50 protein-coding genes, 1 other RNA gene and 1 pseudogene (2 of these 52 only partly in view) are annotated in these 56,905 nt (G+C 63.7%); 31 read left to right on the forward strand and 21 right to left on the reverse strand.

Annotated elements, in window-relative coordinates:
* Nucleotides 1–22, reverse strand: the 5' end (the start) of a protein-coding gene (locus tag N7650_RS14040) for a TIGR02444 family protein (protein ID WP_279898720.1). It extends 461 nt beyond the left edge of the window; only the first 22 of its 483 coding nucleotides appear in the window; its start codon is at nt 20–22; its stop codon lies beyond the left edge, outside the window.
* 50 nt (nt 23–72) lie between these two features.
* Here N7650_RS14040 and N7650_RS14045 point away from each other — a divergent pair, with 50 nt between their 5' ends.
* The 3 genes from N7650_RS14045 to N7650_RS14055 all read left to right on the forward strand — a co-directional run bounded on the left by N7650_RS14045 (nt 73) and on the right by N7650_RS14055 (nt 3,288).
* A complete protein-coding gene (locus N7650_RS14045) occupies nt 73–1,983 on the forward strand; it encodes an ATP-binding cassette domain-containing protein (RefSeq protein ID WP_279898722.1) in 1,911 nt (636 codons plus the stop codon).
* Nucleotides 1,983–2,570, forward strand: coding sequence for a mechanosensitive ion channel family protein (locus N7650_RS14050; protein WP_009395675.1), 588 nt, complete (start codon nt 1,983–1,985; stop codon nt 2,568–2,570). The genes N7650_RS14045 and N7650_RS14050 overlap by 1 nt, the downstream gene beginning before the upstream one ends.
* A gap of 85 nt (nt 2,571–2,655) precedes the next feature.
* Entirely contained in the window at nt 2,656–3,288 is a 633-nt protein-coding gene (locus tag N7650_RS14055) for a LysE family transporter (protein ID WP_009395674.1), read from the forward strand.
* Nucleotides 3,289–3,384: 96 nt separating this feature from the next.
* Here the strand turns inward: N7650_RS14055 and N7650_RS14060 are convergent, their stop codons facing one another.
* Genes N7650_RS14060 through N7650_RS14075 form a run of 4 tightly spaced genes read right to left on the reverse strand, consistent with a single transcriptional unit; the run spans nt 3,385 to nt 6,519 of the window.
* Complete coding sequence (locus tag N7650_RS14060; protein ID WP_279898726.1) at nt 3,385–4,125, reverse strand: penicillin-binding protein activator LpoB; 741 nt, start codon at nt 4,123–4,125, stop codon at nt 3,385–3,387.
* Nucleotides 4,126–4,128: 3 nt separating this feature from the next.
* Nucleotides 4,129–4,719, reverse strand: a complete 591-nt coding sequence (gene lpoB / locus N7650_RS14065) for a penicillin-binding protein activator LpoB (protein ID WP_009395671.1) — start codon at nt 4,717–4,719, stop codon at nt 4,129–4,131.
* A 19-nt stretch (nt 4,720–4,738) separates the two neighbouring features.
* A complete protein-coding gene (locus N7650_RS14070) occupies nt 4,739–5,110 on the reverse strand; it encodes a YcfL family protein (protein WP_009395670.1) in 372 nt (123 codons plus the stop codon).
* Between the two features lie 14 nt (nt 5,111–5,124).
* Nucleotides 5,125–6,519 carry a hypothetical protein gene (locus tag N7650_RS14075; RefSeq protein WP_009395668.1) on the reverse strand — a complete coding sequence of 465 codons (1,395 nt, stop codon included), beginning with the start codon at nt 6,517–6,519 and terminating at the stop codon, nt 5,125–5,127.
* Between the two features lie 321 nt (nt 6,520–6,840).
* Between N7650_RS14075 and N7650_RS14080 the strand changes: the two genes are divergently transcribed.
* A complete protein-coding gene (locus N7650_RS14080; protein WP_009395666.1) occupies nt 6,841–8,736 on the forward strand; it encodes a cytochrome c/FTR1 family iron permease in 1,896 nt (631 codons plus the stop codon).
* 63 nt (nt 8,737–8,799) lie between these two features.
* Nucleotides 8,800–9,261, forward strand: a complete 462-nt coding sequence (locus tag N7650_RS14085) for a YaiI/YqxD family protein (protein ID WP_009395664.1) — start codon at nt 8,800–8,802, stop codon at nt 9,259–9,261.
* A gap of 89 nt (nt 9,262–9,350) precedes the next feature.
* Here N7650_RS14085 and elbB read toward each other — a convergent pair whose 3' ends face one another.
* Complete coding sequence (gene elbB / locus N7650_RS14090) at nt 9,351–10,016, reverse strand: isoprenoid biosynthesis glyoxalase ElbB (protein ID WP_279898730.1); 666 nt, start codon at nt 10,014–10,016, stop codon at nt 9,351–9,353.
* A 191-nt stretch (nt 10,017–10,207) separates the two neighbouring features.
* Here elbB and N7650_RS14095 point away from each other — a divergent pair.
* Nucleotides 10,208–10,756, forward strand: a pseudogene (locus tag N7650_RS14095) (sterol desaturase family protein); the annotation flags it as partial.
* Between the two features lie 501 nt (nt 10,757–11,257).
* On the opposite strand, the gene N7650_RS14100 reads toward N7650_RS14095, so the two are convergent.
* Nucleotides 11,258–11,893 (reverse strand): DedA family protein, encoded by a 636-nt coding sequence (locus N7650_RS14100; RefSeq protein WP_081263055.1) that lies wholly within the window; start codon nt 11,891–11,893, stop codon nt 11,258–11,260.
* 208 nt (nt 11,894–12,101) lie between these two features.
* Here N7650_RS14100 and hemB point away from each other — a divergent pair, with 208 nt between their 5' ends.
* A complete protein-coding gene (gene hemB, locus N7650_RS14105) occupies nt 12,102–13,112 on the forward strand; it encodes a porphobilinogen synthase (RefSeq protein WP_009395658.1) in 1,011 nt (336 codons plus the stop codon).
* 19 nt (nt 13,113–13,131) lie between these two features.
* Nucleotides 13,132–15,375 (forward strand): polyphosphate kinase 1, encoded by a 2,244-nt coding sequence (gene ppk1, locus N7650_RS14110; RefSeq protein ID WP_009395657.1) that lies wholly within the window; start codon nt 13,132–13,134, stop codon nt 15,373–15,375.
* On the opposite strand, the gene ppx is transcribed toward ppk1, so the two are convergent.
* Nucleotides 15,362–16,864: an exopolyphosphatase gene (gene ppx, locus N7650_RS14115; protein ID WP_009395656.1), complete on the reverse strand. Its 1,503-nt coding sequence runs from the start codon at nt 16,862–16,864 to the stop codon at nt 15,362–15,364. The two genes, ppk1 and ppx, sit on opposite strands and share 14 nt — an antisense overlap.
* Nucleotides 16,865–17,104: 240 nt before the next feature.
* Between ppx and trxA the strand changes: the two genes are divergently transcribed.
* The 5 genes from trxA to N7650_RS14140 all read left to right on the forward strand — a co-directional run bounded on the left by trxA (nt 17,105) and on the right by N7650_RS14140 (nt 22,416).
* Complete coding sequence (gene trxA / locus N7650_RS14120; RefSeq protein ID WP_279898734.1) at nt 17,105–17,431, forward strand: thioredoxin TrxA; 327 nt, start codon at nt 17,105–17,107, stop codon at nt 17,429–17,431.
* 227 nt (nt 17,432–17,658) lie between these two features.
* Entirely contained in the window at nt 17,659–18,918 is a 1,260-nt protein-coding gene (rho, locus tag N7650_RS14125; protein ID WP_009395654.1) for a transcription termination factor Rho, read from the forward strand.
* Nucleotides 18,919–19,045: 127 nt separating this feature from the next.
* On the forward strand, nt 19,046–20,512 hold the full coding sequence (gene ubiD / locus N7650_RS14130) for a 4-hydroxy-3-polyprenylbenzoate decarboxylase (RefSeq protein ID WP_009395653.1): 1,467 nt from the start codon (nt 19,046–19,048) through the stop codon (nt 20,510–20,512).
* Entirely contained in the window at nt 20,512–21,480 is a 969-nt protein-coding gene (locus N7650_RS14135; RefSeq protein WP_279898737.1) for a CDP-6-deoxy-delta-3,4-glucoseen reductase, read from the forward strand. The genes ubiD and N7650_RS14135 overlap by 1 nt, the downstream gene beginning before the upstream one ends.
* A gap of 285 nt (nt 21,481–21,765) precedes the next feature.
* Entirely contained in the window at nt 21,766–22,416 is a 651-nt protein-coding gene (locus N7650_RS14140) for a gamma-glutamylcyclotransferase (protein ID WP_279898740.1), read from the forward strand.
* Between the two features lie 86 nt (nt 22,417–22,502).
* Here N7650_RS14140 and N7650_RS14145 read toward each other — a convergent pair whose 3' ends face one another.
* Nucleotides 22,503–23,480, reverse strand: coding sequence for an NADPH:quinone oxidoreductase family protein (locus N7650_RS14145; protein WP_279898742.1), 978 nt, complete (start codon nt 23,478–23,480; stop codon nt 22,503–22,505).
* A gap of 163 nt (nt 23,481–23,643) precedes the next feature.
* On the opposite strand from N7650_RS14145, the gene N7650_RS14150 reads away from it, so the two are divergent.
* Nucleotides 23,644–24,051 (forward strand): flagellar basal body-associated protein FliL, encoded by a 408-nt coding sequence (locus N7650_RS14150; RefSeq protein WP_009395646.1) that lies wholly within the window; start codon nt 23,644–23,646, stop codon nt 24,049–24,051.
* Here the strand turns inward: N7650_RS14150 and N7650_RS14155 are convergent, their stop codons facing one another.
* The 4 genes from N7650_RS14155 to N7650_RS14170 form a co-directional block, all read right to left on the reverse strand.
* On the reverse strand, nt 24,052–25,161 hold the full coding sequence (locus N7650_RS14155; protein ID WP_279898744.1) for an ABC transporter permease: 1,110 nt from the start codon (nt 25,159–25,161) through the stop codon (nt 24,052–24,054). It lies immediately after the preceding gene.
* Entirely contained in the window at nt 25,161–27,881 is a 2,721-nt protein-coding gene (gene rbbA / locus N7650_RS14160; RefSeq protein ID WP_279898745.1) for a ribosome-associated ATPase/putative transporter RbbA, read from the reverse strand. Before rbbA ends, N7650_RS14155 begins: the two co-directional genes overlap by 1 nt.
* The gene (locus N7650_RS14165; protein ID WP_080604712.1) at nt 27,878–28,837 is read right to left on the reverse strand and encodes a biotin/lipoyl-binding protein; all 960 of its coding nucleotides are present in this window, start codon (nt 28,835–28,837) and stop codon (nt 27,878–27,880) included. The genes rbbA and N7650_RS14165 overlap by 4 nt, the downstream gene beginning before the upstream one ends.
* Before the next feature lie 100 nt (nt 28,838–28,937).
* Nucleotides 28,938–29,387: an EVE domain-containing protein gene (locus tag N7650_RS14170; protein WP_279898747.1), complete on the reverse strand. Its 450-nt coding sequence runs from the start codon at nt 29,385–29,387 to the stop codon at nt 28,938–28,940.
* Between the two features lie 187 nt (nt 29,388–29,574).
* On the opposite strand from N7650_RS14170, the gene N7650_RS14175 reads away from it, so the two are divergent.
* Nucleotides 29,575–29,733 (forward strand): hypothetical protein, encoded by a 159-nt coding sequence (locus N7650_RS14175; protein WP_009395635.1) that lies wholly within the window; start codon nt 29,575–29,577, stop codon nt 29,731–29,733.
* 1 nt (nt 29,734) lies between these two features.
* Here N7650_RS14175 and N7650_RS14180 read toward each other — a convergent pair whose 3' ends face one another.
* The 4 genes from N7650_RS14180 to N7650_RS14195 form a co-directional block, all read right to left on the reverse strand.
* Nucleotides 29,735–30,340 (reverse strand): 5-formyltetrahydrofolate cyclo-ligase, encoded by a 606-nt coding sequence (locus N7650_RS14180; RefSeq protein ID WP_009395633.1) that lies wholly within the window; start codon nt 30,338–30,340, stop codon nt 29,735–29,737.
* A gap of 61 nt (nt 30,341–30,401) precedes the next feature.
* Nucleotides 30,402–30,579, reverse strand: a non-coding RNA gene (ssrS, locus tag N7650_RS14185) — 6S RNA.
* Nucleotides 30,580–30,598: 19 nt separating this feature from the next.
* On the reverse strand, nt 30,599–30,916 hold the full coding sequence (locus N7650_RS14190) for a cell division protein ZapA (protein WP_009395631.1): 318 nt from the start codon (nt 30,914–30,916) through the stop codon (nt 30,599–30,601).
* Nucleotides 30,913–31,122: a TIGR02449 family protein gene (locus N7650_RS14195; protein ID WP_009395629.1), complete on the reverse strand. Its 210-nt coding sequence runs from the start codon at nt 31,120–31,122 to the stop codon at nt 30,913–30,915. The genes N7650_RS14190 and N7650_RS14195 overlap by 4 nt, the downstream gene beginning before the upstream one ends.
* A 151-nt stretch (nt 31,123–31,273) precedes the next feature.
* Between N7650_RS14195 and N7650_RS14200 the strand changes: the two genes are divergently transcribed.
* The 9 genes from N7650_RS14200 (at nt 31,274) to gcvP (ending at nt 43,217) form a co-directional block, all read left to right on the forward strand.
* Complete coding sequence (locus N7650_RS14200) at nt 31,274–31,828, forward strand: YecA family protein (protein WP_279898751.1); 555 nt, start codon at nt 31,274–31,276, stop codon at nt 31,826–31,828.
* A gap of 19 nt (nt 31,829–31,847) precedes the next feature.
* Nucleotides 31,848–33,188 (forward strand): Xaa-Pro aminopeptidase, encoded by a 1,341-nt coding sequence (gene pepP, locus N7650_RS14205; RefSeq protein WP_009395625.1) that lies wholly within the window; start codon nt 31,848–31,850, stop codon nt 33,186–33,188.
* The gene (gene ubiH / locus N7650_RS14210; RefSeq protein ID WP_009395622.1) at nt 33,185–34,384 is read left to right on the forward strand and encodes a 2-octaprenyl-6-methoxyphenyl hydroxylase; all 1,200 of its coding nucleotides are present in this window, start codon (nt 33,185–33,187) and stop codon (nt 34,382–34,384) included. The genes pepP and ubiH overlap by 4 nt, the downstream gene beginning before the upstream one ends.
* A gap of 41 nt (nt 34,385–34,425) precedes the next feature.
* Nucleotides 34,426–35,643, forward strand: coding sequence for a 2-octaprenyl-3-methyl-6-methoxy-1,4-benzoquinol hydroxylase (locus N7650_RS14215; protein WP_279898767.1), 1,218 nt, complete (start codon nt 34,426–34,428; stop codon nt 35,641–35,643).
* A 105-nt stretch (nt 35,644–35,748) separates the two neighbouring features.
* Entirely contained in the window at nt 35,749–36,750 is a 1,002-nt protein-coding gene (locus tag N7650_RS14220) for an extracellular solute-binding protein (protein ID WP_009395618.1), read from the forward strand.
* Between the two features lie 97 nt (nt 36,751–36,847).
* On the forward strand, nt 36,848–38,470 hold the full coding sequence (locus N7650_RS14225) for an iron ABC transporter permease (RefSeq protein WP_279898752.1): 1,623 nt from the start codon (nt 36,848–36,850) through the stop codon (nt 38,468–38,470).
* 120 nt (nt 38,471–38,590) lie between these two features.
* Nucleotides 38,591–39,673, forward strand: a complete 1,083-nt coding sequence (gcvT, locus tag N7650_RS14230; RefSeq protein WP_009395614.1) for a glycine cleavage system aminomethyltransferase GcvT — start codon at nt 38,591–38,593, stop codon at nt 39,671–39,673.
* Nucleotides 39,674–39,721: 48 nt separating this feature from the next.
* Nucleotides 39,722–40,105, forward strand: coding sequence for a glycine cleavage system protein GcvH (gene gcvH / locus N7650_RS14235; RefSeq protein ID WP_279898753.1), 384 nt, complete (start codon nt 39,722–39,724; stop codon nt 40,103–40,105).
* A 238-nt stretch (nt 40,106–40,343) separates the two neighbouring features.
* Nucleotides 40,344–43,217, forward strand: coding sequence for an aminomethyl-transferring glycine dehydrogenase (gcvP, locus tag N7650_RS14240; protein ID WP_279898754.1), 2,874 nt, complete (start codon nt 40,344–40,346; stop codon nt 43,215–43,217).
* 15 nt (nt 43,218–43,232) lie between these two features.
* Here the strand turns inward: gcvP and N7650_RS14245 are convergent, their stop codons facing one another.
* Entirely contained in the window at nt 43,233–44,963 is a 1,731-nt protein-coding gene (locus tag N7650_RS14245) for a GspE/PulE family protein (protein ID WP_279898756.1), read from the reverse strand.
* 63 nt (nt 44,964–45,026) lie between these two features.
* Nucleotides 45,027–45,383 (reverse strand): hypothetical protein, encoded by a 357-nt coding sequence (locus tag N7650_RS14250; protein ID WP_279898757.1) that lies wholly within the window; start codon nt 45,381–45,383, stop codon nt 45,027–45,029.
* Between the two features lie 126 nt (nt 45,384–45,509).
* On the opposite strand from N7650_RS14250, the gene N7650_RS14255 reads away from it, so the two are divergent.
* Entirely contained in the window at nt 45,510–45,980 is a 471-nt protein-coding gene (locus N7650_RS14255) for an Lrp/AsnC family transcriptional regulator (RefSeq protein ID WP_009395606.1), read from the forward strand.
* Between the two features lie 45 nt (nt 45,981–46,025).
* On the opposite strand, the gene N7650_RS14260 is transcribed toward N7650_RS14255, so the two are convergent.
* Nucleotides 46,026–47,396 carry a CYTH domain-containing protein gene (locus tag N7650_RS14260; protein ID WP_279898758.1) on the reverse strand — a complete coding sequence of 457 codons (1,371 nt, stop codon included), beginning with the start codon at nt 47,394–47,396 and terminating at the stop codon, nt 46,026–46,028.
* A gap of 125 nt (nt 47,397–47,521) precedes the next feature.
* On the opposite strand from N7650_RS14260, the gene argE reads away from it, so the two are divergent.
* Together argE and argA are read left to right on the forward strand one after the other, a co-directional pair.
* Nucleotides 47,522–48,679, forward strand: coding sequence for an acetylornithine deacetylase (gene argE, locus N7650_RS14265; RefSeq protein WP_279898760.1), 1,158 nt, complete (start codon nt 47,522–47,524; stop codon nt 48,677–48,679).
* 113 nt (nt 48,680–48,792) lie between these two features.
* A complete protein-coding gene (gene argA, locus N7650_RS14270) occupies nt 48,793–50,091 on the forward strand; it encodes an amino-acid N-acetyltransferase (RefSeq protein WP_279898761.1) in 1,299 nt (432 codons plus the stop codon).
* A 140-nt stretch (nt 50,092–50,231) separates the two neighbouring features.
* On the opposite strand, the gene N7650_RS14275 is transcribed toward argA, so the two are convergent.
* Nucleotides 50,232–51,608 (reverse strand): glutamine synthetase family protein, encoded by a 1,377-nt coding sequence (locus N7650_RS14275; protein WP_009395602.1) that lies wholly within the window; start codon nt 51,606–51,608, stop codon nt 50,232–50,234.
* A gap of 602 nt (nt 51,609–52,210) precedes the next feature.
* On the opposite strand from N7650_RS14275, the gene N7650_RS14280 reads away from it, so the two are divergent.
* From N7650_RS14280 to N7650_RS14295, 4 genes are all read left to right on the forward strand, one after another.
* Nucleotides 52,211–53,572 carry a glutamine synthetase family protein gene (locus N7650_RS14280; RefSeq protein ID WP_009395601.1) on the forward strand — a complete coding sequence of 454 codons (1,362 nt, stop codon included), beginning with the start codon at nt 52,211–52,213 and terminating at the stop codon, nt 53,570–53,572.
* 48 nt (nt 53,573–53,620) lie between these two features.
* On the forward strand, nt 53,621–54,982 hold the full coding sequence (locus N7650_RS14285) for an aspartate aminotransferase family protein (RefSeq protein ID WP_009395600.1): 1,362 nt from the start codon (nt 53,621–53,623) through the stop codon (nt 54,980–54,982).
* 159 nt (nt 54,983–55,141) lie between these two features.
* Nucleotides 55,142–56,236: a polyamine ABC transporter substrate-binding protein gene (locus N7650_RS14290; protein WP_009395599.1), complete on the forward strand. Its 1,095-nt coding sequence runs from the start codon at nt 55,142–55,144 to the stop codon at nt 56,234–56,236.
* Between the two features lie 163 nt (nt 56,237–56,399).
* On the forward strand, nt 56,400–56,905 hold the 5' portion of the coding sequence (locus N7650_RS14295; RefSeq protein ID WP_064301126.1) for a polyamine ABC transporter substrate-binding protein. The gene runs 589 nt beyond the window's last position; the window shows 506 of its 1,095 coding nt (coding positions 1–506); the start codon lies at nt 56,400–56,402; its stop codon lies off the right edge, out of view.

Raw genomic sequence — 56,905 nt, forward strand, 5'->3', positions numbered from 1 at the left:
AATCCCACAGGTCGGTGTGCATATTCCTGCTCGCGCCAGTTGCCAGCGAAGCTGGTAGACTCCGCCGCCATTATGATCAGACTTTCGAACCTCACTTTACAGCGTGGTCCGCAACGCCTGCTAGAAGGCGCCGAGTTGACCCTGCACGCCGGCCAGAAAGCCGGCCTGATCGGTGCCAATGGCGCCGGCAAATCCAGCCTGTTCGCCTTGCTTCGCGGCGAGCTCACCCCGGACTCGGGTGACTGCCAGCTGCCCGGCGACTGGCGCATCGCCCATATGCGCCAGGAGGTCGACACCCTCGATCGCCTGGCTGTGGACTATGTGCTCGATGGCGATATTCGCCTGCGCAAGGTCCAGGACGAGCTGGCCGCTGCCGAAGCCGCGCACGATAACGCCGCGCTGGCGCGCCTGCATGTCGAGCTCGACAGCGCCGACGGCTATACCGCCGACGCCCGTGCACGCAAGTTGCTGGCCGGCCTGGGCTTCAGCAACGAACAGATGGATCGCCGTGTCGGTGACTTTTCCGGTGGCTGGCGGATGCGCCTGAACCTGGCCCAGGCACTGATGTGCCCCTCCGACCTGCTGCTGCTCGACGAACCGACCAACCACCTGGATCTCGATGCGATCCTCTGGCTGGAAGACTGGCTCAAGGGTTACCCCGGCACGCTGTTGCTGATTTCCCACGACCGGGACTTCCTCGATGCCGTGGTCGATCACGTCGCCCACGTCGAACAGTGCAAGCTGACGCTCTATCGCGGCGGCTACACGGCGTTCGAGCGAGCCCGGGCCGAGCGCCTGGCGCAGCAGCAACAGGCCTACGAGAAGCAGCAGGCCCAGCGTGCGCACATGGAAAAGTACATCGCCCGCTTCAAGGCCCAGGCCACCAAGGCCCGCCAGGCGCAGAGCCGGATCAAGGCGCTGGAGCGCATGGAAGAGCTGACCGCCGCCCATGTCGATTCGCCGTTCGACTTCGTTTTCCGTGAATCGCAGAAGATCTCCAGCCCGTTGCTCGACCTGTCCGAAGCCCGCCTGGGTTACGGCGAGAAGACCGTGCTGGAAAAGGTCAAGCTGCAACTGGTACCCGGTGCCCGGATCGGCCTGCTCGGCCCCAACGGCGCGGGTAAATCGACCCTGATCAAGAACCTTTCCGGCGAGCTGCAGCCGCTGGCCGGGCGCCTGGTTCGCGGGGAGAACACCGCGGTCGGCTACTTCGCCCAGCACCAGCTCGACTCGCTGGACAGCAAGGCCAGCCCGCTCCTTCATCTGCAACGCCTGGCGCCCAGCGAGCGCGAGCAGACCCTGCGCGATTTCCTCGGTGGCTTCGACTTCCGTGGCGATCGCTGCGACGAACCGGTGGTCAATTTCTCCGGTGGTGAAAAGGCCCGCCTGGCCCTGGCGTTGATCGCCTGGGAGCGGCCGAACCTGTTGCTGCTCGACGAACCGACCAACCACCTGGACCTGGAAATGCGCCTGGCGCTGACCATGGCCCTGCAGGAATTCAGCGGCGCCGTGGTGGTGGTTTCCCACGATCGACATCTGCTCAAGAGCACCACCGACGAGTTCCTCCTGGTCGCCGATGGCAAGGTCAGCGAGTTCGAGGGCGACCTCGACGACTACGCCCGCTGGCTGGTCGACTATCGCCAGCGCAATGCGCCGGTCAGCAACAGCCCGGTCAACCCGGACAAGACCAACAAGAAGGCCCAGCGCCAGGCCGCCGCCGCCCTGCGCCAGCAACTGGCACCGCACAAGTGCCAGGCCGACAAGCTGGAAGCCGAGTTGAGCAAGCTGCACGCAGACCTCGCGAAGGTCGAGGCGAGCCTCGGTGACAGTGGCGTCTACGAGGCGGCGCGCAAGGATGAACTGCGCGACCTGCTGGCACGTCAGGCGCAACTGAAAGCCCGCGAAGCGGAACTGGAAGAAGCCTGGATGGAAGCGCTGGAAGTGCTGGAGACCATGCAGGCGGAGCTGGAGGCATTGTCCTGATGGAGTCGTTGCGGCAGATGATCCCGGTGGAATGGCTCGGGCCGTTCTGGATGGGCCTGCAGATCCTGCTGATCCTGGTGGTGGCCTTCGTTCTGCAACGCCTGGTGGCGCGCAGCCTCAAGACCCTGGGCGAACGCTACCCGCTGCCGCCGCAACTGATGATGCCGCTGCGTGGCGGCCTGCGCTGGCTGATCATGGGCAGCGCGGTGCTGTTCGTGCTGGAGCGCCTGGGTGTGTCCGCTACCGTGTTGTGGACCGCCCTGTCGGGGTTCGTCGCGGTGGCAGCGGTAGCCTTCTTCGCGATCTGGAGCGTGCTTTCCAATCTGCTCTGCGCGGTGCTGATCTTCACCGTCGGACCATTCCGCATCGGTGATGTGGTGGAACTGGTCGATACCACCGACAAGCCCGGCATCAAGGGCCGGGTCACGGCGATCAACCTGCTGTTCACCACCTTGGTGGAAATGCCGGAAACCGGCGGCGCGCTGGTACAGGTGCCGAACAGCCAGTTCTTCCAGAAATCCGTGCGCCGCTGGCGTGGTAGCGATGGGCTGCCGCTGGTGGGCGAAGACAAGTCCCTCGGCAAGTGATGGTTCCCTGAAAACTTTTGTGGTGATTTTCCTTCAGGCGGATTAGCGTTGGGCCCTTGAACCGATTTTTTGGCCGAGGTGTGAGATGTCGCTGGAAACGTGGTTGGCCTTTTTTGCCGCCTGCTGGGTAATCAGCCTGTCGCCGGGTGCCGGGGCCATCGCCTCGATGTCCTGTGGCCTGCAATACGGATTCTGGCGCGGGTACTGGAATGCCCTGGGCCTGCAACTGGGCCTGATCCTGCAGATCGCGATCATCGCTGCCGGGGTAGGCGCGGTGCTGGCGGCTTCGGCGACGGCCTTCCAGGTGATCAAGTGGTTCGGGGTGGCCTACCTGGTCTATCTCGCGGTCAAGCAATGGCGGGCGCTGCCGGCCGACTTGTCCGATGAATCCGCGGTGCGCCCGATCGGCAGGCCGCTGAGCCTTGTATTCCGCGGGTTCCTGGTGAACGTCAGCAACCCGAAGGCGCTGGTGTTCATGCTGGCGGTGCTGCCGCAGTTCATCAATCCGCATGAAGCGCTGCTGCCGCAATACATGATGATCACGGTGACCATGATCAGTGTGGATCTGCTGGTGATGGCCGGTTACACCGGGCTGGCGTCGAAAGTGCTGCGCCTGCTGCGCACGCCGAAACAGCAGCGGCGGATGAACCGCACCTTTGCCGGGTTGTTCCTCGGGGCGGCGACCTTGCTGGCCACGATTCGCCGGGCGCCGGTCTGAGGTAGTGCCGGCCCTATCGCTGGCAAGCCAGCTCCCACAGGTCCGGTGTATGCAGTACCTGTGGGAGCTGGCTTGCCAGCGATTAGGCCGGTGAATTCAGCGCAGAATCTTCGCCGGCTCATCCGGCGGCAGATTGTTGCGCTGCACCGGGCGCCCTTCTCCCGGCACCTGCCCACCCAACTGCTCCGCCATCTGCCGGGCTACATCCACGCCCAGCTCCTTCGATACTTCCCGCACCACTCTTGGCCGGTTCAGGCTGACCTTGATATCCCGCGAGCCCACCAGCTTGGTGTCCTGCCCTTCGCCCATGGCAGTGAATGCCGAGGTGATTTCGTAGGTGCGTGTATTGATCAGGCTGAAGTCCGCCACCAGCGTCAGGCCCAGTACCGCCGAATAGCTGCTGGTGTGGTCGAGGGCATTGATGTCGCGCTGGAAGTCGATGTCCGAGAGCGTACCGAACAGCACGTAGTCGGCACCCTTGAAATCGCCGGCCTTGATGCGCTTGATGATGTCGTAGACATCGGTCTTGCTGCCGGTGATGTACGGCTTGCCCTGGACCAGCTGGAACATCCCTGACTTGAGGATCTCGCCCTTGATGTCGCCGCTGAACTTGCGCAGTTCGGTCTGCTCGATGTAGCTGTCGCTGCTCTCGAACTCGGCGTAGCTCGACGCGCTGCTGGCGTGGTACGGACTGGCCGATGAATTGCTCTGCGCGGCGACGATGTGGATGTACTGCTCCACACGTTCCTGGTACGCGAGGTCGGTCACCGCCACCCTGGGGGCCGCTTGCACGCCGAAGGCGCAAGCCAGGCCGAGGATTCCCATCCATGCACGCATTGCTTAGCGCTCCGTTGTCTTGCGGATTTCTTTTTCGTCCATCCATTCGGCCAGGCCGCTTTCGACATCGACCAGTTGCAGGCTGAACTTGTAGAACACGTCCTTGTAATCGCTGCTGCGCTTGACGATCGAGCTGATCGAACCTTCCAGGCGGTACTTGGCGGCGATCATGTTGCCGGTCTTGGCAACGGTGCTTTTCTTGTACAGGCCGCTCTGGTTCTGCAGCTTGAGCTGGTCGACCTGGCTGTCCATCTGGTTGTTGTCGCTGGCGAAGCGAGCGGTGCCGGACTTCATCAGCTGGGTCTTGATCGACGTGGTGATCTCGCGGGTATCGATGTACTCGCTGGTCTTGTTCTTCACGTCGTAGACCTGCACCACGGGGCGACCGTGCAGCACGCCGGACTGGGCCAGCGAGCGGGTCATGCTCTCGGCGATCATCTGCAGGTCGGTGGAACCGAACTCGTTGGTCACCAGTTCGACGGCCTTGCTGTCGCCATAGCTGATGTTCTTGCCGCCCAGTACCGGGGACGGGCTGGAGCAGCCGCTGGCCAGGGCGACGACGGCAGCGAGCAGGGAAATCTGGATGAACTTCATGGAAAACTCCTGGAAAGAATTACTGCGACTGGACTTCAAGACGGAAATCGGTGGCCTGTGGCACCGGTGCGATGGCGGGCAGTACGGTGGACTGCGAGCCATAAAGGGTCACGGTCTTCCAGCTCTCCTCATCGGCGACCGGGAAGCCATCGTTGCCCAGCCAGGCGAAGCGATAGAACAGCGTCCTGTTGCTGCCACTGGTGTTGTTCAGCGCCACCTTGACGGTAAGGAAGCCGTTCTCGCGCGCGACCCGCATCGGGCCGGTCTCGATGTTCTTCAGCTTGCCCATCACCGCGACCTTGCTGGCAGCGCTGCCGGGTGCGGGTGGCGGCGGGGTGGCGCAGCCGGCCAGGAGGGCGGCGGCGAGGGCGAGGGACAGTTTGAATCGCATGACGAATCCTTCGTTTACTTGAGGCTGGCGACGGCGGCGGCCGGCGCGGGAGGAGTGAGGACGTGGGCTGCCTGGCCGGCGGTATAGACCTGGTTGCCGACCACGCGCAGAGCGACGACCTGGTACGGATGCTCGACCTTGACCACCACCTTGCTGCCACCCAGGCCCGACGGCAGGCTCAACTGGTGCTCGCCCTGGCGCAGGCGCACGCGGGTGACCAGGGTGTCGTTGGGCAGGGTGCGCCAGGTGCGGGTGTCGGCGCCCTCGGTGATGGTCGAGGCGATGCCCATGACCAGTCCGGCCATCGGGTTGGTCTCGTTGATCTGCTTCTGCGCCACGCCACGGGTTACCGCGCGTACGGTGGTGCGCAGGATGATGCCGGGCATGTCGTCGCGCAGGGCACGACGGGACATGGCCGAAGTGCTGTTGAGCGCAGTGAGGTTCAGCGCCTTGTCGTCCAGGTTGATCTGGCTGATGCGTGCCGTGGACGCATCTTCGCGCATGATCGGAAACGACAGCGGAGTGATCACCAGGTTGCCGCTGATCATCAAGGGAAGAGGAATACGGATCGAGTCGCGTGCCGGGGCAAGGCCGCTCTGGACGACTATCAGCACGTCACTGTCCTGGTCCTTGCCCGGGGTCTTGTCGAGGTCGAGCAGCGCCTGTTCCAGCAGCGGGGTGTTGGGCAGCAATTCAGCGGCCTTGCGATAGCCCGGCGCAGCCAGGCCCCTTTCGCCAAGTGCCTCGTAGACATAGCCGGACAGGAAGTGGCTGAAGGCGCTCTGATAGCTGTTCTTGAGGCTGATGACTTCAGGTGCGTCCAGGGCCGCCACCGGATAGCCCTGAAGGTCCTTGTACTCGGTCTTGAGCCCTTCCTTTTCGGCCTCTTCCTCGCGCTTGAGGTATTCCTTGTCGCGAAGTTCGGCGATCACTGCCTCGCGCTCATGGGTTTTCTTGATCGCCGTGCGGGCACCATCGAAATCGTTCTGTGCCAGCAGGTTGAGGGCCATCTGCGTGGTCAGCATGACTTTTTCGTAGTCGTAGCCTTCGTAGCGGCGGACCTTGTCGTTGATCAGGTAGCTACCGAACTGGCTCAGGTACTTGTCGGTGTCGAGCCTGACCGATTCTTCCCATTTGAATACCATGCCGTCGGCTTCGCGCCAGGCGTTCTGGCTGCCTGCCAGGTCGCCCTTGGAACGCAGCAGTTCGCCCTTCTCGAACCAATAGAGCAGGTCCTTGTCCTCGCCCGTGTTGTTTTTCTCCAGCACGGCGAGAGCGGCATCGACATTGCCGGTGCTCAGATGCTGGTTGGTTTCCTTGAGTTCGTTGTCGTAGCTGCGGAACATCGCGCAGCCGGTCAGCTGGGTAGCCACGAAGAGCGTGGCGAGCGTGAGTACGCGGGATTTCATTACTTCTTCCCTGAGAGTTGGCGAATTTTCCCGGCTATATAGGTCCGGAAATTCTTATAAGTATTTTTGAAATTTCGAATGGATATAGGGGGTGGCGTGACGCATTAGGCCCCTTTTCCCTTGGGGTGGGAGGAGCCGTTTGTTACCTCCGGTAAGTGCCATTACGCGTGCCATTATCCCTGAGCCGCCCGACGAGCGGTAATTTTCCGGGGAAGAAAGTGGCAACTGATGAAATTGTTGCGAATTTTTACGATTCGCCTTGAGCCTGCCAGGGCGGCGGTGAACAATATTCGCCTCATCGCTGACGTCCGAGATTGGCTCATGATTTCCCGCTCCCGCTTGATCGCCTGGCTGCTCTGGCCAGTGCTGGCCCTGGGCAGTGCCGTGGCACTCGCCGAACCTGTCGAGGGGGCGGCGAAAGCCCTGCATTTGCTGGATTACATCGGTGCCGACTATCCGCCGACGGTCAAGGCCGGCGCGGTGCTCGACGAGTCCGAGTACCGCGAGCAACTGGAGTTCGTCGGCACGCTGCAAGGGCTGCTGGCCGACCTGCCGGATCGCCCGCAACGCAAGGCGCTGGAGGACGGGGTAGCTGCCCTGCGCCAGGCGATCAGCGAACGTCAGGACGGCCCGGTAGTAGCCCGTCAGGCCCGACAGCTGGGCGCCGACCTGGCTTTGGCCTACGAGGTCGCCCTGGCTCCCTTGATCACGCCCGATCCAACCCGCGGTGCGCCGCTGTATGCTCAGCATTGCTCGGTCTGCCATGGCGACACGGGCGCCGGTGACGGCCCGGCAGGTGTCGGCCTGGAGCCGGCCCCGGCGAACCTGCGTGATCCCGGCCGTCTGGACCACCTGAGCCTCTACGCTATCTACAGCACCCTCGGCCTGGGCATCGAAGGCACCGACATGCCGTCCTTTGCCGACCAGCTTGATGAGCGCCAGCGCTGGGATCTGGCGACCTACATCGCCAGCTTTACCGCCGATCCGGCCAAGGCTGCCAGTGACAAGCCGTTCAGCCTCGGCGATCTGGCGCGCCAGACCCCGGCGGAAGTCCAGGCGGCCCAGGGTGCCGACGCGGTAGCGGCGTTCCGCGCCCAGCGCGCCCAGCCGCCGCAGGTCAAGCGCGGCCCGGGGCAACTGCTCGACTACACCGCCAACACCCTCGACCAGAGCCTTGCGGCTTACCGCAGTGGTGACCATGAGCAGGCCTACGACCTTTCCGTCGCGGCCTACCTGGAAGGTTTCGAGCTGGTGGAAAGCTCGCTGGACAACGTCGATAGCAACCTGCGCAAGACCACCGAAAAGGCCTTGATGGCTTACCGCCAGTCGCTGCAGGACGGCCTGCCGCTGGACCAGGTGATGGCCAGGCTGGATGTCGCCAAGGCCAGTCTGAAGGAATGTGCCGGCCTGCTGGGGGGCGATGGCCTGAGCTGGTCGCTGAGCTTCGTTTCCGGTTTGCTGATCCTGCTGCGCGAGGGCCTGGAAGCGATCCTGGTGCTGGCGGCGATCCTCGCGTTCCTGCGCAACACCGGCCAGCAGGCGGCGGTGCGCAGCGTCAACATCGGCTGGGGCCTGGCCCTGGTTGCCGGCTTTGCCACCTGGGCGGTGGCAGCCTATGTGATCGATGTCGGCGGTGCCCAGCGCGAGTTGCTGGAAGGCAGTACGGCCTTGTTCGCCAGCGTCATGGTGCTTTGGCTCGGGGTGTGGATGCATGACCGGCGCCACGCTGCCGCCTGGCAGGACTACATCAAGAGCAGCCTGGTCGGCGGCGGCGGTCGCTTCGGCTTTGCCGTATTGGCGTTCTTCTCGGTGTATCGCGAGCTGTTCGAAGTGATCCTGTTCTACGAAACCCTGTGGTTGCAGGCGGGCCCCGGCGGACATCAGGCGGTGCTGGCCGGTGGTGCGACGGCGCTGGTGCTGCTGGTCGGTCTGGCCTGGGTGATCCTGCGTGGTTCGGCCCGGCTGCCGCTGGCGTTGTTCTTCAGCATCAACGCGGCACTGCTTTGCGCGCTGTCGGTCGTGTTCGCCGGCCACGGGGTCAAGGCCTTGCAGGAAGCCGGGGTGTTCGGCACCCATCCAGTGGCGTTCTTCGACTTCGAATGGCTGGGGATTCATGCCGATCTGTATTCGCTGTCTGCCCAGTGCGTCGCGCTGCTGGCGGTGATCGTCCTGTACGGGCGCAGCTGGCTGGCTTCGCGGCGCGTGGCGGCGTCGTGATTTGAAGCGGGGCGGGCGAGCAGCCATACTGCCCGCCCGTTTCAAGTTGTGGATAACTCTGTCATGCGTGTCTGGATCGACGCCGATGCCTGCCCGAAGCTGGCCAGGGACCAGGTCGTCAAGTTCGCGCTAAAGCGCCAGTTCGAGGTGGTGATGGTGGCCGGCGGGCCCCAGGCCAAGCCGCCGTTCGCCCTTGTCAGGCTGATCGTCGTGCCCAGCGGGCCGGATGCCGCCGATGACTATCTGGTGGAGCATGCCGTGCCGGGCGAACTGGTGATCTGCAGCGACGTGCCGCTGGCCGACCGGCTGGTGAAGAAAGGCGTGGCAGCGCTGGACCCGCGCGGCCGCGAGTTCGACGAGCGGAACATGGGCGAGCGGTTGGCGGTGCGCAACCTGTTCACCGACCTGCGCGAGCAGGGGCAGGTTGGCGGCGGGCAGGCGCCCTACGGGGAGAAGGAGAAGCAGGCGTTTGCCAATTCGCTGGACCGGATCCTGACCCGGCTGGCGAGGCAGTTTCCTGGCTGATGGGGTGCTCTTTGAGAGCCTCATCGCTGGCAAGCCAGCTCCCACAGGTCCTGTGGGAGCTGGCTTGCCAGCGATGAGGCCCCGGAGGCCTACTCGCCTTCGTGGGTCAGTTCGAGCACCCGGTCCACCAGCTTGTTGATGCCGCTTGCCGCGTCGCTGATCGACTGCGCCAGCATGTAGGCCGGGGTGCTGACCAGCTTGCGCTGGGTGTCTTCGACGATGTCATGGACATCGCATTCTTCATGGGTGCCGCCCATCTTGACGATGGCCGCGCTGGTATCGGCGTCGTTGCCGATGGTGCAGACCACGCCAGGCCCATAGATCTTCGCCGCCAGTGCCGGCGAGATGCAGATCAGGCCCACCGGTTTGCCCGCCTCGGCGAAGGCTTCGGCCAGGGCCAGTACATCCGGGTGAACGCTGCAGCCGGGGCCATCGACCGCGAAGCTGGACAGGTTTTTCGCCGCGCCGAACCCGCCGGGCACGATCAGCGCGTCGAAGTCGTTGACGTCCGCCTCGCCCAGGTCCTTGATGTTGCCGCGGGCAATGCGCGCCGACTCGACCAGCACATTGCGCGTTTCGGGCATTTCTTCGCCAGTCAGGTGGTTGATCACATGCCTCTGCGCGATGTTCGGCGCGAAGCACTGTACCTGGGCACCACGCTGGTCGAGACGCAGCAGGGTGATCACGCTTTCGTGGATCTCCGCGCCGTCGTAGACGCCGCAGCCCGACAGAATCACAGCAACTTTTTTGGTCATGCTTTCTACTCCCGTTTCAAGGCGCTAAATGTCGTCTAATTTGGCAGTTGTCGCCATAGGGATAAGTGGATCGTAGGCCTAATCTTGATCCATCGCCTGAAAATGGACCCGCCATGGACTTCATCCTGCTCGCCGTGCCGTTTTTCTTCGTGTTGATAGCGGTCGAGCTGCTCGCCGATCGCTGGCGCGGCATGCGCAACTATCGTCTGGCCGATACCGTCAACAGCCTGAGCGCGGGGGTACTGTCCACCACCTTCGGCTTGCTGACCAAGGGCGTCGGCCTGGTGACCTACGCCATTGCGGTAGAACACCTGGCCCTTTTCGAATTGCCGTCCGAGGCCTGGTGGGTATGGGTGATCGCCTTCGTTGCCTATGACTTCTGCTATTACTGGCTGCACCGCTTCGGGCATGAGCGCAACATCCTGTGGGCAGCGCACTCGGTGCATCACCAGAGCGAGGAGTACAACCTTTCCACGGCGCTGCGCCAAACCAGCACGGGCTTCCTGTTGTCGTGGGTGTTCTATCTGCCACTGGCGGTGCTCGGTGTGCCGCTGCTGGTGTTCATCAGCGTCGGCGCGTTGAACCTGCTGTACCAGTTCTGGGTACATACACGGCACATCCCCAGGCTCGGCTGGTACGAGTGGATCTTCGTCACGCCCTCCAACCATCGCGTCCACCATGCACAGAATCCTTTGTACTTGGATCGCAACTACGGTGGTGTGTTCATTCTCTGGGACCGCCTGTTTGGCACCTTTCAGTCCGAGGATGATGCAGAACCGGTGATCTTCGGCGTGACCACGCCGCTGGCGAGCTGGAATCCGCTGTGGGCCAACCTGCAGTTCTACGCGCAGTTGTGGAACGATGCGCGCCGTGCCTCGCGCTGGCAGGACAAGCTGCGGATCTGGTTCATGCCCACCGGTTGGCGACCGGAGGATGTGGCGCAACGTTATCCACAGGCCGGGCAGGACCTGGCGAATTTCAAGAAGTTCGAGGTGCCCCTGGCCTGGTCGCGACAGCTCTATGTAGTGCTGCAGTTCGTTGTGTACGTGGCGCTGGGCAGCTATCTGATGAACGCGGGCCCGCATCTGTCGCTGCCAGCATTGTGGCTGGGCGCGCTGGTGATCGGGTTCGGGTTGTTCGTGCTAGGGACGGCATTGGAGAACCGTCCCTGGGCGCTGAAGCTGGAAGTGCTGCGCCTGGCGCTGAACCTGCCGGCCTACGCGCTGGCCGGGTGGGCCGGTCTAGCGCCGGTCACCGTCCTGGGATGGGTCGTTCTGCTCGCCTACGGGCTGCTCAGCCTGCTGGGCCTGCGCTTGCTGTTTGGCGATGCGCGCAGCCTTGAAGCGTCGGCGCAACCACAGCAGGCCGCCCAGCACCAGCAGACCGCCAAGCACCCATAGCTCGTACTTTTTCACATTGCCCAGCAGCCCTTCGAGGATCGCGCCGAAGTGGTAGGCGGCCGCGCCAAGGGCCAGGGCCCAGATGGCCGCGCCGATGCCATTGAGCAGCAGGTAGCGGCGCGGTGGATAACCGGACAGGCCGATGGCCACCGGCATTACTGTGCGCAGGCCGTAGACGAAGCGGAAACTCAGCACCCAGATGTCGGGATGGCGGCGCACATGCTCCAGTGCACGGTCGCCCATCATTTGCCAGCGTGGTTTGCGCGCCAGCAGTTTGCGTCCATGGCGACGCCCCATGAAGTACCAGAGCTGGTCGCCGGCGTAGCTGCCGAAGAAGGCCACCAGCACCACCAGGTTGATATCCATGTATCCGCGGAACGCCAGGAATCCGGCCAGCACCAGGATGGTCTCGCCTTCAAAGAACGTACCTAGAAAAAGGGCAAAGTAGCCAAAATCTTGCAGGAATTGTTGGAGCATTTTCTGGATGCTGGCGAAATGAACGCGCAGCCTACCCCTTCATGGCCTTCGGGGAAAGTGTCCAAATGTGTCTCGACGTGAACAATTCCTACAAGGGACAATGACTGCGTCTGTAGGTCGCAGGGTTGTCCCCGCCTGTCACACAAGCGTCATAATGGCCGCTTATAACTGTCGCGCCCGCCTGTCCATGCGGGCTCAGGAGTCTGCCGTGAGCTTTACCCCTGCCAATCGCCTGTTTCCCGCTACCCGCCTGCGTCGCAATCGCCGCGACGATTTTTCCCGTCGCCTGGTTCGTGAGAATGTTCTGACAGTCGATGACCTGATCCTGCCGGTCTTCGTTCTCGATGGTGAGAACCGTCGCGAGGAAGTCGCGTCCATGCCGGGCGTCGAGCGCCTGAGCATCGACCTGCTGCTGGAAGCGGCGGCCGAGTGGGTCGAACTGGGCATTCCGGCCCTGGCCCTGTTCCCGGTAACCCCGGCCGAGAAGAAGTCCCTTGATGGTGCCGAAGCCTGGAACCCCGAGGGCATTGCCCAGCGCGCTACCCGTGCGCTGCGCGCGCGTTTCCCGGAGCTGGGGGTGATCACCGACGTCGCTCTCGACCCGTTCACCACCCACGGCCAGGACGGCATCCTCGATGAAGAGGGTTACGTCCAGAACGACATCACCGTCGATGCCCTGGTCCGCCAGGCGCTGTCCCATGCCGACGCCGGCGCCCAGGTGGTCGCGCCGTCGGACATGATGGACGGTCGCATCCAGGCGATCCGCGAGGCCCTGGAAGTGGCCGGCCATGTCAACGTGCGCATCATGGCCTACTCGGCCAAGTACGCCAGCGCCTATTATGGTCCGTTCCGCGATGCGGTCGGTTCGGCGCTCAATCTGGGCAAGGCCAACAAGGCCTCCTACCAGATGGACCCGGCCAATACCAACGAGGCGCTGCATGAAGTGGCGGCCGACCTCAGCGAAGGCGCCGATATGGTCATGGTCAAGCCAGGCATGCCGTATCTGGATATCCTTCAGCGGGTCAAGGACGAGTTCAAGGTGCCGACCTTCGTTTACCAGGTCAGCGGCGAATACGCGATGCACATGGCGGCGATCCAGAATGGCTGGCTCTCCGAGGGCGTCATTCTCGAGTCGCTCACCGCCTTCAAGCGCGCGGGTGCCGACGGCATTCTCACGTATTTCGCTGTGCGCGCCGCACAATTGATGAGAGGGCAGTAACGCCCTTCAGGAACGCAATATGAATAACGAAGCACTGATCGAAGCTGCGGTTAAGGACATCAAGGACGTGAAGGAAGGGCCGGTCATTCCCGAGCCGATGCTGGAAACCCCGCCCGAGCCCGCTGCGGTTCCGGTCGTCTCCGCGGAAACGGCGGCCGCTGCGCCGGCGCCGGCCGTGGCGATCCCGGGCCTGGACGACAGCAGTCTTTATATCCATCGCGAGCTGTCGCAGTTGCAGTTCAACATCCGTGTGCTGGAGCAGGCGCTGGATGAGTCCTACCCCTTGCTGGAGCGGCTGAAATTCCTGCTGATCTTCTCCAGCAACCTGGACGAGTTCTTCGAAATTCGTGTTGCGGGCCTGAAGAAACAGATCACCTTCGCCCGCGAACAGGCCGGCGCCGACGGCCTGCAGCCGCACCAGGCGCTGGCGCGAATCAGCGACCTGGTGCACAGCGAAGTTCAGCGCCAGTACGCCATCCTCAACGATGTGTTGCTGCCGGAACTGGAAAAGCACCAGATCCGCTTTATCCGCCGCCGGCACTGGACCGCCAAGCTGAAGACCTGGGTGCGCCGCTTCTTCCGCGACGAGATCGCGCCGATCATCACGCCGATCGGCCTGGATCCGACCCACCCGTTCCCGCTGCTGGTGAACAAGAGCCTGAACTTCATCGTCGAGCTGGAAGGTGTCGATGCCTTCGGCCGCGATTCCGGCCTGGCGATCATCCCGGCGCCGCGCCTGCTGCCACGGATCATCCGCGTGCCCGAGGAAGTCGGCGGCCCTGGCGACAACTATGTATTCCTCTCGTCGATGATCCATGCGCACGCCGACGACCTGTTCCAGGGCATGAAGGTCAAGGGCTGCTACCAGTTCCGCCTGACCCGTAACGCCGACCTGGCACTGGACTCCGAAGACGTGGAAGACCTGGCCCGCGCGCTGCGCGGCGAGCTGTTCTCCCGTCGCTATGGTGATGCGGTGCGCCTGGAAGTCGCCGACACCTGCCCGAAACACCTGTCCGACTATCTGCTCAAGCAGTTCAGCCTGAGCGAGAGCGAGCTGTACCAGGTGAACGGCCCGGTCAACCTGACCCGCCTGTTCAGCATTACTGGCCTGGACAGCCACCCGGAACTGCAGTACACCCCGTTCACGCCGGCGATTCCCAAGCTGCTGCAGAACAGCGAGAACATCTTCAGCGTGGTGGGCAAGCAGGACATCCTGCTGATGCACCCGTTCGAATCGTTCACACCGGTGGTGGACATGCTGCGCCAGGCCGCCAAGGACCCCCACGTTCTTGCCGTGCGTCAGACCCTGTACCGCAGCGGTGCCAACTCGGAAATCGTCGATGCACTGGTGGACGCCGCGCGCAACGGCAAGGAAGTCACCGCGGTTATCGAACTGCGCGCGCGCTTCGACGAAGAGTCCAACCTGCAGATGGCCAGCCGTCTGCAGGCCGCTGGTGCCGTGGTGATCTATGGCGTGGTCGGCTTCAAGACCCATGCCAAGATGATGCTGATCCTGCGTCGCGAAGCCGGTGAGATCGTCCGCTACGCGCACCTGGGCACCGGCAACTACCACGCCGGCAATGCGCGCCTGTATACCGACTACAGCCTGCTGACCTCCGACGACGCTCTGTGCGAAGACGTCGGCAAGCTGTTCAGCCAGTTGATCGGCATGGGCAAGACCCTGCGCATGAAGAAGCTGCTGCACGCGCCTTTCACCCTGAAGAAAGGCATGCTCGACATGATCGCCCGGGAGACCCAGTTTGCCCTCGACGGCAAGCCGGCGCACATCATCGCCAAGTTCAACTCGCTGACCGATCCGAAGATCATCCGCGCGCTGTACAAGGCCAGCCAGTCCGGGGTGCGCATCGACCTGGTGGTGCGTGGCATGTGCTGCCTGCGTCCGGGTATCGCCGGGGTTTCGCACAACATCCATGTGCGTTCGATCATCGGCCGCTTCCTCGAGCACACGCGGGTGTTCTACTTCCTCAATGGCGGCGACGAGCAGATTTTCCTGTCGAGTGCCGACTGGATGGAGCGCAACCTCGACAAGCGCGTCGAGACCTGCTTCCCGGTGGAAGGCAAGAAATTGCTGCTGCGTGTGAAGAAGGAGCTGGAAGGGTACCTGACCGACAACACCCACGCCTGGATCCTGCAACCGGACGGGCGCTACGTACGCAGCTCGCCGACCGGCAACCAGAACCCGCGCAGTGCCCAGGCGACCCTGCTGGAGCGCCTGAGCAACCCGGTCCTCAGCGTACGCTGAGGACGAAGCCTACCCGGGTCAGCCACTCGGCTTCCTGCTCGAAGTCGGCCCGGGTCAGCTGGTTCTCCTGCAGCCAGCCATCGGGGAAGGCCACGTCCAGGCTGTTTTCGTTGGCTTGCAACTGCACCTTCGGCATTTGCTGGTTGCCGCGGATGTGGTGGAAGAGGATGGCGAAGCGCAGCAGCACGCACAGGCGGATCAGCTTGGTGCCTTCGTCGCCGAACTCGGCGAACTTGTCCCTGGGGATGTTGCGGCGATGGCCACGTACCAGCAGGGCCAGCATTTGCTGGTCTTCGCGGGAGAATCCGGCCAGGTCGGAGTGTTCGATCAGGTAGGCGCCGTGCTTGTGATAGTGATAGTGGGCGATGTCCAGCCCCACTTCGTGCACCTTGGCTGCCCAGCCCAGCAGTTCGCGCCAGATTCCTTCTTCAAGATCCCATGCCTTGGCCACCTGGTCGAAGGCATGCAACGCCTTGCGCTCGACCCGAGCGGCCTGGCCCTGGTCGACGTGGTAGCGCTCCATCAGCGAGGTGAGGGTGCGCTCGCGCACGTCCTCGTGGTGATGGCGGCCGAGCAGGTCGTATAGCACGCCTTCGCGCAGGGCGCCGTCGCAATGGTCCATGCGTTGCAGTTCGAGGGCGTCGAAGATGGCCTCGAGGATCGCCAGGCCCGCCGGGAAGATCGCCCGGCGATCGGGCTTGACCCCGTCGAAGTCGATTTTGTCGGTCTCGCCCAGTTTGAACAGCTTGCGCTTGAGCCAGGCCAGGCCTTCGGCGTTGACTTCGCCACTGCCCAGGCCAGCCGCCTTGATCGCCGAGCCGATGGCGCGGATGGTACCGGAGGAACCGATGGCTTCGTCCCAGCCCAGGCGGTGCAGTGCGCCTTCGATGCTCATCAGTTCCAGGCGTGCTGCGGTGTAGGCCTGGGCGTAGCGCGCCGGGGTGATCTTGCCGTCGCGGAAATAACGCTGGGTGAAGCTGACGCAGCCCATCTGCAGGCTTTCGCGCAGCAACGGTTCGAAACGCTGGCCAATGATGAATTCGGTACTGCCGCCGCCGATATCGGCGACCAGGCGCTTGCCCGGCGTATCGGCGAGGGTATGGGAAACGCCCAGGTAAATGAGGCGGGCTTCCTCGCGACCGGAAATCACTTCCACCGGGTGGCCGAGGATTTCTTCGGCGCGGCGGATGAATTCGCCGCGGTTGCGCGCTTCGCGCAGGGCGTTGGTGCCGACGATGCGCACCGAGCCCTGCGGCATGCCGTTGATCAGTTGCGAAAAGCGCTTCAGGCAGTCGAGGCCGCGCTGCATGGACTCTTCGCTGAGATGGCGTTCTTCATTGATACCGGCCGCCAGTTGGACCTTCTCGCCATTGCGCTCCAGGATGCGGATCTCGCTGTGATGGGCCTTGGCTACAACCATGTGGAAACTGTTGGAGCCCAGGTCGATGGCGGCGATCAGGGAAAGGTTCTTGGCGGAGGAGTGGGGCATGGTAATGGCTTCTCGGTCGTTAACCCGGCAATCCTGCCACGATAGACGTCATACGCCAACGCGCGGCACTCCGGGGCTTGATATGGCGCAGTTTCGCGTAGGAATTGTGTCTTTTGTGTGACAGTCCATTCGGCAAATCATCAACTATCATAGTTAGACTCAATCGATTGCGACTTCCTGTCGGCTGGCAGGGCGGCTATGATGAGCGACGTTTTTTTGCTTCCGAACTTGGAGATTTCCATGAGCGCACTTATCAAACACGTCACCGACGCCTCTTTCGAGGCCGACGTGCTGCAGGCCGAAGGCCCTGTACTGGTGGACTACTGGGCTGAATGGTGCGGTCCTTGCAAAATGATCGCTCCTGTTCTGGACGAGATCGCCGAGACCTACGCGGGCAAGCTGACCGTCGCCAAGCTGAACATCGACGAAAACGCCGAAACCCCGGGCAAGCACGGCGTTCGTGGTATCCCGACCCTGATGCTGTTCAAGAACGGCAATGTCGAGGCTACCAAGGTCGGCGCGCTGTCCAAGTCGCAGCTGGCAGCCTTCCTCGACGCCAATCTCTGAGCCTCGAAAAAGCCCCGCATTCGTCGGGGCTTTTCTCTTTCTGGTGACTAGACGCCAGAAAAAGCAGGTGTTACATTCGGCCTCGCACTGATTCTCCAGTGCCCCCTGCACGCCCGTCGCCGCATTCCAATTCGAATTCAGTACGCGATCATTCGCCTCCCGCGGCGCGGCTTCATTAAGCCAGATGCTTAATCTCTCCTTTCTTACATGATTACTCCATTCCCCTTATGAACCTGACTGAACTCAAGCAAAAGCCGATTACCGATCTGCTCGAAATGGCCGAACAGATGGGCATAGAAAATATGGCCCGTTCGCGCAAGCAGGATGTGATTTTCTCCCTGCTGAAAAAGCACGCGAAAAGCGGCGAGGAAATCTCCGGTGACGGCGTGCTGGAGATTCTCCAGGACGGTTTCGGCTTCCTGCGTTCGGCGGACTCCTCCTACCTGGCCGGCCCTGACGACATCTATGTCTCGCCCAGCCAGATCCGTCGTTTCAACCTGCGCACCGGCGACACCATCGTCGGCAAGATCCGGCCGCCTAAAGAGGGCGAGCGTTACTTCGCACTGCTGAAGGTCGACACCATCAACTTCGACCGTCCGGAAAACGCGAAGAACAAGATCCTGTTCGAAAACCTGACGCCGCTGTTCCCCAACGAGCGCCTGAAGATGGAAGCCGGCAACGGTTCCACCGAAGACCTCACCGGCCGCGTGATCGACCTCTGCGCCCCGATCGGCAAGGGCCAGCGCGGCCTGATCGTCGCCCCGCCGAAAGCGGGCAAGACCATCATGCTGCAGAACATCGCGGCGAACATCACCCGCAACAACCCCGAGTGCCACCTGATCGTCCTGCTGATCGACGAGCGCCCGGAAGAAGTGACCGAGATGCAGCGCACCGTGCGCGGCGAAGTGGTCGCCTCGACCTTCGACGAGCCGCCGACCCGTCACGTGCAAGTGGCCGAGATGGTTATCGAGAAGGCCAAGCGCCTGGTCGAGCACAAGAAGGACGTGGTCATCCTGCTCGACTCCATCACCCGCCTGGCCCGCGCCTACAACACCGTGATCCCGAGCTCCGGCAAGGTCCTGACCGGTGGTGTCGACGCCCACGCCCTGGAGAAGCCGAAGCGCTTCTTCGGTGCCGCGCGTAATATCGAGGAAGGCGGCTCGCTGACCATCATCGCCACAGCGCTGGTCGAAACCGGCTCGAAGATGGACGAAGTGATCTACGAGGAGTTCAAGGGTACCGGCAACATGGAACTGCCCCTGGACCGCCGCATCGCCGAGAAGCGTGTGTTCCCGGCCATCAACATCAACCGTTCGGGTACCCGCCGCGAAGAGCTGCTGACCGCCGACGACGAACTGCAGCGCATGTGGATCCTGCGCAAGCTGCTGCACCCGATGGACGAGATCGCCGCCATCGAGTTCCTGGTCGACAAGCTCAAGCAGACCAAGACCAACGACGAGTTCTTCCTGTCGATGAAGCGCAAGTAAGCACTCGCTGTATGCAAGAGCCGGGGAAACCCGGCTTTTTGCTATCTGTCATAAACGCTATTCTGACCGGCCCGGATCGACGTTACACTGCCCACCCCGACCGATACGGCCAATACGAGGCTCACGCATGCAGTATCGCGATTTGCGCGACTTTATCCGTGGCCTGGAGCAGCGCTCTGAACTCAAGCGCATCCAGGTCCCCATTTCGCCGGTCCTGGAAATGACTGAAGTCTGCGACCGCACGCTGCGGGCCAAGGGGCCGGCACTGTTGTTCGAGCGTCCCACCGGTTACGACATTCCCGTGCTGGGCAACCTGTTCGGTACTCCGGAGCGGGTGGCCATGGGCATGGGTGCCGAGTCGGTCAGCGAATTGCGCGAGATCGGCAAGCTGCTGGCTTTCCTCAAGGAGCCAGAGCCACCGAAGGGCCTGAAGGACGCCTGGTCGAAACTGCCGATCTTCAAGAAGGTCGTGTCCATGGCGCCGAAGGTGGTAAAGGATGCGCCCTGCCACGAAGTGGTCATCGAAGGCGACGACGTCGACCTGGGCATGCTGCCGATCCAGCATTGCTGGCCCGGCGACGTAGCGCCGCTGATCACCTGGGGCCTGACCGTCACCCGCGGGCCGAACAAGGAGCGCCAGAACCTCGGCATCTACCGCCAGCAGGTGATTGGCCGCAACAAGGTGATCATGCGCTGGCTGAGCCACCGTGGCGGCGCCCTTGATTACCGCGAATGGTGCGAGAAGAACCCCGGCAAGCCGTTCCCGGTGGCAGTGGCCCTGGGTGCCGACCCGGCGACCATCCTCGGTGCCGTCACCCCGGTACCCGACACCCTTTCCGAGTACGCCTTCGCCGGCCTGCTGCGCGGCAACCGTACCGAGCTGGTGAAATGCCGCGGCAGCGACCTGCAGGTTCCGGCCACTGCCGAGATCATCCTCGAAGGCGTGATCCATCCGGGCGAAACCGCGCCGGAAGGCCCGTATGGCGACCACACCGGCTATTACAACGAAGTGGACAGCTTCCCGGTGTTCACCATCGAGCGCATCACCCACCGTACCAAGCCGATCTACCACAGCACCTACACCGGCCGGCCGCCGGATGAGCCGGCGATCCTCGGTGTGGCGCTGAACGAGGTGTTCGTGCCGATCCTGCAGAAGCAGTTCCCCGAGATCACCGACTTCTACCTGCCGCCGGAAGGCTGCTCGTACCGCATGGCGGTGGTGACCATGAAGAAGCAGTACCCGGGCCACGCCAAGCGCGTAATGCTGGGGGTGTGGTCGTTCCTGCGACAGTTCATGTACACCAAGTTCGTTATCGTCACCGACGACGACGTCAATGCGCGGGACTGGAACGACGTGATCTGGGCCATCACCACGCGCATGGACCCCAAGCGCGATACGGTGATGATCGACAACACCCCGATCGACTACCTGGACTTCGCCTCGCCGGTCTCGGGCCTCGGCTCGAAGATGGGCCTGGATGCCACCAACAAGTGGCCGGGTGAAACCAGCCGCGAATGGGGCCGGGTCATCGTCAAGGACGAAGCCGTGACCAAGCGGATCGATGAATTGTGGAACCAGTTGGGAATAGATTGATGCAGGTGACCTTGCAGCCGTCCGGGGCGGTGATGACCGTCACCCCCGGCGAGAGGATTCTGGAAGCGGCGCAGCGCCTGGGTTACGACTGCCCGCAGAGCTGTCGCAATGGCAACTGCCATGTTTGCGCCGCCTTGCTGGTGGAGGGTCGCGTGCGCCAGAACGGCGAGGTGCGCGATCACGGCGAGCTGTTCACCTGCATCGCCGAGCCGCTGGAAGACTGCGTGCTGCTCTGGGATGGCGTGCTCGCCCTTGGTGAGCTGCCGGTGCGCAAGCTGGCCTGCCAGCTCAGTGAATGTGCGCCGGTTGGCGGCGACGTCTATCGCGTCCGCCTGCGCGCGCCGGCCGGCAAGCCGCCGCGTTACCATGCTGGGCAATACCTGATGATCGAGCGTGACGGCGGGGACAAGGCGGCCTTTTCCTTGGCTTCGGCGCCGCACAGCGGCCGCGATCTCGAATTGCATGTGCTGGCCCGCGAAAAAAGCGCGGTAGACCTGGTTGCCCAGTTGCAGCGCAACGGCATGGCCCGGATCGAGATGCCCTTCGGCGATACCCACCTGGCCGAACTGCCCGATGTTCCGCTGGTGCTGATCGCCGCCGGCACCGGCATGGCGCAGATGCACAGCCTGATCGAGCATTGCCGGGTGCAGGGGTTCGCGCATCCGGTGCATCTGTATTGGGGCGTGCGCCGGCCCGAGGACTTCTACGAGATCGAGGCGTGGGCGCAGTGGCAGCAACTGCCCAACCTGTTCCTGCACCAGGTGGTCAGCGATCAGTGCGGCTGGACGGGGCGCTGCGGCCTGTTGCACGAGGCGGTCTGCGAGGATATCGACGATCTGTCGCTGGTCCATGTCTATGCCAGTGGTTCGCCGAACATGGTCTATGCGACCCTCGACGCCCTGGTCGAAGCCGGCATGGACGCGCACCAGATGCGTGCCGATGTATTTGCTTATGCCCCACGGGGGTAACTTCGGTAATAAGGCGCGTTGCAATGGCGCGCCTGAGGTAAATAACCAACTGCGCAAGTAAAGCTTATAAGGGCTGGCATTTATTCATTGTTGCGCGCAACGTGAAAAAGTATCGCTACACTTGCAAAAGTACAGTCGAATATTCCGAAATGCCCGAATTCACGGGCTCTGAGCGCAACGGGGCTTGTTAACGCACCGCTATCTGCCGTACGGTAAGTGTTCAACGAGAGTGTTGGCTTTATAGTGAGGTACTTCGGTATTTCACGAGGATCTTTGGCGGCGGCTATGTCGGTACTTGAACCTGCACCTTTCCCCCAGGCGTATCCCCCGGTGCTGGATTTCGGACAGCAATTGTCCCGGGAACAACTTCTTGAATCGGTCGAAAAGACCATGGCCCTGCATCATGGCGGGCCGGTCTGGCTGTTCGCCTACGGTTCGTTGATCTGGCGTCCGGAATGCCAATCGACCGAGCGGCGCCGTGGGCGCGTGCATGGCTATCACCGCGGGCTGTACCTCTGGTCCCACGAGCATCGCGGCACACCGGAGTGCCCGGGGCTGGTGTTCGGGCTCGACCGAGGCGGCTCGTGCAGCGGCTTCGCCTATCGCCTGCCGGAAGAAACCTTGCAGGACTCGCTGCTGGCGCTATGGCAGCGGGAGATGCCATACCCTGCCTACAAACCGCACTGGCTCAACTGCCGGCTGGATGACGGCAGCAAGGTCCAGGCCCTGGGCTTCGTGTTGGAGCGGCACCTGCCTTGCTATGCGGGGAATCTGCCGGACAGCCTGCTCACGCACATCCTCGCCAGCGCCAAGGGGCGCTACGGCACCACCCGTGAGTATGTGGAGCAAACGCTGGAGGCGCTGCGCAGCCATGCAATGCCGGACCGCAACCTTGAGGCGCGGTACAGGCGCTGTCATTCCCAGCAGGGGAATTGATGGCGTTGTCGAGGGCCCTATCGCTGGCAAGCCAGCTCCCACCAACCCTGTGGGAGCTGGCTTGCCAGCGATGAGGCCCTTGAGGTTTACCTCACTTTCACCACCAACTTGCCCACCGCCTTGCGGCTAGCCAGTTGCTCGATCGCTTCCCCGGCCTCCGCCAGTGGATAGGTCTTCGACACCAGCGGTTTCAGCTTCCCTTCGGCAAACCAGGTAAACAATTGCTGGAAATTCGCCGCATTGTCCGCCGGCTGGCGCTGGGCGAATGATCCCCAGAACACGCCAAGCACCGCGCCGCCCTTGAGCAGCACCAGGTTCACCGGCAACTCGGGAATCCGCCCGCTGGCAAAGCCCACCACCAGCAGCCGTCCGTTCCATGCCAGGCCACGCACGGCCTGGTCGAACAGGTCGCCGCCGACCGGGTCGTAGATCACATCGACGCCCTTGCCGGCGGTCAGGCGCTTGATTTCGTCCTTGAGGCTGGCCTGGCTGTAGTCGATCAGATCATCCGCCCCGGCGGCCCTGGCTGTCTCCAGCTTGTCCGCGCTGCTGGCGGCAGCGATTACCCGTGCGCCCATGGCCTTGCCGATTTCCACCGCCGCCAGCCCGACACCGCCCGAGGCGCCCAGCACCAGCAGGGTCTCGCCCGGTTGCAGTTGGCCACGCTGGCGCAAGGCATGCATCGACGTACCGTAGGTCATGCCGAACGCCGATGCGGTGACGAAGTCCATGCCTTCGGGAATCGGCATCACGTTATAGGCCGGCACCGCCACCTGCTCGGCGAAACTGCCCCAGCCGGTCAGGGCCATGACCCGGTCGCCGGCCTTGAAGCCGCCAGCGCTTTCCCCGGCTGCGCTGACCACCCCTGCCGCTTCGCCACCTGGCGAAAACGGCAGGGGCGGCTTGAACTGGTACTTGCCTTCGATGATCAGGGTGTCAGGGAAATTGACGCTGGCTGCGTGCACGTCCAGGAGGATCTCGTTCTTCTTCGGTGCCGGGCTGGCGACCTCTTCCAGCACCAGGTCGCTGGCCGGACCATGGGCTTTGCACAACAAGGCTTTCATCGGGGCTATTCCTTTGCGAGGGGTGGCCGATAAGTGTAGGTAGGCGAGGGGCCGGGTCAACGAGCATGGCCTGGCCTGAATAGGCCGGCATAAGCCAGCCCGGGCTTGGGTTTGCCTGGCGCGCTGGGTATGCTGGCGACCCATTGTTTCGAGGAGCGAGTTCGTGAAAGCGTGGATCCTGGTGGTACTGGCACTGATGCTGCCAGCAGCGGCAATGGCCGAAGAAGAGAAGGAAGGCGCGGCGCCCAAGGTGTCCTATGTCAGTCTGAACCCGCCATTCGTCGGCAACTACGCCCTCGACGGTAGCCCGCGCCTGCGGGTGTACAAGGCCGACGTGGCGCTCAAGGTCACCGGCGACGCCGATGCTGCCGCGGTCAAGCACCACGAGCCGCTGATCCGCAACCAGCTGGTGGCGCTGTTCACCCAGCAGCCGCTGGATGCCATGAGCAATGTCGAAGCCAAGGAAAAGCTGCGCCAGGAAGCCCTCAAGCAGGTCCAGCAGGTGCTGGAAAACGAAGAAGGCCGCCCGGTCGTCGAAGACCTGCTGTTCAACAACCTGATCGTCCAGTAGTCACGAGGCCAGGCTGCGGCGAAAGCGCGCCAGGGCGATCGCGAAGAATGCCAGGCCGATCGCCGCCAGGGCCAGCAGGTCCGGCCAGACCACGTTGACTCCGGCGTCGCGGAACAGGATTGCGGCGCCGAGGCTGACGAAGTGGGTCGAAGGCGACAGCTGCATCACCCACTGCAACCATTGCGGCATGCTGTCCAGCGGCGTGCTGCCTCCCGAGAGCAGCAGCATCGGGATGATCACCGGGATCGCCAGCAGGCCGAACTGCGGTGTCGAACGTGCAAGGGTCGCGAGGAAGATCCCCAGCGCGGTGCTGGCGAACAGATACAGTGCGGTCACTCCGAGAAACAGCCCCAGCGAGCCCGCCAGCGGCACACCCAGGGCCCACTTCACGATGACTTCCAGCGACACCCAGGTGCACAGCACGACCACCAGCGCGTTGCTGGCGATTTTCGCCAGCATGATTTCCAGTGCCGTCAGGGGCAGCACCAGCAGGTGATCGAGGGTGCCGTGCTCGCGTTCGCGCAGGAGCGCCGTGCCGGTCAGGACGATGGCAAGGATAGTGATGTTGTTGATGATCTGGATCACCGCGAGGAACCAGCCGCCCTCCAGGTTGGGATTGAACAGCGCCCGCGGTTCCAGCTGGATCGGCGGGCGATTGGCGGCGTTGGCGTAGTCGAGCAGCTCGCGTTCGAAGATCCGTGTAATGTAGCCCGCGCCCATGAACGCCTGGCTCATTGCCGTGGCGTCGACATTGATCTGGATTTCCGGGGAGCGCCCGGCCAGCAGGTCGGTATGGAAATTCACCGGGATATTGATGACGAAGGTGAACAGGCCGTGGTCCAGGCTGCGGTCCATCTGCTCGTAGGCCAGCGGCACCGCCGCCTGGAACTCCGGTGGTTGCAGGGCTTCGGCGAGCTTGCGCGAGACCAGGCTGCGGTCCTCGTCGACCACCGCGACACTGGCGTTATGCACACCGATCACCGAGCCTGCCGCCGGCATGTAGATGGCCACGCTGAAGGCGTAGAGCAGGAACAGCAGCAGGACACTGTCGTGGCGCAGGCTGGTGAGTTCCTTCAGGCCCAGGCGCAGGATATGGACGAGACGCTGCATCAGGCCTCCTGTTTCTTCAGCATGACCAGGCTCAACCCAGTGAACGCGGCGAAAAAGCCCAGCAGCGCCAGGCACTGCGGCCACAGCTCGCGCAGGTCGAGGGCCTTGGTGAAGGTGCCGACGGCGATGTCGAGGAAGTAGCCCGCCGGGAACAACTGGCCCATCAGCGCCGCCGAGCCGTCGAGGGACGAGCGCGGCACGATCAGCCCGGAAAACTGGATGGTCGGCAGGCTGGTGAGGATCATGGTGCCGAGGATGGCCGCAATCTGGGTGCGGGTGAAGGCGGAAATCAGCAGGCCGAGGCTGGTGGTCGCCAGCAGGTACAGCACGCCACCGCAGGCCAGGGCCAGGGCGCTGCCCTTGAACGGTACGCCGAACAGCCAGCGGTTCATTGCCACCAGCAAGGCCAGGTTGACCAGGCTCACCGCCAGGTACGGCACCTGTTTGCCGAGAAGGAATTCCAGGCGGGTCAGGGGCGTGGCGTAGAAGTTGGTGATCGAGCCCAGTTCTTTCTCCCGGACGATGCCCAGTGCGGTGAGCATCGCCGGGATGAAGGCGAGGATCAGCGCCATCACGCCCGGGCCGATGGCGTTCACGCTGACCACGTCCTGGTTGTAGCGGAACCGGGTTTCCAGTTTTACCGCCGCCTGGCGCGGTTGCGCCGGGCTGCTCAGGGCCGCCAGTTGCTCGAGGTTGGCCTGGTGCACTGCCTCGACATAGTTACGGCTGGTTTCGGCGCGGAACGGCATGCCGCCGTCGAGCCAGGCAGCGACCACCGGCTGGCGCCCGGCCATCAGGTCGCGCCCGAAACCCGGCGGGATTTCCAGGGCCAGCTTGATCTCCGAACGTTGCAGGCGCTGGTGCAACTGCTGCGGGTCGCGGATGGGCGGTTGTTCGGCGAAGTAGCGCGAGCCGCGGAAGGCTTCCAGATAGGCCCGGCTTTGCGGGCTCTGGTCCTGGTCGTAGACGGCGAACGCGAGGTTCTCCACATCCAGGGAGATGCCGAAGCCGAAGATGACCATCATGAACAGCGCACCGGCCAGGGCGAAGGCCAGGCGCACCTTGTCGCGCAGCAGCTCCTTGCCCTCGCGGCTGGCCACCGCGACCAGCCGGGTCAGGCTGAAGCCGCGACGTGGTGGCGGACTGGCCGGGCCGGCAGGGTTGTCCAGATTGGCCTGCGGTGTATCCAGCGCGCCACCCTGGGCCTGTTCCAGGCAGGTGACGAAGGCGTCCTCCAGCGTCTCGCCGCCGTACCGCACCTGCAGCGCCGCAGGCGTGTCGCAGGCCAGCACCGTGCCGGCGTGCATCAGCGAAATGCGATCGCAACGCAGGGCTTCGTTCATGAAGTGGGTGGAAAGGAAAATGGTGACGCCCTGCTCGCGCGACAGCTCGACAAGCAAGCGCCAGAAGTCGTCGCGGGCGGCGGGATCGACACCGGAGGTCGGCTCGTCGAGGATCAGCACTTCCGGGCGATGCAGTACCGCCACGGCCAGCGACAGGCGTTGCCGCAGGCCCAGCGGCAGGGCGCCGGACTGCTGGTCGGCCACCTCGCCGAGGTCGAAGCGCTCGATCAGTTCGGCGATCCGTGGCGTGCTGTCGGCCTTGTCTAGGTCGAACAGGCGGGCGTGCAGTTCGAGGTTCTGGCGCACGCTGAGCTCGCCGTACAGCGAGAAGCTCTGTGACATGAAGCCGACCCGCTTGCGTGTGGCCAGGTCCCTGGCGTCCACCGGCCTGCCGAGGAGGGTGGCGCTGCCTTCGCTGGCCGGCATCAGGCCGGTGAGCACCTTCATGGTGGTGGTCTTGCCGCAACCGTTGGACCCGAGGAAACCGAAGATCTCGCCGCGACCGATGGCGAAGCTCACCTTGTTCACCGCGGTGAAGTCCCCGAAGCGCAGGGTCAGGTCATGGGCTTCGATGGCGATGCTGTCGTCCTGGCTTTCCCGAGGCGGAATCCGCAAGGGCTCGGCGTCGTGCCGGCGATCACCCTGGAAATGGGTGAAGGCTTCGTCCAGCTTGCCGCCCGGGGTGACGCTGGCCAGTTCGCTGCTCAGGCCGGCGGCGATCAACTGGCCGCGGTCGAGCATCAGGCAGTGTTCGAACTGCTCGGCTTCCTCCATATAGGCCGTCGCCACCAGCAGCGTCAGTTGCGGCCGCTGCTGGCGCACCCGCTCCACCAGCTCCCAGAAACGCCGACGTGACAGTGGATCGACGCCCGTGGTGGGCTCGTCGAGGATCAGTAGGTCCGGCTCGTGGATCAGCGCGCAGCACAGGCCGAGCTTCTGCTTCATGCCACCGGACAGCTTGCCCGCTGGGCGCTCGGCGAAGCGGGCGAGGTCGGTGGCTTCGAGCAGGGTCTGCATGCGCGCATCGCATTCGCTGCGGGACAGGCCGAACAGAGTGGCGAAGAAGCGGATGTTCTCGCTGATCGACAGGTCCGGGTACAGGTTGCCGCCCAGGCCCTGGGGCATGAAGGCGATCAGCGGGTACAGGCTGGCGCGGTGCGAGCGCTTGCGGATCGGCCCGCCGAGGACTTCCAGCTCGCCCTGCTGCAGGCGCTTTACCCCGGCGATCAGGCCGAGCAAGGTCGATTTGCCGGCGCCGTCCGGGCCGATCAGCCCGCAGCGGGTGCCGGCGGGGAGGTCAAAGGTGATGTCGCGCAGGGCTTGCAGCGCGCCGTAGCGGTGATCGATCCCGCTCGCCCGCAGCGCCAGGGCGCTCATTGCAGGTTGGCCGGCCAGTCCACGGAGGTGGTGCGCACGTAGCCGGCCCCGGGCATGCCGGGCTTGGCCTGGGGCACCGCGTCGGGTGTGGTCAGGCGCAGTTTCACCCGGAACACCAGCTTCTGCCGCTCGTCACGGGTTTCCACCTGTTTGGGGGTGAACTGCGCCTTGGCCGCGACGAAGGCAATCTTCGCCGGCAGAGCCTGGTCGGGAAGGGCGTCGAGGACGATGCGGGCCTCGTCGCCGACCGTTAGGCGGCCGGTGGTCGATGCGGGCAGGTACAGGTTCATGTACTGGTCGCCCGGGTCGATCAGCAGCAGCACACGGCCGCCGGCACCCAGCACTTCGCCCGGCTCGGCCAGGCGCAACTGGATTACGCCGTCTAGCGGCGCGCGCAGGCTGCTGTCGTCGATCTCGCTGGTCAGTTGGGCAACCTGGGCCTCGGCCGCACCGATCGCCGCCTTGATCGCCGCCAACTGTGCACGGGCGGCAACCACTGCAGAATTGCTGGTGTCGAAGCGCGCCTGTTGCTGGTCGAGCAACTGCTGGCTGGCGTACTTGCGCTGGAACAGTTCCTTGATCCGCTTCAATTCCTGGCTGGCCAGCAACTGTTCGCTCTGGCGCAGTTGCACGGTGGCCTGGGCGGCGGCGAAGTTTTCCCGGGCTCGCAGGACTTCGGCCTCGGCCTGGCTGCGCTGGGCTTCGAGGGTACGGGTATCGATGCGGGCGAGAAGCTGGCCACGGACGACCTTGTCGCCTTCGTCGACCAGCACTTCTGCAAGGCGCCCGGGGATTTTGCTGGCGATCTGCACCTCGGTGGCTTCGAGTCGCCCGTTGCCCATGGCCAGGCCCTCGGGCAGGCGGTCATGCAGGGATTTCCAGTAGCCCAGGCCTCCGGCCGCCAGCAGCAGCGCAATCAGTGCGCCGGCGAAGATCCTGGGTGTATGTTGGCTCATCGACATGGTTTCGCATCCTGCTTACGTACGCGTCAGAGTGTGACGGACCAGCTGCCCTGGTGGGTTGATTAGCGTCAAATGAGTTCCGATCCTACCCCGTTCAGCGAAGATTGAGTATTGCCGCCCATTGCTCCGCTGTGACCGGCATCACAGACAGGCGACTGCCCTTCTGCACCAGCGGCAGTTCGGCAAGGGCGGCCTGCTGCTTGAGGTAGCCAAGGCCCAGGACCTTGCGGAAGGTTTCCACATGGGCCACATCCACTGCGCTCCAGGGGTTTTTCTCGGCGCTTGCCTTGGCGTCGTGGTAGTGGCTCTGCGGGTCCGGTGCGGTCGGATCCGGATAGGCACCGGCGCTGATCCGGGCGATGCCGGCGATCCCCGGCTCGGGGCAACTGGAATGATAGAAAAAGAACTGGTCACCGACCGCCATCGCGCGCAGGAAATTGCGCGCCTGGTAATTGCGCACGCCGTCCCAGCGTGCCTCGCCAAGACGGGCCAGGTCCTCGATGGACAGCTCGTCGGGTTCGGATTTCATCAGCCAATACGCCATGGATTCGTTACCTGTTTGCTTTGAAACAACCTGTTGCATCAAACCGACGACTGGTTGACGTCAAGGTTTGCGTGCAGACGCGCGTTGTCGGAAAATGCGCCAAATTTTTTCAGCTTGACGCTGCTGCACGGCTTATAACAAGAACCGCTGCGGACATCGTGATGAGTTTGCCTGAGGGGGGCAATCGATGAATCGCAAACCGGATTTGTTCTGGGTACTCGTCTTCGTGTTCGGTCTTGGCGTGGTCACCACCGGTTACGCCCAGAGCTTCTGGGAGCGCAAGGCCGACGCTGCCTACCAGATGCCGGTCGTTCCTGCGCAAGCCCAGGCCCAGGTCCAGCGCTGATTCAGCGCGCCAGGTACCAGCCTTTGTCCGATACCGTTCCCTGTAGCGGAACGTCCCAGCTGGCCTGCGCCAGACGCTCCACTTTCTGGCATTCATGTGCCAGCCCCAGCAGCAAGGGTTTCTTCCAGGCCTTGCGACGACCCTGATAGGCCAGGCTGCGGTCATAGAAGCCACCGCCCATTCCCAGGCGCCCGCCCAGTTCATCGAATCCCACCAGCGGCAGCAGGATCAGGTCCAGCGCCCAGACCGGGCGTTGCCGTGCGAGGCTGATAGTCGGCTCGGGAATGCGGAAGCGGTTGGGGCGCAGTTTTTCCCCGTGTTCGAAGCGCTGGAAGGCCATCTTGGTCCGCGGCCAGGCATGCAGCACCGGCAGGTAGGTGCACTTGCCACGGCGCTGGGCCTCGCGCAGCAACAAGCGCGGGTCGATCTCGCTGTCGTTGGGCAGGTACAGAGCGATATGCCGGGCACGGCGGAACAGCGGATGCTGCGCCAGTTGCCGGTACAGGCCGCGAGCGGCGCGGCGTTGCTCGGCCGGCGTCAGGGCGCGGCGGGCATTGCGAAGCAGGCGGCGAAGTTGGGGGCGGGTCAGCGACGCGGTGTCGGTCATGGCACGGGCGATCCCTAGGGATGCCTGCGCGGAGGAAGTAAGGTGCGCAGGCAAAGAAAGCAGGCTCCCCGACGAACCGCTGTCGGTGTAGCCCTTGAACCCGAAAGTTCAAGGTGGAGATTGCAGGAGGCGTTAAGGCTTTCCGTCAAGCGGACATGCACACCGGCCCCACGTGCAACCCCCGTGGTTGTGCGTATCGGCTCAGGGACATGACCGACTGGCAAGCACTCCAGGGAGTGGGGCGGAGTATACAGAAAGTTAGTTGCTTTTTGTATCCGAGTCGTCGGCCAGGGCTTGATCCACGCGGTCCAGCAGCTCGCGCACCTGCTCGCGGGTGGCACCGCCGCTCTGGGCGTCGGGACGCTCCTGGTTGTGCAGCAGGTCGTGGGTGATGTTCAACGCGGCCATCACCGCGATGCGGTCGGCGCCGATGACTTTGCCGCTGCTGCGGATCTCGCGCATCTTGCCGTCGAGGTAGCGGGCGGCACTGATCAGGTTGCTGCGCTCTTCCGGCGGACAGATGATCGAATACTCTTTGTCGAGTATCTGCACGGTGACATTGTTCGGTGAACTCATGAGTCTTGCTCCAGGGCCTTGAGCCGCGAAATCATCGATTCGACTTTCTGTCGCGCGATTTCGTTTTTTTCGATGAGGTGGGCGCGCTCCTCGCGCCAGGACTTCTCCTGCACGGATAGGAGTGCGTTTTGCCGTTTTAGTTGCTCGACCCGCTCGATCAGCAGTTCGAGACGGCTCTTCAGCGTTTGCAGCTCGTCTTCTTGCATTGCTCGCCACTCGATTCGTCTGGCCGTGACCGCTTCGTACCCACGTCCGCCACTGGCCGGGTTTACCCGCTTCGATGGTCTTGGCGCGCCTGCCGGTGCTAGGATACAAGGCCTTCATTCTAGTCATTGCGCCGTCTGGCGCCTAGTTGCCATGTCCAATACCCAATCGCCGTACACCGCCTTCGCCAGCCTGCTCAGCAGCAACGGCCACCCCGTTTCCCCCGCCGAGCTGCATGGCCTGCTGCTCGGCCGCAGTTGCGCCGGTGCCGGCTTCGATGCCGACGCCTGGCTGGCCGATGCGGCCCACCTGCTGGAAACCGAACCGGTAGACAACGTTCGCAACGCTTTGATCGGTCTCCAGGAGATGGTCAAGGGCGAACTGACCGGCGAAGACATCACCATCGTCCTGCTCCTGCCCGGCGACGAGCAGCCACTGAGCGAACGTGCAGGCGCCCTGGGCCAGTGGTGCCAGGGCTTCCTTGCCGGTTTCGGCCTGAATGCCGGCGGCAAGGACCTGAGCGACGAAGCCAGGGAAGTGCTGCAGGACCTCACCGCCATTTCGCAAGTCCAGGACGCCCTGGAAGAGTCCGACGACGGCGAAAGCGACTATATGGAAGTAATGGAATACCTGCGTGTCGCGCCGCTGCTGCTCTACACGGAGCTGGCCAAGCCGGTCGCCGCCGCCGCCAAACCTTCCTTGCACTGAGGCCGAACAGGGGTTCCCCGTGGCAGTCACCCATATCCCGAAAGCGGAATACGCCCGGCGCCGCAAGGCGCTGATGGCGCAGATGGAACCCAACAGCATCGCCATCCTGCCGGCGGCCGCGGTTGCCATCCGCAACCGTGATGTCGAATACCTTTACCGCCAGGACAGCGATTTCCAGTACCTCAGCGGTTTTCCCGAGCCGGAAGCGGTGATTGCCCTGATCCCCGGGCGCGAGCACGGCGAATACGTGCTGTTCTGCCGCGAGCGCAATGCCGAGCGGGAGCAGTGGGACGGCCTGCGCGCCGGCCAGGAAGGCGCGATCCGCGACTTCGGTGCCGACGACGCCTTCCCCATCAGCGATATCGACGACATTCTCCCCGGCCTGATCGAAGGCCGTGACCGGGTCTACTCGGCCATGGGCAGCAACGCCGAGTTCGACCGTCGGCTGATGGAGTGGATCAACGTGATCCGTTCCAAGGCGCGCATGGGCGCGCAGCCGCCGAACGAATTCGTTGCCCTGGATCATCTGCTGCACGACATGCGCCTGTATAAATCGGCGGCGGAAGTGAAGGTCATGCGCGAGGCTGCAGCGATTTCCGCTCGGGCCCACGTTCGCGCCATGCAAGCCTGCCGTGCCGGCCTGCACGAATACAGCCTCGAAGCCGAGCTGGACTACGAGTTCCGCAAGGGCGGGGCGAAGATGGCGGCCTATGGCTCCATCGTCGCCGCCGGGCGCAACGGTTGCATCCTCCACTACCAGGAAAACGATGCGCCCCTGAAGGACGGCGACCTGGTGCTGATCGATGCCGGTTGCGAGATCGACTGCTACGCCAGCGACATCACCCGCACCTTCCCGGTCAGCGGCGTGTTCTCGGCCGAGCAGAAGGCGATCTACGAGCTGGTGCTCAGGTCGCAGGAAGCGGCCTTTGCCGAAATCGCCCCTGGCAAGCACTGGAACCAGGCCCACGAGGCGACCGTTCGGGTGATTACCGCGGGCCTGGTCGAACTGGGCCTGCTCAAGGGCGCGGTCGACGAACTGATCGAAACCGAGGCCTACCGGGCCTTCTACATGCACCGTGCCGGACACTGGCTGGGCATGGATGTGCATGATGTCGGCGAATACAAGGTCGGCGGCCAGTGGCGCGTGCTCGAACCCGGCATGGCCCTGACGGTCGAACCGGGTATCTACATTGCTGCGGACAACCCGAATGTCGCGAAGAAATGGCGCGGCATCGGTGTCCGAATCGAGGATGACGTAGTGGTAACCAGGACCGGCTGTGAAATCCTGACCTCCGGCGTGCCGAAGACGGTCGCCGAAATCGAAGCCTTGATGGCCGCTGCACGAAGCCAGGTCGCATGAGCAGGTTCAATCTGGCGATCATCGGCGGTGGCCTGGTCGGTGCCAGCCTCGCCCTGGCCCTGCAGGCCGGTGCCCGGGCTCGTGGCTGGAAGATCCTGCTGATCGAGCCCTTCGCCCCGGGCGACAGTTTCCAGCCCAGCTATGACGCGCGTTCTTCGGCGCTGTCCTTCGGCACCCGGCAGATCTATGAGCGCCTGGGCCTGTGGCAGGGCATCTCCCGGCGTGCCGAGCCGATCCGGCAGATCCAGGTGTCCGATCGCGGGCGCTTTGGCGCGACCCGCCTCGATGCCATCGAAGAAGGCGTGCCGGCGCTGGGTTACGTGGTGGAAAACGCCTGGCTCGGCCAATGCCTGTGGCAGGGCCTCGATAGCGAAGTGGTGAGCTGGCGCTGCCCGGCGGAAGTCACCGCCATGCAGCCCCTTGGCGACGGCTATCGTCTTTCCCTGAATGACGAAACCCAGGTCGATTGCGACCTGGCGGTGCTCGCCGATGGCGGCCGCTCCGGCCTGCGCGAGCAACTGGGGATCCACGTCAACCAGCGCCCGTACCACCAGAGCGCGCTGATCGCCAATATCACTCCGGGCGAAGCCCATTGCGGCCAGGCCTTCGAGCGCTTCACCGATGACGGCCCGATGGCCCTGCTGCCGCTGCCGGAAAACCGTTGTGCGCTGGTCTGGACCCGTGCCGGGATGGACGCCAGGCGCCTGGCCGAACTGGACGAACGCAGCTTCCTCGATGAACTGCAGGGCGTCTTCGGTTATCGCCTCGGCGCCTTGCGCCAGGTCGGGGCCCGGCACCTGTATCCGCTGGCGCTGATCGAGGCGCAGGAGCAGGTCCGTCCACACCTTGTTGTGCTCGGCAACGCTGCCCACAGCCTGCATCCGATTGCCGGGCAGGGCTTCAACCTGTCGCTGCGCGATGTGCAGTCGCTGGCCGATGGCCTGCTCGCCGGCCCAGACACCCCGGGCGATCTCGCTACCCTGAATGCCTACCGCGAGCGCCAGCGCCTGGACCAGGACCTGACCGTCGGCTTTTCCGACAAGGTCACCCGGCTGTTCGGTACTGCCCAGCCATTGGTCGCCACCGGACGCAACCTGGGCCTGCTCGGCCTCGACCTGCTGCCGCCGGCCAAGCGCTGGTTCGCCCGCCAGGCCATGGGCCTGGGCACCCGTCCTGATCTTCAGGGCAAGGCATGACCCTCTCTTTCTATTACCCGGAACAGGCTTGAAGCATGGACATGCGCGCGGATCTGTTGATTGTCGGTGCCGGTATGGTCGGCAGCGCCCTGGCCCTGGCGTTGCAGCACAGCGGCCTAGAAATCCTCCTGATCGATGGCAGTCCGCTGTCGGTGCAGCGCTTCGATGACGAAGCACCTTTCGAACCGCGGGTCAGCGCCCTGTCGGCCGCCAGCCAGCGCATCCTCGAACGCCTCGGCGCCTGGCAGGGCATCAGCGGACGGCGCCTGAGCCCGTATTCCGACATGCACGTCTGGGACGGTAGCGGCACTGGGCAGATCCACTTCTCGGCGGCCAGCGTGCATGCCGAGGTGCTCGGGCATATCGTCGAGAACCGAGTGGTCCAGGACGGTCTGCTGGAGCGCCTGCACGACAGCGAAATCGGCCTGCTGCCCAATGCTCGCCTGGAGCGCATGCGCCGCTCCGGTGACGAGTGGCTGCTGACCCTCGCCGATGGCCGCAACCTTCGTGCGCCGTTGGTGATCGCCGCCGATGGCGCCAACTCCGCCGTGCGCCGCCTCACTGGCTGCGAAACCCGTGAATGGGATTATCTGCACCACGCCATTGTTACCAGCGTGCAGTGCGACAAGCCGCACCTGGCCACGGCCTGGCAGCGCTTCACCGATGAAGGGCCGCTGGCCTTCCTGCCGCTGCTGCGCGACGGCCGGCAGGACTGGTGCTCGATCGTCTGGTCGACCACGCCGGAGCAATCCGTGCGCCTGATGGCACTGCCGGACAGCGAGTTCTGCGCCGAACTGGAACGGGCCTTCGAAGGCCGGCTGGGCTCGGTGCTGCATGCCGATCCAAGGCTGTGCGTGCCGCTGCGCCAACGCCACGCCAAGCGCTATGTCGCCGAAGGCCTGGCGCTGATCGGCGATGCCGCCCACACCATCCATCCGCTGGCGGGCCAGGGCGTCAACCTGGGCTTCCTCGATGCTGCGGTGCTCGCCGAGGTGTTGCAGCATGCCCACGAGCGCGGTGAACGCCTGGCCGATGTCCGCGTGCTGAGCCGTTTCGAGCGCAGGCGCATGCCGCACAACCTTGCGCTGATGGCCGCGATGGAAGGTTTCGAGCGCCTGTTCCAGGCTGACCCGCTGCCGCTGCGCTGGCTGCGCAACAGCGGACTGAAATGGGTCGAGCAGATGCCGGAAGCCAAGGCCGTGTTCGTCCGTCAGGCGCTGGGCCTGAGCGGTGACCTGCCGGACCTGGCCAGGGCCTGACGCCTTCGCAACATCTGGTAACTCCTCGGTCTGGCCTTGGGTTTGTGATGGCAAATGACATTAACTACCATTTGCGCCTCATTCCGCTACCGAGGAGCGCAACCGATGTCGCCACGCAAGCATTTACTGGCCGCCCTGACCCTCACCCTGTTCGGCGGAGCTGCCCAAGCGGCGGACGAAGTGGTGGTGTACTCCTCGCGCATCGATGAACTGATCAAGCCGGTATTCGACGCCTACACCGCCAAGACAGGGGTGAAGATCAAGTTCATCACCGACAAGGAAGCCCCGCTGATGCAGCGGATCAAGGCCGAGGGCGAGAACGGCGTGGCCGACCTGCTGCTCACCGTCGATGCCGGCAACCTCTGGCAGGCCGAGCAGATGGGCATCCTGCAGCCGATCAGGTCCGATGTGATCGATGCCAACATTCCACAGAAGTACCGCGCGTCTTCCCATGAATGGACCGGCCTGAGCCTGCGCGCGCGGACCATCGTCTACTCCACCGAGCGAGTCAAGCCTGGCGAACTGACCACCTACGAAGCGCTGGCCGACAAGCAATGGGAAGGCCGCCTGTGCCTGCGCACGGCGAAGAAGGTCTACAACCAGTCGCTGACCGCCACCATGATCGAGACCCATGGCGAGGCCAGGACCGAAGAGCTGGTCAAGGGCTGGGTCAATAACCTGTCCACCGACGTGTTCTCCGACGACAACGCGGTGATCAACGCCATTGCCGCCGGCCAGTGCGACGTGGGCATCGTCAACACCTACTACTACGGTCGCCTGCACCAGGCCGACCCGAAACTGCCGGTCAAGCTGTTCTGGCCCAACCAGGGTGACCGTGGCGTGCACGTCAACCTGTCCGGCATCGGCCTGACCAAGCATGCGCCGCACCCGGAAGCGGCGAAGAAGCTGGTGGAGTGGATGACTGGCGAGGAAGCGCAGAAGATGTTCGCCGGCATCAACCAGGAATTCCCGGCCAACCCGAAAGTCGCTCCGTCCGAGGAAGTGGCGGCCTGGGGCAGCTTCAAGGCTGATGACCTGCCGGTGGAAGTGGCGGGCAAGCGCCAGGCCGAGGCGATTCGCTTGATGGACCGGGCTGGCTGGAACTGAGGTTCAGCCCTTATTCTTGCTGGGTCCTTGAGGCCCTCATCGCTGGCTTGCCAGCGATAGGGCCCTGAAAAACACCACATCCCTGAGATCCCGCCCCTTGTCCCGCCCCACCCAACGCCGCTGGTACCCCCTGGTCTTCGCCATCGCTGCGCTGGTGATGCTGCCCCTGAGCGTGCTCGTGTTGTCGTGGCAGAGCATCGACCTGCAGATCTGGTCGCACCTGCTCGATACCCAGATGAGCCGCTTGCTGGGCAATACCTTGACCCTGGTGGTGGGCGTCGGCCTTGGTGTCACCGTGCTGGGCGTCAGCCTCGCCTGGCTCACCAGCCTCTGCGAGTTTCCCGGACGGCGCTGGCTGGACTGGGCGCTGATGCTGCCCTTCGCCATTCCCGCTTATGTGCTGGCGTTCGTCTTCGTCGGCCTGCTGGACTTCTCCGGACCGGTACAGACCCTGCTGCGCGAGTGGTTCGGGCCGATGCGCTTGCCGCGGGTGCGTTCCACCGGCGGGGTGATCGTCGTGCTGGTGCTGGTGTTCTATCCCTACGTCTACCTGCTCGCGCGCAATGCCTTCCTGGCCCAGGGCAAGGGCCTGATGGAGGCCGCACGGGTGCTGGGGCAATCGCCGTTGCAGGCGTTCTGGCGCGTTGGACTGCCGATGGCGCGCCCGGCGATCCTGGCTGGCCTTGCCCTGGCGCTGATGGAAACCCTGGCGGATTTCGGTGCCGTTTCGGTGTTCAATTTCGACACCTTCACCACCGCCATCTACAAGACCTGGTATGGCTTCTTCAGCCTCTCCAGTGCGGCGCAACTGGCCAGCCTGCTGCTGCTCGCGGTGATGCTGGTGCTTTACGGCGAACGGCGTGCCCGTGGCGCCGTGCGCAGCAGCAACGAACGACCGCGCGGCAAGGCGCTGTATCACCTGCGCGGTATCAAGGCCGCTGCCGCCAGCGCCTGGTGCCTGCTGGTGTTCGCCTGCGCCTTCGTCGCGCCGATGCTGCAACTGCTGGCCTGGTTCTGGCAGCGTGGCCGTTTCGACCTCGATGAGCGCTATACCGCGTTGATCCTGCATACCCTCTACCTGGGTGCGGCGGCGGCGCTGATCACCGTCTGCGTTGCCCTGGTCCTGGCCTTCGCCCGCCGTCAGTCCTCGGCCCCGGCGATCCGTGCCGGGGTCAGCCTGGCCAACCTTGGTTATGCATTGCCCGGCTCGGTGCTGGCGGTGGCGATCATGCTGGCATTCAGTTACCTCGACCGCGAGCTGGTGATCCCGCTGTCCGGCTGGCTCGGCGGGGCGGGCAAGCCCTTGTTGCTGGGCAGTCTTTCGGCCTTGTTGCTGGCCTACCTGGTGCGCTTCATCGCCGTGGCCTACGGGCCGCTGGAAAACAGCCTGGGCCGCATCCGTCCGTCACTGCCGGAGGCCTCGCGCAGCCTGGGCGTCAGTGGCCCCAGGTTGTTTTTCAAGGTGTATCTCCCCTTGCTGGTGCCAGGCGCCCTCAGCGCAGCCTTGCTGGTCTTCGTCGATGTGCTCAAGGAAATGCCGGCGACCCTGCTGATGCGTCCGTTCGGCTGGGACACCCTGGCGGTGCGGGTATTCGAAATGACCAGCGAAGGCGAGTGGGCGCGGGCCTCGCTGCCAGCCCTGACCCTGGTGCTGGTCGGCCTGTTGCCGGTCATCGGTCTGATACGGCGCTCCGCGCGTCATCCGGGTCAGAGTCACTGACGGATGCCACCCGGCCTCCTTGCGGATACAATGCGCGGCATTCGCTGCGGCCGGTCCACGACCGGGTAGCCGGAACGCTGCCCTCAGCCGTAGCTTCGCCACGCCCGGAAGGAGAAACCCATGGGACAGCGTACGCCTCTGTATGACCTGCACCTGGCGCTTGGCGCCAAGATGGTCGATTTTGGCGGGTGGGACATGCCCCTGCATTACGGCTCGCAGGTCGAGGAACACCATCAGGTGCGCCGCGATTGCGGGGTGTTCGACGTGTCGCACATGACCGTCATCGATATCGCTGGCCTTGATGCCAGCGTCTGGCTGCGGCACCTGCTGGCCAATGACGTGGCCCGCCTCGATGTGCCCGGCAAGGCCCTCTATAGCCCCCTGCTCAATGACGAAGGCGGGGTGATCGACGACCTGATCGTCTATCGCCTCGATGATGGCTACCGGCTGGTGGTCAACGCCGCCACCCGCGACAAGGACCTGGCCTGGCTCGAATCCCGCCGCAGCGGTTTCGAAGTGCAGTTCCGCGAGCGTCCGGAACTGGCGATCCTCGCCATCCAGGGCCCGCAGGCGCGGGAAAAGGTCGCCGAATTGCTCAGCGCCTCCCGCGCTGCCCTGATCCGCGATCTCAAGCCTTTCGAAGCCCATTTCGAAGGCGATTGGTTCATCGCCCGCACCGGCTATACCGGTGAGGACGGCCTGGAAATCATCCTCCCTGCACTGCAGGCACCGGCCTTCTTCAACGACCTGGTCGGCGCCGGCATCGCTCCGAGTGGCCTCGGTGCCCGCGATACCCTGCGTCTCGAGGCCGGCATGAACCTGTACGGCAACGACATGGACGAAGGGCATTCGCCCTTGACCTCGAACCTGGCCTGGAGCATCGCCTGGGAGCCTGCCGAGCGCGATTTCATCGGGCGCGCGGCGCTGAATGCCGAAAAGGCACAAGGCGTTTCCCAGAAACTTGTCGGACTGGTCCTTGAGGAGCGTGGTGTACTACGCGCCCACCAGGTCGTGCGAGTCGCGGAAATTGGCGAAGGAGAGATCACCAGTGGTAGTTTCTCGCCTACGCTGAGCAAGGCAATCGCTCTGGCACGCCTGCCCATGGCCACTGCGGACCGCGCTGAAGTGGAAATCCGTGGCAAGTGGTATCCGGTGAGGGTGGTCAAGCCGACCTTCGTTCGCCATGGCCGAATCCTGATCTAAATTAATTCCGGCGGGCCGTCCGCTGACTCCCTGTTGAGGAACAACACAATGAGCAAAATCCCTGCCGACCTGCGTTACGCCGAAAGCCACGAGTGGGCCCGCCTGGAAGCCGATGGCACCGTGACTGTCGGTATCAGTGACCATGCCCAGGAAGCCCTGGGTGACGTGGTCTTCGTCGAACTGCCTGAAGTCGGCAGCGTCTTCGCTCAAGGCGATGCGTCCGGCGTGGTCGAGTCGGTCAAGGCGGCCTCGGATATCTACTCGCCGGTCGGCGGCGAAGTCATCGCCGTCAACGATGAAGTGCGCGATAGCCCGGAGCTGGTCAACGAAGAAGTCTACGAATCCTGGTTCTTCAAGCTGAAGCCATCGGACAAGTCCGAACTGGACAAGCTGCTGAGCGCCGCGGAATACGCCAAGTCCATCGGCGAGTAAGCCCGCCGCAGTTTTTCCCGCACGATCGGCAATCCCTTCCTAGACTCTAATGGCCCCGACACCCATCGGGGCTTGGTCAAGGCTCTGTACGAAAAGCGTTGAGACGAAGGTCAGGCAAGGCGAAAACAGCCGAGGAAGCGGAGTGTACTGGAGTACATGAGCATTCCGAGGCTGTTTTCAACGCAGCATGAACGAGTATCAAGGCTTTTCCTACAGAGCCTAGGAAGAGAGAGCTGCCATGTCCCTGTTGCCATCCCTGAGCCAACTGCACGACCCCAATCCGTTCCTGCGCCGCCATCTCGGTCCCGACGCGGCCGAGCAGCAAGCCATGCTCGAAGTGCTTGGCGTCGCCAGCCGTACCGAGCTGATCGAGCAGACCGTGCCGCCCGGCATCCGCTTCAACCGTCCGCTGGACCTGCCGCCCGCCCTGGATGAACAGGCCGCGCTCGAGCGCCTGCGCGGGTATGCCGAGCAGAACCAGCGCTGGACCAGCCTGATCGGCATGGGCTACCACGCGACCCGCACACCGACGGTCATTCTGCGCAACGTCCTGGAAAATCCGGGCTGGTACACCGCCTACACGCCTTACCAGCCGGAAATCGCCCAAGGCCGCCTGGAAGCGCTGCTGAACTATCAGCAGATGGTCATCGATCTCACCGGCCTCGACCTGGCCAACGCCTCGCTGCTGGATGAGGCCACTGCCGCCGGCGAAGCCATGGCCCTGGCCAGGCGGGTGACGAAATCCCGCAGCAACCGTTTCTTCGCCGACGAGCACTGCCATCCACAGACCCTCTCGGTGCTGCAGACCCGTGCCGAGGGCTTCGGTTTCGAGCTGGTGATCGACTCGCTGGCCAACCTCGACCAGCATGAGGTGTTCGGCGCCTTGCTGCAGTACCCCGACACCCATGGCGCTGTGCATGACCTGCGTCCCGCCATCCAGCACCTGCATAGCCAGCAGGCCATCGCCTGCGTGGCTGCCGACCTGCTCAGCCTCGTACTGTTGACCCCGCCGGGCGAGCAGGGCGCCGACGTGGTGCTCGGCTCTTCCCAGCGCTTCGGCGTGCCCATGGGTTATGGCGGGCCGCATGCGGCGTATTTCGCCTGTCGCGACGAGTTCAAGCGGGCCATGCCCGGGCGCATCATCGGTGTGTCCAAGGATGCCCGGGGCAACCTGGCATTGCGCATGGCCCTGCAGACCCGCGAGCAGCATATCCGTCGCGAGAAAGCCAACTCGAACATCTGCACCGCCCAGGTGCTGCTGGCCAACATCGCTGGTTTCTACGCCGTCTATCACGGACCCGACGGGCTGCGCCGGATTGCCCAGCGGGTCCACCGGCTGACCACCATTCTTGCGGCCGGGCTGGAGCGTAACGGCGTCAAACGCCTCAACCAGCACTTCTTCGACACCCTGACCCTGGAGGTCGGTGGCAGCCAGACCTCGATCATCCAGAGTGCCGAGGCGGCGCGGATCAACCTGCGTATCCTCGGGCGCGGCCAACTGGGCGTGGCGCTCGACGAAACCTGCGATGAAAGCACGGTGCTGCGCCTGTTCGACCTGTTCCTCGGTGTCGATCATGGCCTGGACATCTCCGGGCTGGACGGCGAAGACCTGCCTGCCGGTATCCCGGATGAACTGTTGCGTCGCTCGGATTACCTGACCCACCCGGTGTTCAACCTGCACCACAGCGAAACCGAGATGCTGCGCTATCTCAAGCAACTGGAAAACAAGGATCTGGCACTGAACCAGTCGATGATCCCGCTGGGCTCCTGCACCATGAAGCTCAATGCCAGCAGCGAAATGATCCCCATCACCTGGCCCGGTTTTGCTGAGTTGCATCCCTTCGCGCCGGTGGAACAGGCGACCGGCTACAAGGCCATGATCGACGAGCTGGAAGGCTGGCTCTGCGCGATCACCGGTTTCGATGCCATCTGCATGCAGCCCAACTCCGGCGCCCAGGGCGAGTACGCCGGGTTGCTGGCGATCAGCAAGTACCACCGCAGCCGCCAGCAAGGGCAGCGCGATATTTGCCTGATCCCGGCCTCGGCCCATGGCACCAACCCGGCTTCGGCGCAGATGGCCGGCATGCAGGTGGTGATCGTGGCCTGCGATAGTGCCGGCAACGTGGATCTGGAAGACCTCAAGCTCAAAGCCAAGGAGGCGGGTGAGCGGCTGTCCTGCCTGATGGCCACTTACCCCTCGACCCATGGCGTCTACGAGGAGGGCATCAGCGAGATCTGCGAGGTTATCCACAGGCATGGCGGCCAGGTCTACATGGACGGCGCCAACCTCAATGCCCAGGTGGGGCTGGCGCGGCCGGCGGATATCGGCGCCGATGTGTCGCACATGAACCTGCACAAGACCTTCTGCATTCCCCATGGCGGCGGCGGCCCGGGCATGGGCCCGATCGGCGTGCGCGCGCACCTGGCGCCCTTTGTGGCGAGCCACCCGGTGATTCCGCTGCCGGGGCCGGATCCGCAGAACACGGCGGTCAGCGCCGCACCTTGGGGCAGCGCGAGCATCCTGCCGATCAGCTGGATGTACATCACCATGATGGGGCCGCAACTGGCGGATGCCAGCGAGGTGGCGATCCTTTCTGCCAACTACCTGGCCGAGCGTCTGGGCGGGGCGTTCCCGGTGCTCTATCGCGGGCGCAACGAGCGGGTCGCGCATGAATGCATCCTCGATCTGCGTCCGCTCAAGGCGCAGACCGGCATCAGCGAGGAGGATGTGGCCAAGCGCCTGATGGACTATGGCTTCCACGCGCCGACCATGTCGTTCCCGGTGCCGGGCACCTTGATGGTCGAGCCTACCGAAAGCGAGCCAAAGGCGGAGCTGGATCGCTTCGTCGAGGCCATGTTGAGCATCCGCGCGGAGATCGCCGAGGTGCAGAACGGTCATTGGCCAGCGGAGGACAACCCGCTCAAGCGTGCGCCGCATACCCTGGCCGATGTGCTGGGCACATGGGACAGGCCGTACAGCCTTGAGCAGGCCGTGGCGCCGAGCGCTCACGCCCGGGCACACAAGTACTGGCCGGCGGTGAACCGGGTGGACAATGTGTATGGGGACCGGAATCTGTTCTGTGCCTGTGTGCCGGTGGAGGATTACCGCTGAGACGTCTGTTGTTCTTCAGGGCCTCATCGCTGGCAAGCCAGCTCCCACACCTGTGGGAGCTGGCTTGCCAGCGATGAGGCCATCAGCAGCACTACACGAAATCAGGTCGATCTCCTCCTGGGTCGTGACCCCGGCCGCAACCTTCCTCATTCCATTCTCCCGCAGCCCGTCCATCGCTTCGCTGCGGGCCAGCGTCCTCAATGCGTGGATATCGCATTCAGGCCCGATCAACCCGCCTAGCCGTTCGTTCAGTTCCAGCACCTCGAACACGCCGGTGCGCCCGCGATAGCCGGTCTGCCGGCATTCCCGGCAACCCACCGCACCCTGCGCTGTGCTGCACGCCGGACACAAGGTTCGCACCAGTCGCTGTGCCAGCACGCCCACCAGCGTCGCCTTGATCAAATAATGCGCAACACCCAACTCCAGCAACCGTCCGATCGCCGAGCAGGCATCGTTGGTGTGCAGGCTCGACAGCACCAGATGTCCGGTCAACGCGGCCTGGATCGCGACTTGCGCCGTCTCAAGGTCGCGAATCTCGCCCACCATGATGATGTCCGGATCCTGTCGCAACAACGCGCGCACGCCATTGGCGAAATCCAGACCAATGCCCGGCTGCACCTGGGTCTGGTTGAACGCCGGCTCGATCATTTCTATCGGGTCCTCCAGGGTGCAGACGTTGACTTCTGGCGTAGCCAGTTCCTTGAGCGCGTTGTAGAGGGTGCTGGTCTTGCCCGAGCCGGTCGGACCGGTGACCAGGATAATGCCGTTTGGCCTGTGCAGCATGCGTTGCCAGCGATCCAGCTCGGGGCCGTCGAAGCCCAGGGCGCGGTTGTCCAAGCGCAGCAGTTGCGGGTCGAAAATGCGCACGACCAGCTTTTCGCCAAAGGTGGTGGGCAGGGTCGAAAGGCGCAGTTCGACCTCATCGCCGGCCGGGCTGCGGGTCTTGATCCGGCCATCCTGAGGGCGGCGTTTTTCCGCGACGTTCATCCGCCCCAGGTTTTTCAGGCGGCTGGTGATGGCCAGGGTCACCGTCGGCGGGAAGGGATAGGCATCGTGCAGTACGCCGTCGATGCGCAGGCGCAGCCGGCCCTGGTCACGGCGCGGTTCCAGATGGATATCGCTGGCGCGTTGCTCGAAGGCGTATTGCAGCAGCCAGTCGACGATGCTGACGATATGCGCGTCATCGGCCTCCGGCTCGCCGTCGCCCAGTTCCAGCAATTGCTCCAGGTTGCCGCTGACCGGGGGCGCAGCCTCCAGTTGGCTGGCGCCGCTGACCGAGCGGGCGAGGCGGAAGAAATCTTGGCTGATCTGGCGAATCCGCAGCGGGCTGGCTACCACCCGTACCACCCGGCGCTTGAGCACCCGGGCCAGGTCCGCCTCCCACGAGCAGACCCACGGCTCGGCGCTGGCCACGGTAACGCTGTCGGCACTCTGCGCCACCGCCAGGATCCCATGGCGGCGGGCGAAGGCCGCAGACATCAGGCCGGTCATGCCGGGCAGGTCGATGCCCAGCGGATCGAGGCGCAGGAAGGGTTGCCCGGCCTGCTGCGCCAGCCACTGGCAGAGGCTGTCCAGATCGAGGCTGTGGCCCGGTCGGTGCAGATCGTCCAGATGCTCGCGGGCGATGCTTTCGAGCGGGTGTTCACCCGGGGTCTCGTGGCTGAAACGCTGGCGGGATTCACTGCTGATCCGGCGCTGGGCAACCAGGCTGTCCAGTAAGGGGAAAAGCTCCAAGTGGCGATCCATTGGCGACGTCCTTGTGCAATGGAGAAATTGCCAAGGCTAGACCGCGCCGGGCGCTCTGCCGCTTCAGAAGCGTTGCTGGATCTTTCCCCGGCTTTCGCTGTTGAGCAGTGCGGTGCGCAGTACGACTTCGCACACACAGATCAGGTTGCGCATCTTCTCCGCGATCAACTGGGCACGGTGCCAGCTCAAGCCATCGATGGCGATGTCCACCCGCAGCAGATCGGCCTGCTGCTGCATCTGCACGCCATGGGGCAACAGGCATTGCAAGGCGAACAGGTTAAGGATTCGGCAAAGGCTGTCGGACTCCGGCTCGACCTGCAGTTCGTAGTGGTAGCGCACCTTGTTGTTTTCGCCGCCGATGCCGTCGGCATCTTGCTGCCGGGGTAAGGCGAAGTGGTCAGGGCGTTCGAGAGCGGTCATGAGAATCCTCCGATAGCGGTGAAGGAATCTTTGCACGGCGAAGTGGAGATTATTTGCCTATCATGAGGCGCAATGACTTTTTTACGAATTGTTCAATCTGTTGAATGGCGATAGCGAGGAAAAATAATGCCCAGCGATCTGGACGCGTACGACCGCCGCATTCTGGCCGTCCTGCAGGACGATGCCTCGCTATCCAGCGCGCAGGTGGCGGAGAAGGTGGGGCTGTCGCAATCGCCGTGCTGGAGAAGAATTCAGCGGTTGAAGGAGGAGGGCGTTATCCGTGCCCAGGTGACCCTGCTGGATCGCAAGAAGATCGGCCTCAACACGCAGATCTTCGCCGAGGTGAAGCTCAACGCGCACGGCCGCTCCAACTTCGCCGAGTTCACCGAAGCGATCCGCGGTTTTCCGGAGGTGCTGGAGTGTTATGTGCTGATGGGCGCGGTGGATTTTCTGCTGCGCATCGTCACCCCCGATATCGAGGCGTACGAGCGGTTTTTCTTCGAGAAACTGTCGATGGTCCCGGGGATCCAGGAGGTCAACTCGACCGTTGCGCTGTCGGAGATCAAGTCCACCACCAGCCTGCCGGTCATCCGTTGAGCGTCCTCGCGGGCAGGTAACGGTGCCCGCCCGCGAGGAATCGGCTTACTTGCGTACCAGGTGCTTCCAGCCACGGCTCTGGGCCACGGCGAACGCCTGCTGGACACGAGCGTCGAGGATTTCGTCGCTGATTGGCTGGTTGGCCAGTTGTTGCAACTTGCTCAGCTCGCCGTACAGGCGGTCCAGCTCCGGCGCTTCCAGCAATACGTCGCGCGCGTAGTGCAGCCAGGCCAGCAGGCGCTCGATGCGGGGCAACTGCTCGGCCAGGTCTTCCGGCTGCTGCTGGTACAGCGGCAGTTGCAGGGCCTTGGCCTCGTCACCCAGTTCTACGGCCAGCCAGTTGGCCAGCGCGGCGGCACCCTGGCGCTCGCCGCGCTTGTTGCGCTCGGCGGTCCAGCCGTGGGCGATCAGCCAGCGCGAAGTGTCCAGGGAGAACTGGCCCCAGCGCGTGTCGAGCAGCTCATCGGCGAACTGCTCGGGGGCGGCACGGCGCACGTCTTCGTCGTCGTTGCCGGCCAGCACCAGGGTGCGCCAGTCTTCCAGCAGGGCGTCGAGGCGGCTGCGCAGTTCACGGGTGGTTGCACGCGGCGCCGCCTGGCCGAGGCTGCTGGCCAGGGCGCGGAGCTCACCTAGGCACTGCACCCAGTCCTGCAGCAGGCGCCAGTGGCCGGTGTGCTGGTATTGTTCGGCGAGGCGCTGGCTGCTGGCGAGCAGGTGCCAGGCGAGGGCAGAGAAGGCGTCGTCCAGCGACATTTCCGGATCCAGCTCGGGCGCCGGCAGGTTGACCTGGTAGCTGGACGGATCGAGCAGACGGTAGCCGCGCTCGGCCTTGCTGATGTCGCAGGGGAACAGCGGCAGGCTCGCGGCCAGCTCGGCGGCCAGTTCCAGCAGGGCTTCCGGCTCGCCTTCACGCAGTTCCAGTTCCATTTCGCAGATTTCTTCCTTCTGCTTGCCGGCGCTGACGGTGCCGAGGTCCAGGGCGGCTTCGATGACCACCTTGGACTTGCCGCGGCCCCAGGCGATATCGGCGAACTCGCGCACGAAATCGGTGGTGAACAGCGGCTTGATGGTTTTCTTGTCCAGCCCGGCCAGGGACTCGGGCCAGCAGGTATCGTCGAGTTTCTTCAGGTCCAGCTTGGCCTTGGGCAGCTCCCATTGGAACTCGTTGCGCTCGGACAGGCCGGCGACGCTGTTGCCGCGGGTCTTCAGGGTCTGGATCACCACATCGCCATCGCGGCGCAGGCGCAGCGCGACCCTGGCGGCGGACAAATCGCGCTCCGGGGTGTCGAAGTACTGGTTGAGCAGTTCGCGCTGCTGCCAGCCGGACTTGTTGCGCTTTTTCAGCAGCGGGTGTTCGCGCAGCGCGGCGAGGGTTTCGCGGCTGATGCGCAGTTTGATTTCGGTTTCTTTATTCATTGCCGGGTAACCAGGCTGGAAGGGCGGGTACGTCTTGGCCGTGCAGTGTACAGGACTCGACAGCCCACGGTTTATTCATGCAGCCCGATGGCCCTATGATGGGGGCCGTTTCCAGGAGAACGCGCATGCCGTTGCCATCGCTCAAGGACCAGTTCGCCGCGTTGATCGCAGCGCCTTCGGTCAGTTGTACCCAGCCCGACCTTGACCAGTCCAACCGTGCGGTGATCGACCAGCTCGCCACCTGGCTCGGCGACCTGGGTTTCTCCTGCGAGATCCAGCAAGTCACCCCCGGCAAATTCAACCTGCTCGCCAGCTTCGGCAGCGGCCCTGGCGGCCTGGTCCTGGCCGGGCACAGCGACACCGTGCCGTACGACCCGCAGTTGTGGAAAACCGATCCGCTCAAGCTCAGCGAGGACGGCGACCGCTGGATCGGCCTGGGCGTGTGCGACATGAAGGGTTTCTTCCCGTTGATCATCGAGGCGGTGCGGCCGTTGCTGGACCAGCCGTTCAGGCAGCCGCTGCTGATCCTGGCCACCTGTGACGAGGAGAGTTCGATGTCCGGTGCCCGCGCCCTGGCCGAGGCCGGGCGGCCGCTGGGCCGTGCCGCGGTGATCGGCGAGCCGACCGGGCTGAAGCCGATCCGCCTGCACAAGGGCGTGATGATGGAGCGCATCGATATCCTTGGGCGCAGCGGTCATTCATCGGACCCGTCCCTCGGCCACAGCGCGATGGAGGCCATGCACCAGGTGATGGGGGCGCTGATGGACCTGCGCCAGCAATGGCAGCGCGAATACCACAACGCCCAGTTCAGCGTGCCGCAGCCGACCATGAACTTCGGCTGCATCCATGGCGGCGACAACCCCAACCGGATCTGCGGCCAATGCGCCCTTGAGTTCGACCTGCGCCCGCTGCCGGGCATGGACCCGCAGGTGCTGCGCGCGGCGATTCGCGGCAAGCTGGCGCCGCTGGCCGAGCAGCACCAGGTGAAGATCGACTATGCGCCGCTGTTCCCCGAAGTGCCGCCCTTCGAGCAGAGCGCCGATGCCGAGCTGGTGCAACTGGCCGAACGTCTTACCGGCCATGTTGCCGAAGCGGTAGCCTTTGGCACCGAAGCGCCTTATCTTCAGCGCCTGGGCTGCGAGACCCTGGTTCTTGGCCCTGGTGATATCGCCTGTGCCCACCAGCCCGGTGAGTACCTTGAACTGTCACGCCTGGAGCCTACAGTGCGTCTGTTGCGTGGACTGATCGAACATTACTGTCTCAGCCCGGCCATCGCCCGCTGAGCCCGGCCATTCTTTCCAGAGGAGAACGCGTGTGACGTCTTGCCTGCTGCGACGATAACCCTCGAGCGCTGTGTGCCGTTCCGTCCTTGTTTCACTTTCTACAGGCTCAGGTCATGCCCGAATACGTCAACTGGCTGCGTCACGCTTCTCCCTACATCAATGCCCACCGGGACTGCACCTTCGTGGTCATGCTCCCGGGAGACGGGGTCGAACACCCCAACTTCGGCAATATCGTCCACGATCTCGTGCTGCTGCACAGCCTCGGGGTTCGCCTCGTGCTGGTGCATGGCTCCCGCCCGCAAATCGAAAGCCGCCTGGCCGCCCGCGGCTTGAGCGCGCACTACCACCACGGCCTGCGCATCACCGATGCCGCCACGCTGGATTGCGTGATCGATGCGGTCGGGCAGTTGCGTATCGCCATCGAGGCTCGCCTGTCGATGGACATGGCCGCTTCGCCAATGCAGGGCGCGCGCCTGCGCGTTGCCTCGGGCAACCTGGTGACGGCGCGGCCTATCGGTGTGGTCGAGGGTGTCGATTATCACCATACCGGCGAAGTACGCCGGGTCGACCGCAAGGGCATCGGCCGCCTGCTGGACGAGCGCTCCATTGTCCTGCTGTCGCCGCTGGGCTATTCGCCGACCGGCGAGATCTTCAACCTCGCCTGCGAAGATGTCGCTACCCGGGCGGCCATCGAGCTGGGTGCCGACAAACTGCTGCTGTTCGGCGCCGAGCCGGGGCTGCTGGATGCTTCCGGCAAGCTGGTGAAGGAGATCCGTCCGCAACAGGTGGCGCCGCACCTTGAGCGTCTTGGCAGCGATTACCAGGCCGAGCTGCTGGACGCGGCCGCCGAGGCCTGCCGGGGCGGGGTGGCGCGCAGTCATATCGTCAGCTACGTGGAGAACGGCGCGCTGCTCAACGAGCTGTTCACCCGTGGCGGTGGCGGTACGCTGGTCGCCCAGGAGCAGTTCGAGGTGGTGCGCGAAGCGGCGATCGAGGATGTTGGTGGCCTGCTGGAGCTGATCAGCCCGCTGGAAGAGCAGGGCATTCTGGTGCGACGCTCGCGCGAGGTGCTGGAACGCGAGATCGAGCAGTTCAGCGTGGTGGAGCGCGAAAGCAACATCATTGCCTGTGCGGCGCTGTACCCGATCGCCGATTCCGATGCGGGCGAGCTGGCATGCCTGGCGGTCAATCCGGAGTATCGCCATGGCGGGCGCGGCGATGACCTGCTGGAGCGAATCGAGGAACGAGCGCGGGCGCTGGGGTTGAAGACGCTGTTCGTCCTGACGACCCGGACGGCGCACTGGTTCAGGGAGCGCGGATTCGTGCCGAGCGGGGTTGAAAGGCTGCCGGCGGCGCGGGCTTCGCTGTACAACTACCAGCGGAACTCGAAGATCTTCGAAAAAGCTTTGTAAGGCTTTAGGGCCCCATCGCTGGCAAGCCAGCTCCCACAGGACCGCGTGCACCGCCAAACCTGTGGGAGCTGGCTTGTCGGACCGCCGCACCGCAGCGATGAGGCCATAAGAAACGCCGCCTTCTCAGGCGGCGTTTTCAGTTACACGGTATGCAGATACCAGTTGTACTCAAGGTCCGAGATCGAATGCTCGAACTCCTCCAGTTCACTCTCCTTGCACGCGACGAAGATGTCGATGTACTTCGGATCGATGTACTTGTTGAGGATCTCGCTGTCGTCCAGCTCGCGCAGGGCGTCGCGCAGGTTGTTCGGCAGGCTCTGCTCCACCTGTTCGTAGGCGTTGCCTTCCACCGGGCTGCTTGGCTCGATCTTGTTGGTCAGGCCGTGATGCACGCCCGCCAGCACGGCGGCCATCAGCAGGTACGGGTTGGCGTCGGCGCCGGCCACGCGGTGCTCGATGCGTACCGCATCGGCGGTGCCGGTCGGCACGCGCAGGGCCACGGTGCGGTTGTCCAGGCCCCAGCTTGGCGCATTCGGCACATAGAACTGCGCACCGAAACGGCGGTACGAGTTGACGTTCGGGCAGAGGAACGCCATCGACGCGGGCAGGGTCTCGAGCACACCGCCGATCGCGTGACGCAGCGCGGCGTTCTGCTCGGGATCCTCGCTGGTAAAGATGTTCTTGCCATCCTTGTCCAGCACCGAGATATGGACATGCAGACCATTACCCGCCTGGCCTGGATACGGCTTGGCCATGAAGGTGGTGTCCATTTCATGGTCGTAGGCGATGTTCTTGATCAGGCGCTTGAGCAGCACCGCGTAGTCACAGGCCCGCAGCGGGTCGGCGACATGGTGCAGGTTGACCTCGAACTGCGCCGGGGCGCTTTCCTTGACGATGGCGTCGGCGGGAATGCCTTGTTCCTTCGCACCTTCGAGGATGTCCTGGAGGCAGTCGACGTATTCGTCGAGGTCGTCGATCAGGTAGACCTGGGTCGATTGCGGGCGTTTGCCGGAGATCGGCGAGCGCGGCGGCTGCGGACGCCCGTTCACGTTCTCCTGGTCGATCAGGTAGAACTCCAGCTCGAACGCGGCGCAGATGGTCAGGCCCAGTTCGTCGAACTTGCTCACCACCTGGCGCAGGACTTCCCGCGGGTCGGCGAAGAAGGGCTCGCCTTCGAGTTCGTGCATGGTCATCAGCAGTTGCGCGGTCGGGCGCTTCTGCCAGGGTTCGTTGGACAGGGTGCCCGGGATTGGATAGCAGATCCGGTCGGCGTCGCCGATGTCCAGGCCGAGGCCGGTGCTCTCGACCGTGGAGCCGTTGATATCCAATGCGAAGAGGGAGGCCGGCAGGTTGATGCCTTTCTCGTAAACCTTGTGGAGGCTGGTGCGCTCGATGCGCTTGCCACGCACCACACCATTCATATCTGCAATCAGAAGGTCAACGTAGAGAACCTCAGGATGTTCCTTAAGGAACGCGTTCGCTTCGTTAAGCTGAACGGCACGCGGGGGTACCGACATGATGCAACACCTTTGTTGTTAAAAATATCAATCAATCTGGGCTTGCGACCCCAGTCAATCGGAAAGCCGAAGTGAAGTCAAGCAAGGCCCATGATGCCCTAAAAGGGCGCCATTGCGGCATTTTTGCTGCAATTGAGGGCAGCGACAAGGCCTGCTTTCGTCGCCCGAGGTTTCACACAACAGAGCCGTATTTTATTTTTTACGGGGGTGTTGTGTAAAAAAATGAACAAGGCTAAGCTCGGTCGCAACCCATAACATCAATAATACCGGGGGTTACATGTTACGCCTGTCGATCATAGGCGACAGCGGCTGTCCAGCGTGGGCAGGCCTGTACGCCATTTCCGCAAGCAGCGAGCGCGCCATGCGAGCAGCGCCGGTGCCGGCCAAAATAGTTGACGGCCAGGGCGTCGCATTCCCCAAAGATTCACCCTCTCGTACTGCCATTCATGACTATAGTCGGCTCCCCCGCATTCCGATGGATGCCGGAGACGCATTCTCCCTGCGCGCCTTTTGCTTTGGGCCCGCGGGGCATCCAGAATGCTGGAAACGGCCTGCCAAGGGCGTTCCGACCATAGTCCAGGCATTTACCTCCCGAGGTATGTATGAGTAGCAGCAATCTCGACCAGCTCACCGATTGGCTGAAAGAGCACAAGATCACCGAAGTCGAATGTCTGATCAGCGACCTGACCGGCATCACCCGGGGCAAGATCTCGCCGACCAACAAGTTCATCGCGGAAAAGGGCATGCGCCTGCCCGAGAGCGTTTTGCTGCAGACCGTGACCGGTGACTACGTCGACGACGATATCTATTACCAGTTGCTCGACCCGGCCGATATCGACATGGTCTGCCGCCCCGACGAAAACGCGGTATTCCTCGTGCCGTGGGCCATCGAGCCGACCGCCCAGGTCATCCACGACACCTACGACAAGAAGGGCAATCCGGTCGAGCTGTCGCCGCGCAACGTGTTGAAGAAGGTGCTGAAGCTCTACGCCGACAAGGGCTGGCAGCCGATCGTGGCGCCGGAGATGGAGTTCTACCTGACCAAGCGCTGCGAAGACCCGGATTTCCCGCTGCAACCGCCGATCGGTCGTTCCGGCCGCCCGGAAACCGGCCGCCAGTCGTTCTCCATCGAAGCCGCCAACGAATTCGACCCGTTGTTCGAAGACGTCTACGACTGGTGCGAGCTGCAAAACCTCGACCTCGACACCCTGATCCACGAGGACGGAACCGCCCAGATGGAGATCAACTTCCGTCACGGCAACGCCCTGTCCCTGGCCGACCAGATCCTGGTGTTCAAGCGCACCATGCGCGAGGCCGCGCTCAAGCACAACGTCGCCGCCACCTTCATGGCCAAGCCCATGACCGGCGAGCCGGGCAGCGCCATGCACCTGCATCAGAGCATCATCGACGTGAATACCGGGAAGAACATCTTCTCCAACGAAGACGGCAGCATGAGCGAGCTGTTCCTTTATCACATCGGTGGCCTGCAGAAGTTCATCCCCGAAGTGCTGCCGCTGTTCGCGCCCAACGTCAACTCGTTCCGCCGTTTCCTGCCCGACACCTCGGCGCCGGTCAACGTCGAATGGGGCGAGGAAAACCGTACCGTCGGCCTGCGCGTACCGGACGCCGGTCCGCAGAACCGCCGCGTGGAAAACCGTCTGCCGGGTGCCGACGCCAACCCGTACCTGGCCATCGCGGCCAGCCTGCTGTGTGGCTATATCGGCATGGTCGAAGGCGTCAACGCCAGCGCGCCGGTCCAGGGCCGTGGCTACGAGCGACGCAACCTGCGTTTGCCGCTGACCATCGAGGACGCCCTGGAACGCATGGAAAACTGCCGGGCGCTGGAAGCCTACCTGGGCAAGAAATTCATCGCCGGCTACGTCGCGACCAAACGCGCCGAGCATGAAAACTACAAGCGCGTGATCAGCTCCTGGGAACGCGAGTTCCTGCTGTTCGCGGTCTGATAAACCCCGGGGCCGCAGGAGCGCGGCCGCCAGAAATCGGAGAAGCACATGAGCGTCAAGAACCCGCAAACCCGCGAGTGGCAGGACCTGAGCCGTGATCATCACCTGGCACCCTTCAGCGACTATAAACAGTTGCAGGAAAAGGGCCCGCGGATCATCACCAAGGCCCAGGGCGTGCACCTGTGGGACAGCGAGGGCCACAAGATCCTCGATGGCATGGCCGGATTGTGGTGCGTGGCGGTCGGCTACGGACGCGAGGAACTGGCCGAAGCGGCCAGCAAGCAGATGCGCGAGCTGCCGTACTACAACCTGTTCTTCCAGACCGCTCATCCGCCGGCCCTGGAACTGGCCAAGGCCATTTCCGAAGTGGCCCCGGCCGGCATGAGCCATGTGTTCTTCACCGGTTCCGGCTCCGAAGGCAACGACACCGTACTGCGCATGGTCCGCCACTATTGGGCGCTCAAGGGCAAGCCGCAGAAGAAGGTGATCATCGGCCGTATCAATGGCTACCACGGCTCTACCGTGGCCGGTGCCAGCCTCGGTGGCATGTCCGGCATGCACGAGCAGGGCGACCTGCCGATCCCAGGCATCGTGCATATCCCGCAGCCGTACTGGTTCGGCGAGGGCGGTGATAAGTCCCCGGAAGAATTCGGTATCTGGGCTGCCGAGCAACTGGAGCAGAAGATCCTCGAACTGGGGGTCGACAATGTCGCGGCCTTCATCGCCGAGCCGATCCAGGGCGCTGGCGGTGTGATCATTCCACCGGACAGCTACTGGCCGAAGATCAAGGAAATCCTCGCTCGCTACGACATCCTGTTCGTCGCCGACGAAGTGATCTGCGGCTTCGGCCGTACCGGCGAGTGGTTCGGCTCCGACTACTACGGCCTCAAGCCCGACCTGATGACCATCGCCAAGGGCCTGACCTCCGGCTACATCCCCATGGGCGGCGTGATCGTTCGTGACGAAGTGGCGAAGGTGGTCAGCCAGGGCGGCGATTTCAACCACGGCTTCACGTATTCCGGCCACCCGGTAGCGGCGGCGGTGGGCCTGGAAAACCTGCGGATCCTGCGCGAAGAGAAGATCGTCGAGCGGGTTCGCGAGGAAACGGCACCCTATTTGCAGAAGCGTCTGCGCGAGCTGAACGACCACCCGCTGGTGGGCGAAGTGCGCGGCCTGGGCATGCTCGGTGCGATCGAGCTGGTCAAGGACAAGGCAACCCGCAGCCGCTACGAAGGCAAGGCCGTCGGCATGATCTGCCGGCAGTTCTGCTTCGACAACGGCCTGATCATGCGTGCCGTGGGCGACACCATGATCATCGCGCCGCCGCTGGTGATCAGCCGTGACGAGATCGATGAACTGATTGAAAAAGCTCGTAAATGCCTGGACCTGACCCTGGAAGCACTGATCTAACGAGGTGCTAGGCTGGCATGGTGGCTTTGCGGCATGCCAAGGCGTTGTAAGGACGCCTTGGATCTTGCCAGACTAGCGCCTGTTTCCAGTCGCTCCCCTGGCGCCGACAGGGCAGGCCGCGGAACAGATGGCTTTATAAAAATTCTGGAGCATTAACGCATGAAGAAAATGGGCAAGACGCTGTTGGCCGTATCCCTCGGGATGCTGGTCGGTACCGCTCACGCGGATGACAAGGTCCTCCACGTCTACAACTGGTCCGACTACATCGCCCCGGATACCGTGGCCAAGTTCGAAAAGCAGACTGGCATCAAGGTCGTCTACGACGTCTTCGACAGCAACGAAACCCTCGAAGCCAAGCTGCTGGCCGGCAAGTCCGGCTACGACATCGTGGTCCCGTCGAACAACTTCCTGGCCAAGCAGATCAAGGCCGGCGTTTACCAGGAGCTGGACAAGTCCAAGCTGCCCAACTGGAAGAACCTCGACGAAGACCTGCTCAAGGCCGTCGGTGACGCCAGCGACCCGGGCAACAAATACGCCTTCCCGTACATGTGGGGCAGCATCGGCATCGGCTACAACCCGGAGAAGGTCAAGGCCGCGCTGGGCATCGACAAGATCGACTCCTGGGACGTGGTGTTCAAGCCCGAGAATATCGCCAAGCTCAAGAGCTGCGGCGTGAGCTTCCTCGATGCCCCGACCGAGATGATCCCGGCCGCGCTGCACTACCTGGGCAAGCCGACCGCAAGCAAGGACAAGGCTGATCTGCAGGCCGCCGAAAAGCTGTTCCTGAGCATTCGTCCGTCGGTCACCTACTTCCACTCCTCCAAGTACATCTCGGACCTGGCCAACGGCAACATCTGCGTGGCCGTGGGCTACTCGGGTGACCTGGAGCAGTCCAAGGCCCGCGCCCACGAGGCCGGCGACAAGGTCAAGCTGGACTACGTGATTCCGAAGGAAGGCGCCGGTACCTTCTACGACATGGTCGCCATTCCGAAGGATGCCGAGAACGTCGAAGCCGCCTACAAGTGGATGAATTTCCTGCAGCAGCCGGAAATCATGGCCGAGATCACCAACGCCGTGCGTTTCCCGAACGGCAACAAGGCGGCGACCCCGCTGGTGGACAAGGACATCACCAGCGATCCGAGCATCTACCCGTCGGATGAAGTGAAGAAACAGCTGTACGCGATCGCCGACCAGGATGCCACCACCCTGCGTTTGATCACCCGCAGCTGGACCAAGATCAAGTCGGGCAAGTAAGCCGACCTGGGCCAGGGGCGCGGCGCAAGCCGCGTCCTTGAGCGGGTAACACAATTTTTTTTGCTGGATGGGTGTATCGCAGGTAAGTTGCGCGCCGGTTCGGTGATCCGGCAGTCAGGACTGCCGTTCGCCACACGGGCACTAAATGTAGAGGACCTCCCACTTGTCTATTTCCATGTTTCGCAAGGCCTTCATGGCTGGAGCGGGTCTGACGCTGGCTTGCAGCGTCCAAGCGGCGCCCACGGTGCATATCTACAACTGGTCGGACTACATCGGCCAGACCACCCTCGCGGACTTCGAAGCGAAAACCGGCATCAAGCCGAAGTATGACGTTTTCGATTCCAACGAAACCCTGGAAGGCAAGCTGCTGGCCGGTCGCACCGGCTATGACGTGGTGGTGCCGTCCAACCATTTCCTCGGCAAGCAGATCAAGGCGGGCGCATTCCAGAAGCTCGACCGTGCCCAGCTGCCGAACTGGAACAACCTCGACCCGGCCCTGCTCAAGCGCCTCGAGCGTAACGACCCGGGCAACCAGTATGCGGTGCCGTACCTTTGGGGTACCAATGGCATCGGCTACAACGTCGAGAAGGTCAAGGCAGTGCTCGGCACCGACAAGATCGATTCCTGGGCCACGCTGTTCGAGCCCGAGAACATCAAGAAGCTGTCCAG

It is taken from the genome of Pseudomonas sp. GD04058 (assembly GCF_029836855.1).
In the GTDB taxonomy this organism is placed as follows: Bacteria; Pseudomonadota; Gammaproteobacteria; order Pseudomonadales; family Pseudomonadaceae; genus Aquipseudomonas; species Aquipseudomonas bharatica.

Bases quoted from the DNA above. Each gene is read 5' to 3' on its own strand.
- argE (WP_279898760.1), top strand. From the start codon at position 47,522: ATGCCGTTGCCATCGCTCAAGGACCAGTTCGCCGCGTTGATCGCAGCG.
- N7650_RS14050 (WP_009395675.1), top strand. From the start codon at position 1,983: ATGGAGTCGTTGCGGCAGATGATCCCGGTGGAATGGCTCGGGCCGTTC.
- N7650_RS14155 (WP_279898744.1), bottom strand. From the start codon at position 25,161: ATGCAGCGTCTCGTCCATATCCTGCGCCTGGGCCTGAAGGAACTCACC.
- N7650_RS14045 (WP_279898722.1), top strand. From the start codon at position 73: ATGATCAGACTTTCGAACCTCACTTTACAGCGTGGTCCGCAACGCCTG.
- N7650_RS14215 (WP_279898767.1), top strand. From the start codon at position 34,426: ATGCGCGCGGATCTGTTGATTGTCGGTGCCGGTATGGTCGGCAGCGCC.
- N7650_RS14180 (WP_009395633.1), bottom strand. From the start codon at position 30,340: ATGACCGACACCGCGTCGCTGACCCGCCCCCAACTTCGCCGCCTGCTT.
- N7650_RS14075 (WP_009395668.1), bottom strand. From the start codon at position 6,519: ATGAAATCCCGCGTACTCACGCTCGCCACGCTCTTCGTGGCTACCCAG.
- N7650_RS14190 (WP_009395631.1), bottom strand. From the start codon at position 30,916: ATGAGTTCACCGAACAATGTCACCGTGCAGATACTCGACAAAGAGTAT.
- argA (WP_279898761.1), top strand. From the start codon at position 48,793: ATGCCCGAATACGTCAACTGGCTGCGTCACGCTTCTCCCTACATCAAT.
- N7650_RS14290 (WP_009395599.1), top strand. From the start codon at position 55,142: ATGAAGAAAATGGGCAAGACGCTGTTGGCCGTATCCCTCGGGATGCTG.
- N7650_RS14220 (WP_009395618.1), top strand. From the start codon at position 35,749: ATGTCGCCACGCAAGCATTTACTGGCCGCCCTGACCCTCACCCTGTTC.
- ppx (WP_009395656.1), bottom strand. From the start codon at position 16,864: ATGCCCCACTCCTCCGCCAAGAACCTTTCCCTGATCGCCGCCATCGAC.
- ppk1 (WP_009395657.1), top strand. From the start codon at position 13,132: ATGAATAACGAAGCACTGATCGAAGCTGCGGTTAAGGACATCAAGGAC.
- N7650_RS14135 (WP_279898737.1), top strand. From the start codon at position 20,512: ATGCAGGTGACCTTGCAGCCGTCCGGGGCGGTGATGACCGTCACCCCC.
- N7650_RS14175 (WP_009395635.1), top strand. From the start codon at position 29,575: ATGAATCGCAAACCGGATTTGTTCTGGGTACTCGTCTTCGTGTTCGGT.
- N7650_RS14250 (WP_279898757.1), bottom strand. From the start codon at position 45,383: ATGACCGCTCTCGAACGCCCTGACCACTTCGCCTTACCCCGGCAGCAA.
- N7650_RS14145 (WP_279898742.1), bottom strand. From the start codon at position 23,480: ATGAAAGCCTTGTTGTGCAAAGCCCATGGTCCGGCCAGCGACCTGGTG.
- N7650_RS14060 (WP_279898726.1), bottom strand. From the start codon at position 4,125: ATGCGTGCATGGATGGGAATCCTCGGCCTGGCTTGCGCCTTCGGCGTG.
- lpoB (WP_009395671.1), bottom strand. From the start codon at position 4,719: ATGAAGTTCATCCAGATTTCCCTGCTCGCTGCCGTCGTCGCCCTGGCC.
- ubiH (WP_009395622.1), top strand. From the start codon at position 33,185: ATGAGCAGGTTCAATCTGGCGATCATCGGCGGTGGCCTGGTCGGTGCC.
- N7650_RS14245 (WP_279898756.1), bottom strand. From the start codon at position 44,963: ATGGATCGCCACTTGGAGCTTTTCCCCTTACTGGACAGCCTGGTTGCC.
- N7650_RS14055 (WP_009395674.1), top strand. From the start codon at position 2,656: ATGTCGCTGGAAACGTGGTTGGCCTTTTTTGCCGCCTGCTGGGTAATC.
- N7650_RS14085 (WP_009395664.1), top strand. From the start codon at position 8,800: ATGCGTGTCTGGATCGACGCCGATGCCTGCCCGAAGCTGGCCAGGGAC.
- N7650_RS14195 (WP_009395629.1), bottom strand. From the start codon at position 31,122: ATGCAAGAAGACGAGCTGCAAACGCTGAAGAGCCGTCTCGAACTGCTG.
- N7650_RS14285 (WP_009395600.1), top strand. From the start codon at position 53,621: ATGAGCGTCAAGAACCCGCAAACCCGCGAGTGGCAGGACCTGAGCCGT.
- N7650_RS14100 (WP_081263055.1), bottom strand. From the start codon at position 11,893: ATGCTCCAACAATTCCTGCAAGATTTTGGCTACTTTGCCCTTTTTCTA.
- N7650_RS14080 (WP_009395666.1), top strand. From the start codon at position 6,841: ATGATTTCCCGCTCCCGCTTGATCGCCTGGCTGCTCTGGCCAGTGCTG.
- N7650_RS14200 (WP_279898751.1), top strand. From the start codon at position 31,274: ATGTCCAATACCCAATCGCCGTACACCGCCTTCGCCAGCCTGCTCAGC.
- N7650_RS14140 (WP_279898740.1), top strand. From the start codon at position 21,766: ATGTCGGTACTTGAACCTGCACCTTTCCCCCAGGCGTATCCCCCGGTG.
- N7650_RS14260 (WP_279898758.1), bottom strand. From the start codon at position 47,396: ATGAATAAAGAAACCGAAATCAAACTGCGCATCAGCCGCGAAACCCTC.
- N7650_RS14275 (WP_009395602.1), bottom strand. From the start codon at position 51,608: ATGTCGGTACCCCCGCGTGCCGTTCAGCTTAACGAAGCGAACGCGTTC.
- gcvP (WP_279898754.1), top strand. From the start codon at position 40,344: ATGTCCCTGTTGCCATCCCTGAGCCAACTGCACGACCCCAATCCGTTC.
- N7650_RS14280 (WP_009395601.1), top strand. From the start codon at position 52,211: ATGAGTAGCAGCAATCTCGACCAGCTCACCGATTGGCTGAAAGAGCAC.
- N7650_RS14165 (WP_080604712.1), bottom strand. From the start codon at position 28,837: ATGAGCCAACATACACCCAGGATCTTCGCCGGCGCACTGATTGCGCTG.
- rho (WP_009395654.1), top strand. From the start codon at position 17,659: ATGAACCTGACTGAACTCAAGCAAAAGCCGATTACCGATCTGCTCGAA.
- rbbA (WP_279898745.1), bottom strand. From the start codon at position 27,881: ATGAGCGCCCTGGCGCTGCGGGCGAGCGGGATCGATCACCGCTACGGC.
- N7650_RS14255 (WP_009395606.1), top strand. From the start codon at position 45,510: ATGCCCAGCGATCTGGACGCGTACGACCGCCGCATTCTGGCCGTCCTG.
- N7650_RS14070 (WP_009395670.1), bottom strand. From the start codon at position 5,110: ATGCGATTCAAACTGTCCCTCGCCCTCGCCGCCGCCCTCCTGGCCGGC.
- gcvT (WP_009395614.1), top strand. From the start codon at position 38,591: ATGGGACAGCGTACGCCTCTGTATGACCTGCACCTGGCGCTTGGCGCC.
- trxA (WP_279898734.1), top strand. From the start codon at position 17,105: ATGAGCGCACTTATCAAACACGTCACCGACGCCTCTTTCGAGGCCGAC.
- N7650_RS14170 (WP_279898747.1), bottom strand. From the start codon at position 29,387: ATGGCGTATTGGCTGATGAAATCCGAACCCGACGAGCTGTCCATCGAG.
- ubiD (WP_009395653.1), top strand. From the start codon at position 19,046: ATGCAGTATCGCGATTTGCGCGACTTTATCCGTGGCCTGGAGCAGCGC.
- gcvH (WP_279898753.1), top strand. From the start codon at position 39,722: ATGAGCAAAATCCCTGCCGACCTGCGTTACGCCGAAAGCCACGAGTGG.
- elbB (WP_279898730.1), bottom strand. From the start codon at position 10,016: ATGACCAAAAAAGTTGCTGTGATTCTGTCGGGCTGCGGCGTCTACGAC.